The following is a 57,671-nucleotide window of genomic DNA, read 5'->3' as shown; positions in this document are numbered from 1 at the left end:
TTTTCAATACCTCTACAACTTGTTCAATAGCTTTAGGGTTTGGGTTTTCTGGATAGATCTTAATTAGCATACTCAAAAATAACAAAAATAAGCCTGCACTTGTTTAATATCATTAGATTATAATTACATTTAATAGATACGAAAACTTGTTCTGGTATAACGGTATGTTTAAATTTGAGTGGATATAAATGGAACTAGAATGGACATCCAGTCCTTTATAAAGCTCATTTAATTAAATAAATTATCGTCTCAATAATATAAGTACACTTTGCTAAACATTTGTAAAATATGAGAAAAGCGTTTATTGCCATTGCTGCATTTTTAATTGCCCTAACTGTAATGTTGGGCTTGTATCAACCATTTCTATGGTGGACTTTTTTATTTACTGGTCCGTTTGTTTTGTTAGGTGTTTACGATCTGTACCAACCCAAACATAGTATTGTAAGAAATTACCCCGTATTTGGGAGATTGAGATATTTTATGGAAGAGCTGAGACCTAAGGTTTATCAATATTTTGTAGAAAGCGATACCAATGGCAAGCCTTTTAGTAGATTAAATCGCTCATTGATTTACCAAAGAGCCAAAAAAGATAACGATACCATTCCTTTTGGTACACAGTTAGATGTGTACGAAAATGGTTACGAATGGTTAAGCCATAGCATTGCGGCCATTAGCCACCATGAGCTCGATTTAAGCCCAAGGGTAATGGTAGGAGGGCCAGAATGTAAACAGCCTTATTCTGCCAGTATCTATAATATTTCTGCAATGAGTTTTGGCTCGTTAAGCCAGAATGCAATTTTAGCTTTAAATGGTGGAGCCAAAATGGGCAACTTTGCCCATAATACTGGAGAAGGTGGCATTAGCGATTATCATGCAGGGCCGGGAGGCGATTTGATTTGGCAAATAGGAACAGGTTATTTTGGCTGTAGACACCACGATGGTAGCTTTAATTACGAAGCTTTTGCAGAACGTTCGCAAACGCCAAATGTGCGGATGATTGAAATTAAACTCTCTCAAGGAGCTAAACCCGGTCATGGAGGAATTTTGCCAGCTAAAAAGGTAACACCCGAAATTGCTAGGATCCGTTTGGTAAAAGAAGGTTTTGATGTGATTTCTCCTCCTGCCCATGCGGCATTTTCTACGCCTTTAGAAATGATGGCATTTGTGAAAAAATTAAGGGAACTGTCTGGTGGTAAACCTATTGGTTTTAAGCTATGTATTGGTCGCCGAAGCGAGTTTTTTGCCATTTGCAAGGCTATGATAGAAACAGGAATCTATGTAGACTTTATTACTGTTGATGGTGGCGAAGGCGGTACTGGAGCTGCACCACAAGAGTTTTCAAATGCAGTGGGTATGCCACTTAGAGAAGGGGTAGCTTTTGTTTACGATGTATTGAGCGGCTTTAATTTGAAGAAACACATCAAGATCATTGCCTCGGGTAAAATATCTTCGGGATTTGATTTAGTCAAAAATATTGCATTAGGGGCTGATCTATGTAATTCTGCAAGAGGAATGATGTTTGCCTTAGGTTGTATTCAGGCATTAGAATGTAACAGCAATACCTGTCCAACGGGTGTAGCCACACAAGATGCAAGTTTAATGAAAGGACTTGTGGTAGAAGATAAAACGGTAAGGGTGTTTAACTTTCAACGTTTAACAGTTCAAAGTGCGGTAGAATTGTTGGGTGCCGCTGGTTTGCGCCATCCTTATCAATTAACAAGGGCTTATATTAACCGCAGGATAGGTCAAAACATCATGCAGTCTTATATGGAAACCTTTCCTTATATACCAGAAGGTAGCTTATTGCAAACTCCTTATCCTTCGCAACATGAATTGGGAATGACCTTAAGTACTTCGGCCAGTTTCTCGCCAACAGATTATAAGGTTTCATTGGTCGATTATCAGCACGCTAACCCTCATCAATAATTATATCAAACTATCCATACCACATGATCCATTACCAAATAGAAAATGATTTAAGTGCTGAAGAATTTAGAAATGTACTTGTAAAGTCTACCTTGGGCGAAAGAAGACCTGTTGACGAGCCAGAAAGAATCGCTAAAATGCTGGAGCATGGTAACCTTATTGTAACTGCCAGGAGTGAGGGGAAACTGGTAGGTGTGTCTCGTTCATTAACGGATTTCGCATTTTGCACCTATCTATCAGATTTAGCGGTTGACGAAGATTATCAGAAACTGGGCATAGGTAAAGAGTTGATCAGGCAAACGAAATTGGCAAGCCCACAAGCAAAGCTGATTTTATTGGCTGCCCCAAAAGCGGTGGGTTATTATCCTAAAACGGGAATGAAACAATTCGAGTATTGCTTTCTTTTAGATGATGTGAATGAACTGAAGTAATTATGTAGCATATAACTGTTGGCGGGGACGCCAACAGGAGCAAAAAAATAACACATAAAAAAACGCTTGGCATTACACCAAGCGATTTTTTATTTTTAGTTATTGTTTCTCGTAGTCTTCGACAGGCTCAGACTGACAGTTTTGTTTGTAGTGAATAGCTTTATCACTAGTCTCACTACTCCTATGGTTTAATTTTTATTTTTTAATTAAAATTCAGCGCTTTTCGGAAATCTTGGAAATGCAATCACATCTCTAATATTGGTCATACCGGTAACGAACAATACCAAACGCTCAAAACCTAAACCAAAACCAGCATGCGGTGCAGAACCAAAACGGCGGGTATCTAAATACCACCACAATTCTTCCTGCGGAATATTCATTTCTTCCATACGTTGGGTTAATTTATCCATACGTTCTTCACGTTGTGAGCCACCAATCATTTCGCCAATTCCTGGGAAAAGAATATCCATTGCTGCAACAGTTTTACCATCATCATTCATTCGCATGTAAAACGATTTGATGTCTTTAGGGTAATCTGTTAAAATTACTGGTTTCTTAAAATGTTTCTCTACCAAGTAACGCTCGTGCTCACTCTGTAAATCAGCTCCCCACTCGTCAATCAGATATTTGAATTGTTTTTTCTGGTTAGGCTTAGAATGTTTTAAAATCTGGATAGCCTCGGTATAAGTTAAACGCTGAAATTCGTTTTCTAAACAGAAGTTTAATTTTTCAATTAACGATAGTTCACTTCTTTCTTGTTGTGGTTTAGATTTCTCTTCTTCCAACAAACGTTCATTTAAAAATGCAATCTCATCTTTGCAGTTCTCCAAAGCATAGTTGATCACATATTTCATCATGTCTTCGGCCAATTGCATGTTGTTTTCTAAATCTGCAAAAGCAATTTCAGGCTCAATCATCCAAAACTCAGCCAAGTGGCGGGTTGTATTAGAATTTTCAGCCCTAAAAGTTGGTCCAAAAGTATAGATTTGACCAAAAGCCATTGCTGCTAATTCGCCTTCAAGCTGACCAGAAACGGTTAAGTTGGTAGCGCGACCAAAGAAGTCGGCAGAAAAATCTACTTTACCTTCTTCTGTACGTGGCGTATTGTCGAAATCTAAAGTCGTTACTTTAAACATTTCGCCTGCACCCTCTGCATCACTTGCAGTAATTACTGGAGTGTGCATGTACACAAAACCACGCTCGTTGTAAAATTGATGTATAGCAAAAGCCAAAGCATGGCGCACTTTAAATACGGCATTAAAAGTATTGGTACGGAAACGCAAATGCGCTTTTTCTCTTAAAAATTCTAAACTGTGCTTTTTAGGCTGTAAAGGATATTCTTCGGCATTACTGTCGCCAAGAATTTCGATAGTTGCCGCTTTAATATCTACCTTCTGACCTTTACCCAAAGACTCTACCAAAGTACCTACAACGGCAATGGCAGCACCAGTAGTAATGCGTTTTAAAAGTTCTTCTGGCGTATTGGCAAAATCTACTACAATTTGGATATTGCCCATGCAAGATCCATCATTCAATGCGATAAACTGGTTATTGCGAAAGGTGCGAACCCAACCCATTACCCTAACTTCTGTATCAAATGCTGTAGAATCCAGCAGGTCTTTTATTTTTTCTCTCTGTATCATGCTCAATAGCTTTATAAGGGCGTCAAAAATAAGGATTTAAACCTAAAAAACCTCATTTGTTTGGGCTTAAGTTTTTATAAAATCGTTTTTTCTTTCCCAAGGAATATGATTAAGTTTGTTTTTGCTAAAACCCATTCTTAATTGTGCTCGACCTCTTAAAAAAGCTAAACGGTAAAAGACTTATTGGCGATCCTAATTTATTTTCTTTAGAAGAGAGGATTTTTAATACCGTTTGTATCATCGCTTTTATTACCATGTGTTTCGAGGTGCCATTTAACTTTTTTATAGGGTTGGTTGTGCCGGGCTTTCTTTGTGTTTTTGGTGTATTGTTCTCAGCCTATCTTTATTATATTTCTCGTTTCAAAAGAAGGTCCTCGTTTGGTATCAAGTTGTTTTGTCTCATTTGCAATGTCTGTTTTGCCATCAATTACTTTTACAATTCGGGAGTATACGGACCAAATTTATTGCTATTCTCTTTGGTGTTTTTAATGATTGTAGCGATAATTCCAAAAGCGCATTTTAAAATATGGCTTCCCATCAATGTAGTTTTGGTATTGACTATTTTAATTGTAGAATATCTTGATCCTCAGTTGATACCTAATGCTTATGCCGATCCATTAAGTAAAACAATAGATTTTGGTGTTACCTATTTGGTTGTGGTGGTATTGATCTATTTTGCCATCAGTTACATCAGGGAGAACTATGATTATGAAAGAATTTTGGTGCTGAAAAAGAACATCGCAATTGAAGCGCAAAATACAAGGATTATAGAGCAAAACAGTGAGCTTGAAAGGTTGAATGTAGAGAAAAACAAATTGTTTTCTATTGTAACCCACGATATTAGATCGCCCTTAAGTTCTATTCAAAGTTATTTAGAGATTTTAACCGAGCACGATATTGACCAAGAAGAACGAATGAGTCTTGAACAACAGCTCCTTCAAATTACAAGAGACACTTCAGATATGTTAACCAATCTATTGTCGTGGTCTAAAACGCAAATGGAAGGTGCGCATGTAGATTTGGTCGTTTTGCCGGTAAGAGAAGCGTTGCTGAATGGTTTAAGTATAGAAAAGAATATCGCCCTTAGAAAAGGAGTGGAGCTGGTAATTTCGAGTGATGAAGATTTTGCCATTATAGCCGATCAAAATATGTTTCAATTGGTATTGCGTAACTTGGTAAGTAATGCCATTAAATTTACGCAACCTGATGGTTTAATTACAGTGAGCACATTGGTAGACAATGACCATTGCCAGATCAAGATTAAAGATAATGGCCGTGGAATTGATCCCGTACAGCAAGAGAAGCTGTTTAGGCTAAAAGCATCTTCAACCTTTGGTACGCATAATGAAAGAGGAATTGGCTTAGGCTTATTGTTGTGCAAAGAATATACCGATCTGCAAGGAGGTAAAATCTGGTTCGAAAGTAATGTAGACGAAGGTTCTATATTTTATCTTTCATTCAAATTGGCTTAATTAATCGATAGGGAGGAGGATAAAAAACGAAGCACCTTTGTTTTTGCCTTCACTTTCTGCCCAAACTTTTCCATTGTGTAGTTCGATAAGCATTTTAACGATAGATAAGCCTATGCCATTAGAGTGTTCCTTTCCGGTAGGTACAGCACTTAGTTTAGCAAACTTGATAAATAATCGATCCATGTCTTCTGGGAGTAAACCCTGTCCTTGATCTTTAAATTCGATCAATAGCTCTTTGTTTGTTGTTGGGCTTACATTGATATGGACTTCTGTGTCTGGTTCTGCATATTTTAAAGCATTGCTTAAGAGATTTTCAAAAGCATCTTGCAATCTTGTTGCATCTGCTAGAATGATAGGCGTGCAATTGCAAGAAATTTTAATGTGCTGTCTCTTTTGTTGGGCAATGAGTTGAAAATTCTTTTTTGTGTTGGATAGGATGTTAAAAACATCGACCTCATTTATATTTAACCTAAAGCTGCCATTTTCTATTTGAGATAGATCTAAGAGGTTGTTTAGACTTGTGAGTACATTATTGGCCGATGTTTTAATTCTATCAGCAAAGTCGGCTACAATTTTGGGATCATCAGCTTTTCTTTTGATCAGTTCGGCCGAAAGAGAAATGGTGGTGTTTGGATTTTTAAGATCGTGAACAATTCTGTTCATCATATCTGTTTGTGTGCGTAGGGCTTTACGGGTAGCTAAACGTAGCTCAAGCTCGTCCATTACAATAGACGATAAGGTTTCTAGCATCTTTAGTTGTTTGGGGCTTACTGCTCTTGGTTGGATGTCTAAAACGCAAAGTGTACCCAATTGTAAGCCTTCAATTGTTTTTAATGGTGCGCCAGCGTAAAACCGCACCCCATTTTCCATAGCTACAAATGGATTACTAAGGAGCTCAGGTATTTCGAGCGTATTCTCAATCAATGTAATATCGTCATTTAATATGGCTACAGAGCAAAAGCTGTCTTTTCTATCGATCTCGGTGGCAGCCAATGGGCTGATATTGGTTTTGAAGAAAACGCGTTCGCGATCTACAAAAGTTACTTGGGCAATAGGGGTGTCGAATATTTGCGCAGCTAGAATGGCAATTTTATCGAAAGTGTGTTCGGTTGGTGTATCCAAAATATCGTAGGTATGCAGCTTTTGTATACGCTCATTGTCGTTTGCTGGAATGATGGACTTTGGAAATGAAAAGCTGCTCATATGTATTGTTCAATATTTTGGTTAACAAATATACCTGAATGGAATGAACTTTTTTTTATGGGTTATTTTTTGTTTTTTTTTAATAAATAATTATTTATTTTGATTTTTTGTCAAGTAATATGGTATTTTTATCTTTTAATGTTAAAAATTTATAATTATTAGTCATTATTTCTGTTAATTTTCAATTTGTATGTGTTTTATTTGATTTATATTGTGTTTAAATGTGTAATATTTTAATTAATGTGATTTATTTTATCTATTTTTTATAAAAAAATAGATAAAAAATAAAATTAATATGATTTTTTAAATGAAATTTCATTATATTTGACCTGTTCATACAAAAAAGTACATTTATATTTGGTTTGATTAAAGCTCTGGTTGGATGGCCAGAGCTTTTTCATTTACTAAATGGTTTTAAAATGGCAGTGAACTTTAACTTACTTCAAATACAACCTCAATCTCGACTATAAAAAAAGACCAGCCGAATTTTCGACTGGTCTTTTTTATATTGAATAGCTTTAAGCTACTTTATTCTTATGCTAATACTTTAGTTACTAGGTCGGCTGCATCTTTCAAGGCAATTGCCGAGTAAACCTTTAAGCCAGAATCGTCAATTAATTGTTTTGCTTCAACTGCATTTGTACCTTGTAAACGGCAAATAATAGGAACTGGTACATCGCCAATTTCTTTATAAGCGTCAATCACACCTTGTGCAACTCTATCGCAACGTACAATACCACCAAAGATATTGATCAATATTGCTTTAACATTAGGGTCTTTTAAAATGATATTGAAACCTGCTTTTACGGTAGTTGCATTAGCAGTTCCACCAACGTCTAAGAAGTTGGCAGGCTCGCCTCCAGCAATTTTAATGATATCCATTGTAGCCATCGCTAAACCAGCACCATTAACCATACAGCCAACGTTACCATCAAGTTTAACATAGTTCAAGTTGCTTTCGCTCGCTTCAACATCAGTTGGATCTTCTTCCAATTTATCACGCATTGCTGCATAATCAGGGTGACGGAACAAAGCGTTCTCATCTAGATCAACCTTTGCGTCAACAGCTATAATTTTATCATCACTGGTTTTTAAAACCGGGTTGATTTCAAACATTGAAGAATCTGTAGCATCATAAGCTTTATAAAGTGCAGTAATGAACTTTACCATTTCTTTATGTGCTGCACCAGATAAACCTAGGTTAAAAGCAATTTTACGAGCTTGGAAACCTTGTAAACCAACTTTAGGATCAATTTCTTCTTTGAAAATTAAATGAGGGGCGTGTTCTGCAACCTCTTCAATGTCCATTCCGCCTTCAGTACTATACATGATAATGTTAGTTCCGTTTGCACGGTTTAATAAAACACTCACATAAAACTCTTTAGTTTCAGATGCACCTGGATAATAAACATCCTGGGCAACCAAAATTTTGTGTACTTTTTTGCCTTCTGCACCAGTTTGTGGTGTAACCAATTGCATACCTAAAATATCGGTAGCTCTTTGTTTAACCTCATCTAAGTTTTTAGCCAGCTTTACACCGCCACCTTTACCTCTACCACCTGCATGGATTTGTGCTTTAATCACAACCCAGTCAGAGTTATAGTCAGTTTTCATTTTCTTAGCCGCTTCTACAGCCTGATCAACAGTCTCAGCTACAATGCCTTCTTGTACAGCAACGCCAAAACTCTTTAAAATTTGTTTACCTTGATATTCGTGGATATTCATTTGCTCAAAAATTTGCTCAAATCTACAATTTCAAATGCTTTATACAAATAGTAAGCTGCATTTTAGTAGAAAGTATTTACTTTAAAAGTATAAAGTACTTGGTAGGAAGTAGAAAGACCTAATACCTATTAGTTATTTGTCTTAAGTTGTGATAGTAGGAGTTCCTTTTTGTTGGCAACTGCCAACTGAAAACCGTCAACTGATCTTTTACTTCCAGCTTTTAAGGTAAAGGTGCGTTCGCCTAATAATACAATTACACAATTGAGCAATTAACCAATTAAACAATTGTGTAACTTTGCCAAATGCTAAAAGCTACAGGAATTAAAAAAGCATATGGAACACTATCTATCTTAAAAGGGGTAGACTTTGAGGTTGCAAAAGGAGAAATAGTGAGCATTATTGGCGCATCTGGCGCTGGTAAAAGTACACTATTGCACATTTTAGGTAGTTTGGATAAACCAGATGAAGGAACAGTAGAATTAAAGGGAACGGTAATCAATAAACTTTCTGGAGAGCTATTGAGTGTTTTCAGAAATCAGAATATTGGTTTTATCTTTCAGTTTCATCATTTGTTGCCAGAGTTTACAGCTTTAGAAAATATATGCATTCCAGCTTATATTGCCAAAAAAAGCAAAAAGGATGCAGAGAAAAGAGCATACGAATTATTAGATCTTTTGGGCTTGAGAGAACGGGCAGACCATAAGCCCAATCAGTTATCGGGAGGCGAGCAACAACGTATTGCTGTAGCCAGGGCTTTGATCAATGATCCTGCTATTGTATTGGCAGATGAACCTTCTGGAAATCTGGACTCGGCCAATGCCAGTGCTTTGCATCAGTTATTTATTAATTTACGCGATAATTTTAACCAAACTTTTGTGATTGTAACACATAATGAAGACTTGGCAAAAATTAGCGACCGCATAGTGACCATGAAAGATGGTTTTATAATTTAATTAGAAAATTGAAAATATTAATTACAGGAGGTAAATCGGCCACAGCTTTAAAACTGTTAAAGGCATTTACCGAACATGAAATGGTGTTGGCAGATTACGATGAGGTGCCTTCATTCTCCTCTGCTGCTTATCGATTTGTTAGTCTTGGCGCTAAAAATGAAGATACGTTAGCCCATACACTCTTAAATAATTGTTTGGATGAAAATGTAGCCGCAATTTTACCACTTCATGATTTTGAGATAGAAGCACTAGCTAAGGCAACGATATTATTTAAAGAATTTAATATTGAGGTGCTATTGCCCAATCAAGGAGATTTAATGCAGTATCTTAATTCGAAAAAATCAACGAACTGGGCAGTTTTTAATCATGGAAACCTGATTTTTGCCACAGAACCAAATGAAACGCTTATAGCTTTAGCCCAGGCAACTCATTTAAATGGTGCCTATTATGTGAGTGAAGATGATGGGCAACTCAATTTAGCGCTAATTACCATTTAATTCTCTTTCAGTGGCATTCGAACAATATATAGAAAATAAAAAAGCATTTGTTTTAGGCTTGGATAATGTTTTGTATCCTGAAAAAGATTATTTGTTGCAGGTATATTACTTGTTTTCAGAATTTATGACCTATTCGGAACAGTTAGATTCAAAAGCGGTAATTGCTTTCATGCAAGACGAATTTGCTGCTCATGGAGCGGAAGCTATTTTTGAAAAAACGGCTGTGAAATTTAATATCCCCGAAAAATATAAGGTCAATTTTGCACTCCTTCATCAAAATGCAAGATTACCATTAAAACTATTGTTGTTTCAGCAAGTATTGTCGTTTTTACAAGAAATTGTAGTAGAACGTAAAGAAATCTATTTGTTGGTTAATAGCGATCCATTGCAACAAATCAATAAGATTAAACAAATGGAATGGCATGGTTTGGAACAATATTTAAAATTATATTTTACCGAAGAATTTGAAGTCGAGCCTTCGATAAAAAGCTTACAATTTGTAATCGATCAACACCATTTAAATAAAGAAGAAATGCTAATGATAGGAGCTACAGATAAAGAACAGGCTATTGCTGCAGTTGCAGGTATAGATTATTTAACTGTAACAAAACTATTGTAGATTTTTTTTCGTTAATTCGCATTATCAATCTATTAAATTCAAGATGAAATTAAAACATACTACCTTAACACTTATTGTATTGGCTGTTACAGCTTTAAGCGCTTGTAAATCAAAAAATCCTACGCCAGACCCGCCTACACCACCTACTAATACAAGTAGGGCAGACCTATCGAGAGATTCTATCTTTCTGTATGCAAAGCAGATCTATTATTGGAATACAGCATTGCCAACATACGAGAATTTTAACCCACGTAGATTTAATACTTTAACCAAAGACTTTGACAATTACGAAAAAGAATTGGTTGCATTGGCAAATTCTGCCATCAATCCTGCTACAGGAATAGGTTATGAGTCGGTAAGCAATAACACAGATACCAAATATTCTTACATTTTTGATAAAGCAAATAAAAATGCAGTAGCTTATGTTCCAAATGCAACTAGTTCTGTAGATTTAGAAGGAAACGGAAGTGATGTAGGTGTTAGAATTGGCTTTTATGGTACTACAGCAAGTTATATTATTTATATGACTGCAGTATATGAAAACTCACCTGCCGCAAAAGCTGGATTAGTAAGAGGAGATAGAATAACAAAAGTAAATGGGGTAGCTTATGGTACTGATTATACCTTAGAAAAAGCATTGACTGTAGCAGATGCTATGGACAAAAGTGTTTCAATCGAAGGGATAAAAGGCAGTGATGGTAGTACTTTTACTTTATCGTTAACAAAAACTTCATACAAAAGCAGTCCAATTTATAAAAGTAAAATTATCCCTGCTGGTGCAAAGAAAATAGGATACTTGGCTTATGCTAGATTTTCTAGTGCCGCTAACTCTAATACTGAATTAACTAATATCTTTAATGACTTTGCCACAAATGGGGTTACTGATCTGGTTATTGATTTGAGATACAATGGCGGTGGTTATGTGAATACTGCAGAATATTTAATTAATTTAATTGTGCCTGCAAGTAAGGCCTCTGGTACCATGTTTACAGAGTATTACAATGCTACAATGCAAGCAGGTGGGGCTACTATTTTAGCCAAACAGCCTTTATTAGATGCTGATGGAAAAGTTCGTTATAATAATGGAAGAATGTTGACTTATGCTGATGTTTCTTATAGCGTAGCGGATAATACCACCTTATTTTCTAAAAGAGGTAGTTTAAATAATGTACAAAATGTAGTGTTTTTGGTTTCGGGCAGTACAGCTTCAGCTAGTGAATTGGTAATTAATTCATTAAAGCCACAAATGAATGTGAAATTGGTAGGTACAAAAACATACGGTAAACCAATTGGTTTTTTCCCGATCACTATTGAAAACAAGTATGATGTATATTATTCATTATTTGAAACAAAAAACTCATTGAACCAAGGTGGCTATTATGATGGTATGATACCTGATAATGTATTAAGTGAAGTGCCGACAGGAACTGTAATGTATAATTTTGGAGATACCAATGATTTTTACCTTAAAACTGCAGTCAATATGTTACAGCCAGGTACTATTACTACTGGTACAAGTACGCTAAACAAAACAATGTCTGCCAAAGTTTTATCTACTTTAAACGTGAATACAGCTAACGTACTCAATCCTGATCTGATCAATAAAGAATTTGTTGGGATGATTGATACCAAGCATACCATCAAAAAATAAAATAAGAGGCCGCAACTAGCGGCCTTTTTTGTTTACACCCTTTTAATTTTTACATTTAAATCATAAAATTTACAATCGATTTTTTGCTGAATACGTAAAATTTAGTTAAGCTTGTTTAACAAATACATAATAACTATGACTGCCGAATTGATAGAAAAAGAAGAAATAGATGTTAGTAAAATTATAGCTGCTGATACCCAACTTTCTGAAGAACTAAAGAATAGATTAATAGCCACCCAACGTTTGGGTAATGAGTTTAAAGCAAAAGCTACCATCACATTTAATACCACCGAAGGTTACAAGCGGGTAACCACAACCGTTTGGTCGGTAACCGAAAAATATATCCAATTGAAAAACAATATCCATATCCCAATTAAGTGTATTGTTGATATTGATTTTTAATCAAAAAAAATCCCAGTTTATGATTTAAACTGGGATTTTATATTTTAAATGGAAACTTATTGTTTCTTCATCTGCAAGGTTTCTCTAAATATGGCTTGGATATCTTTTTGCTTGTCAATATTGATAATTACTTCTTGAATGGCATTTGCAGCATCTACAAAAAACGTTTTGTTGATGTTTTTGAACTCATCGGTTGCTTTATGGTAATCTTTGTGGTCTTCAACACCAAAATAGATAAATGGAATGTTTTTAGCATTAAAAGCACCTTGATCACTTTGGTTGGTCCAATCGTCATGGCCAAGTTTAGGGTCGTCATGGCCAAATAATACCTTGATGTTTGGATTTGTTGTAGTGAAGTATGGTTTAAGCTGAGGATATTTAAAGGTACCAACAGCATACAATTCGCCTTTATCATTATGGCTAATCATATCCATGTTAATGTTCAGTTTAATTTTATCCAATGCAACCGGCGGATTGGCTACAAAAGCTTTTGCTCCCTGTAAACCCATTTCCTCTGCATCAAAAATGGCAAATATTAAGGTGTTATTAGGTTTGTTTTTGGTAAAATATTTGGCAAACTGCAATAGACCAGCTACTCCAGAAGCATTATCGTCGGCACCGTTGTAAACCTCGTCTTTGATGATACCGATATGGTCATAATGGGCAGAGATCACAATTACATTATCTGTTTTTCCAGGGATATAGGCAATCAGGTTTTTACCCTGTATAGCTGCTGCACCATTTCTACCTTTAACTTCAAAGCTCTGCTCATACCCGCCTTGGCCTGGATAAGGTTTTAAGCCAATCTCTTTTAATCTTCCTGTTAAATAGGTTCTTGCCATCTCTCCACCTTTTGTGCCTGTTTTACGGCCTTCGTAAGCATCAGAAGAGAGTGTTTCTACGTCTTTAAGTAATTGTTCGCTTGTTGGAGCAGTGTTAGTGGTTTTCATCGAGCCACAGCTCATTAACAAGGCCAATGGGATCAGGAATATTTTTTTCATTTAGATGTACTTTATTTTAAAATATAGGTAAAGATATAGTTTTATAGAATAAGCGTGTAAATTTTGTAAAAACTTAATAAACAATCTTGATGTTGTAGTTTTTAGACTTAATTTGGAGTATTATTAATTTGTATTGAATTGTATAGTTCAATACCCAATACAGAAAAAAAATGGAATATAGACGTTTAGGAAAATCAGGTTTACAGGTAAGTGCACTTTCTTTTGGTAGTTGGTTAACTTTTGGAAACCAGATTAGCGATAAAATGGCTGATGAGCTAATGGGTGTAGCTTATGATGCAGGAGTGAATTTTTTCGATAATGCTGAAGGCTATGCCGAGGGCAAATCGGAAATTGTGATGGGAAAGATTCTGAAAGACCAAAAATGGGATAGAGAATCTTTTGTGGTTTCGAGTAAGGTGTTTTTCGGAACTGAAAATAAAGGGCCAAATAGGGTAGGCTTATCTCGTAAACATGTAATTGAAGCTTGTAATGCAGCTTTGAAGCGTTTGCAAGTAGACTATTTAGATCTTTACTTTTGCCACAGACCAGATAAAAACACACCTATTGAAGAAACGGTATGGGCAATGAACACCTTATTGCAACAAGGTAAAATATTGTACTGGGGAACTTCTGAATGGAGTGCAGCAGAATTAATGGAAGCCATTGCCATTGCTAAACAATACAATTTAATTGGTCCAACAATGGAGCAACCGCAATATAACCTGGTTGAGCGAAATAAATTGGAAAATGAATATTTGCATTTGTTTAAAGAACATGGTTTGGGTACAACCATTTGGTCGCCATTGGCATCTGGATTATTGTCTGGAAAATACACATCTGGCGATACCAAAAATACACGTTTGGAGTTACAAGGAATGGATTGGCTAAAGGATAGGGTATTGGCAGAAGAAAAGATGAAAAAGGTTGTTGAGCTGCAAAAATTAGCCGATCGAATGAATTTGCCATTGGCCAAACTATCTATCGCTTGGTGTCTTAAAAATCCGAATGTGAGTACCGTAATTTTGGGCGCTTCAAAAACTGCACAATTAAAAGAGAATTTAACTGTTTTGGAGGTGGTGCCCTTATTAACAGATCAGGTAATGACCGAAATTGAAGATATAATGGGTACAAAACCAGAGTTGCCACAATTTTAAATATTGCTGCAAACTAAAAAGCTCCTAAGGTGATCTTAGGAGCTTTTTTTATGCGGTGTAGCTTAGTAATAAGTTAAGCGTACTACACCAGCTAGTTTTTTGGCTAACCTGATTACTTGGCGGGTATAACCATATTCGTTATCATACCATGCATATAAAACTACAGACTTGCTGTCTTTAGAGATGATGGTTGCAGGTCCATCTACAATAGAAGCGTGGCTATTGCCAATCAAATCTGTACTTACCAATTCATTAGAAATAGAATATTCCAATTGCTCAGACAAGTCTCCAAATAGAGAAGCCTGTTTTAAAACAGCTTGGACATCTTCTTTGGTGGTAATTTGATTAAGCGATAGGTTTAAGATCGCTAACGAGACATTTGGTGTAGGTACACGAACTGCATTTCCTGTTAATTTTCCAGCTAAATGTGGAATTACTTTGGCTACGGCCTTATCGGCACCAGTTTCTGTAATTACTAAATTTAAGGCTGCAGAGCGACCTCTTCTATATTTTTTATGGTAATTGTCTAATAAATTTTGATCATTGGTATAAGAATGTACCGTTTCAATATGGCCTTTATCAATACCAAATGCAGAATCAATCACTTTTAAAACCGGAACAATCGCATTAGTAGTACAAGATGCATTAGAAAAAATGGTTTCAGTTTCGTAGTTGAAATCAGTATCGTTAATTCCGGTTACGATATTTGGAATGTCGCCTTTGGCCGGTGCGGTTAATAAAACCTTGCTGATCCCTTTGGCGCCTAAATGTCTTGATAAGCCCTCACGATCGCGGTAAACGCCTGTATTGTCAATTAACAAAGCATCTTCAATACCATAGCTGGTGTAATCTGCATCTTCAGGATTTTTGGCTACGATAAAATAAATCGTTTGTCCGTTGATGACCAAAGCTTTGTTCTCGAAATCTTCTATAATGGTACCGTTAAATGGACCATGGATAGAATCTGTGCGCAGAAGTTCGGCACGTTTGGTTAACTCATCGTCACTGTAAGATCGGGTTACAATAGCTCTTAAGCGTAATTGCTCGCCTTTTCCAGCCTGTACAATCAATTCGCGAGCCGCAATTCTTCCAATCCTGCCAAAACCAAATAAAACCACATCTTTAGGTTTCAAATTGATTTTGTCTTTTCCGATGTGTTTGCTAAGCTTGCTGATCACAAAATCGTGCATAGAAGCATAAGTGTTGTTCTCATCGAGCCATTCTGCAGCCAATCGACCAATATCAATACGAGAAGGGGCGATGTTGCATTTTGCAATGGTAGCAGCAAGTTCTAATGTTTCATAAATAGAAATATCTTTCTCACTAACTTCTTTGGCGTATTGATGGTAGGCTAATATTTCACTACTACCAACGTCGAATAGGGGTTTACGAAAAAGGACCAATTCGATTGAGCGATCGAACCATAATTGTCCAACTACACTGATGAGTTCCAGTGCTTTCTTTTCCTTTTCAATCCAGTTTTGAAACTCTGATTGATATTTGTTTAACATACAATAAATTAATTTGGTTAGAATGGCACAAAAGTAAAAAAGATCGGGCGAGTACCCAATCTTTTTCTAATTATTATCTGCGATTTTAATCGCCATGTATTTAAAACTTAACCTAAATAAGATTTTAGGATTTTGCTACGTGAAGTGTGACGTAAACGTTGCAATGCTTTATCCTTAATCTGACGAACACGCTCACGGGTTAAATTGAATTTCTCACCAATTTCTTCTAACGAAAGCGGGTGGTTTGTGCTTAAACCAAAGAATAAAACAATAATTTCACGCTCACGTTCCGTTAAAGTAGATAAAGAACGTTTGATCTCTTCAGAAAGCGATTCGTTGATCAAATTGCTATCTGTATTTGGCTCGTGGTTTTCAAGAACATCCAATAAAGTATTTTCTTCACCTTGTACAAATGGAGCATCCATTGATACGTGACGGCCAGAGTTGCTCAAAGTGTCAGAGATTTTATCAACCGTTGTTTCCAAAATATCTGCCAATTCTTCAGGAGATGGCTCACGCTCATATTCCTGCTCTAATTTAGAGAAAGCTTTACTGATTTTACTTAAAGAGCCTACTTGGTTTAATGGTAAACGTACAATACGACTTTGCTCTGCAATAGCTTGCAAAATTGACTGACGGATCCACCAAACGGCATATGAAATGAATTTAAAACCTTTGGTCTCATCAAAACGTTTAGCCGCTTTGATCAAACCTAAGTTACCTTCGTTAATTAGATCTCCTAATGTTAAACCTTGATTTTGGTATTGTTTAGCCACCGATACCACAAAACGTAAGTTGGTTTTAGTTAAACGCTCCAATGCGGCTTGATCACCTTCGCGGATTTTACGGGCTAAGATTACTTCTTCTTCTGCGGTAATTAAATCTACTTTTCCAATCTCGTGCAAGTATTTGTCTAATGATTGACTTTCGCGGTTGGTAATGGATTGGGTAATTTTGAGTTGTCTCATTTATATGTTTTAGTCCTCTTTATAATTTTGATTCTGCAAAAGTATGAAATTTTGTACAGAAAGAAAGGGTAAATTGCTGAAAATGTTACGCTTTACGACACATTTTTTAACAAATACTTCACAACAAAAATCATTCCAAATTAAATTTGTCAGTCTGTTGCTTGATTAGTTGATTTAAGGCTATTAATTATTGTAAATCAATAAATATATTTTGATTTGTAATAATTATTGTTTTAGTTTGTGGCATAAATTAATTGTTGATGTATCGTCAAAAATTTAGAAAGCAGACAGATCATGTTAAAAGTGCAGCTTGTGTTTTTAGGGTTTGTTTACTAGGTATTGTTGTTGACACAAATGCATGTCATTTAACCAGATCAATTTTATTAAAATGAACAAAAAAACAGATTTAACCATAGCTCAAAAAATCTTATTGGTGGTTTGGCTTGTTGCAGTTTTAATTTCCTTTGTTAAGGATATCATCGAGTTCTATGCGGTATTGGACAACGGATTTTATTCGGTTGCCTTTAACGATGGGCTAAAACAATTGGTGGTGAGCTGTTTCTATACCTATATCAGTTATGTATTGTTTAAGTTGTTGTACCACCAGCAAGGCAAGTTTATCAATCTCTTGTCAACTGAGGGTATTAAGCAGATTTCTAAGTTGCTAACTACATTAGTTGGTCTATTGGTTACAAAAATTGTGTTCAGTTTCATTATTGTAAAATATGTATTGCCAAAAGCTGCAGATGCATCCATTGGCGAAAGTTTAGGATACGAGATAGGAAGTAAACTTTTCAGGTTACAACCGCATAAAGACCTCATTATTGCGATTGCCATTGTGTGGGTTTTCTTATTGGTATTGGAACATGCCCAAAAATTAAAACAAGAACAAGAATTTACAATATAATTATGGAAACGAATACAAAAAGACTAACCCTGCTTATTAGATTTATTGATGTTGCATTAATGTTGATCGTTGCTTCAATTATCTATACGATCATTTATGCAAGTCCCTATGTGGGTAAATTTGCCGATTTTTCTGATCGTTTACCTGATGATAAAAGTTTCAATGGAATTAGATCGATGTTTAGTGCAATTACTTATATCGCTATCCTTAAAGTGGTGGTTATGCGTGGTTTCTTTGGGGTAATCTTATGGAACATTAGAAAGATTGTAAAGTCTATTTTAAATGGCGAATTATTTCAGATAGAACAAGTAAATAGAATTAGAAAAATTGCGATCTATTTTCTGTGTTTTGCAGGCTTTTTATTGTTCTTTAATTCCTTATTTATGTTGGCTGCGCTAAATAAGGGTAATGTTCGCGGCCTCAGAACTGCAATTGCAAACCTTATTGGCATTTTTGAGAATTATGTGTTGACGGCATTGATCACTTTTACAATTGTGGAAGTATTCATTTCTGGAACAAAATTAAAACAGGAACAAGACTTAACGATATAATATGAAACCTATAAAATATCTTCCTTTAGCTAGAGTAATTAAACTGTTTTTGCAATTGGGCATTATATTCATGAGTATATTTGTTATCATAAATCTTATAATAGGTTTATTTAACCTAAAGCCTTATATAAATATTGGAGATGGAAGCCTTATGTTTGAAAATCCTGCAGATGGTTATAGGTTACACGCAAATATTAATTTACATATTCCTGATACCCTAGTCCAATATCAAAATGGAGAAGAGCGCATCTATAAAAATGAACCGTTAGCTTTAAAATATAAATCGATTGAGAAACGTATTGTTAAAGAAAAGATAGTGAACCAAATTCTATCTAGTGAAGATGAGGATATTGAAATTTCTAATCAAATCTCTATTCCTGATGTGGTAATTGTTAAGGTCAAATCCAAAAATTGGATATATAATTTATTCTGGAATGTTTCCGCCCAACTCGACCAACTGTTTACCATACTGATTTTTGTGATATTGATCAAGCTCGTTAACCGCTATAAAGATCAAAAAATATTTGAAAATAGAAGTTTTAAGCTGATTTCATTTATGGGTTGGCTATTAATCATCATGGAAATTTTTAATTTCGTGATCAGTTTGATCAATGGAAGGATAATTGAGCATCCACAGTTGAATAGTTTTTCAACAATAGATCCAAAAGCATATAACCATCTTACATTTGAGCTTAATTTTTATAATTCTTTTAGTTTGGTCAATGTGGGTATTGGCATATTGATTGTACTATTGGCTGAAGTATTTAGAGTTGCAATTTTGGCCAAAAAAGAAAATGAAATGACGATTTAACCATGCCCATAATTGTAAACCTTGATGTAATGTTGGCCAAACGGAAAATGTCTTTGACTGAACTAAGTGAAAGGGTAGGCATCACCATGTCCAATCTTTCCATTCTCAAAACGGGCAAGGCCAAAGCCATTAGGATAGAGACATTAGAAATTATTTGTAAGGTATTGGCCTGTCAACCCGGTGATATCTTAGAATACCGAGATTAATCGATTAAACTATAAGTTAAATGTTCGTGTGGTTTGCCAAGTAATAGCCTGTCGTTTTCTTTTACAAAACCCAAACGCTCATATAACCTTTTGGCATTGGGGTTATCTTGATCAACCAATAAGCCCACTTTTTGATGTCCCCTTGTTTTGGCCCATTCTATAGCAGCTGAAATAAGCTGTTGTCCAATGCCTCTGCCTTGGTAATAGGGGTTAACGCTTAAAGTATCAATGTATAATTCTCCAGGACCACTTTCTAGTTCCATTTCAAAAGGGTTAGTATGGTAATTTTTTTGGATATAATCGAAAAATGGCCGACGTAGGTTTTCAATCAATGCACCATCGTAAATTGTAATCGATCCTGCAATTTCATTGTCAACTAAATAAACCAAGGTGTTTTCAAAACTATATTGATTTTGTGTTTGGCCACAGAAATATTCAAACAGTTTAAAGGCTTCCGCTATATTTTCAGTGGCTGTAAATTGTTTGGCCAAATCTTCCATGGCGGCAACCATTAATTGAGCAATGGCCTTGGTGTCTTCTTTTGTCGCTTTTCTGATCATCTTTCGCTAATTTTTTTAAAAATACATTTTTACACCATAACCCATTTTAAAGATATCTCTAAAAGCAGCAAGCTCTCTATTTTTAAACCAGCTAATCATATACAAATCATTGGTATTGGCTTCAGCATATAAACTTAATGCTTTGATTTTTGATTTTTTGTTGGTTAATAGCTTTACTTCAGTGCCAAAGGCCAAATGTAGCCTCAGGGCAGAAGACCAAAAGTAATAACCCCTTCTGTATTGTGGTTTCTCAAATTTAAAATCAAAATTTTGACCTAAAGTATAAGAAGGAAAGAAAGTTGGATTAATAGGATGGATGATGATCTTATCCTTTATTTTAATGGCAAAAGGTTTGTATTCAAATTTTACAGCAAGGATGGTCATTTCTCCACCCAAATTTTCGGGTACATAACCTACATGAAAGCTTAAAGTGGTTTTTTTTTTAAAAAAATGATAACCAGCTCCGGCACTAAGAAACCCAATGCTACCAGCATATTGAATATTAACTTCATCGGGTTTGAAACGGTTAAAAAATGAATCTTGTGCATGTAGTGGTGCTGTAGCAAGCACGATAATGATTAAGCCACTAAAAATTGATTTCTTCAGCATTGATCTGCCCATTTTTGATGTTTAGTATGGTGTAAGCACTGTTAACTATGGCATTGGTAATTAAGAATGGAATACCTTTTCCGTGTTGGTAATGGGTTTCTAATTTGCCATGTCGATGAGAATGGATAGAAGCAATAAGGCCAGGTGTCTGGTTAAAAAGATTTTCGTAAGGGTTAACTAAAGCCGGGTCGAAATCTCCATCAGTAGGGGGGACATGTGATATTGCGACTAAATGTGTGGTCTCAGAATTTAACTTAAAGTTATTTTTGAGCCATGTTAAATTAGGTGTAGTACCGTTAAAATTATATTCTCTGCCGTTGGTGTCGTGACAAACAAACCTAACTCCAGCATAATTAAAGGTGAAATTTAAAGGGCCGAACATTCTTTCGTATATCGCCCGGCCATTAGCCACAAGGTCGTGATTGCCAATTATGCTGATAAAAGGAACCTTTAGCCCGTTATATATTTTTAAGATGCTTTCAAATTCCGATAACAGTCCAAAATCAGAAATGTCTCCATTTAAAATCACAAAATCGATGTCACTTCTAGTATTGACATGGTTAACAAAGGCAATAGCCTCTTTGTAGCTTCTTTGTGTATCGCCAGAAATGACAATTTTGATGGGTGTACCTACAGGTTTTTGAGGGAGGGAGGTAATTTCCCTTGCATTTACATCTTTTTCGGTATTTCTATTGAATACTTGGTTCGGGCTATATTCGTCAGAATTACAACCAAAAGCAAATAAAAGAAATACGCCACAAAATAAAGCTTTCTTCATTCAATTAAAACGAAGTTATTCTTAAAAATTTTATGCGTTATTGAACTTTACAATATTTCTACAAGTTTAAAAGTGTCTTTCAATCGAATACCTTTTTCGGTCTGTTGTAAGGTACAACATTCGTTAATTGGATCGTGTTCTAGATAAAGAATGTACTCATTGGTAGCTGCCTCTTCCAAAAACTCTTTTTTCTCTTTCAAGGTCTGCAAAGGAAACATGTCATAAGCCATTACATAAGGCAAGGGAATATGGCCTACAGAAGGCAGAAGATCTGCCATGTACACAATTGTTTTGTCTTTATAGCTCAATTGTGGGAGCATCATGGCATCAGTATGTCCGTAAGCAAAACGGATCTTAATGCCTTCATGAAAAAGAACCCCATCTTGAGAAGGGATAAAACGCAATTGTCCACTTTCTTGTATTGGAAGGATGTTTTCTTTTAAAAACGATGCTTTTTCGCGTGCATTAGGGTGGATGGCCCAGTCCCAATGTTGTTGGTTGGTCCAGTAAATTGCATTTTTAAAAGCAGGACGAAGTTGATCTCCATTTCTTTCAATAGAGCCACCGCAATGATCAAAATGGAGGTGGGTTAAAAATACATCCGTAATGTCAGCTCTGCTAAATCCTTTGGCAGCTAAAGATTTGTCTAAAGTATCATCACCATGCAAAAAATAATGCCCTAAAAACTTTTCATCCTGTTTGTTTCCAATGCCATTGTCAACTAGGATCAACCTGCCACCATCTTCAATTAACAAACAACGCATGGCCCAGGTACACATGTTATTGCTATCTGCAGGATTGCTTTTTTGCCAAATAGATTTGGGTACTACACCAAACATGGCGCCACCATCTAGTTTAAATAAGCCGGTATCTATGGTATGTAGTTTCATTTTTGTTTGGTTAACTGGTTAATTGATAATTTGTTTAACTGTTTAATCGAAACCTCATCTAAACAAAAATTGGTTAATTGCATTATCAACAATTAACCAATTTAAACAGTTTAAACGATTATTATAAATGGATTACCTCTCCGTATGCATCAGCAGCAGCTTCCATAATGGCTTCGCTCATGGTTGGGTGTGGGTGTACAGCTTTGATCATTTCGTGGCCAGTAGTTTCTAATTTACGTGCCACAACAATTTCTGCAATCATTTCGGTAACATTAGCACCAATCATGTGTGCACCTAATAATTCGCCGTATTTGGCATCAAAGATCAATTTTACAAAACCATCTTTGGCACCAGCAGCACTTGCCTTACCAGAAGCAGAGAATGGGAATTTACCAATTTTCAATTCATAACCAGCAGCTTTTGCTGCTTTTTCGGTATAACCTACAGAAGCAATTTCTGGTGCGCAATAAGTACAACCCGGAATGTTGTTATAGTCTAAAGGTTCAACATGTAGACCTGCAATTTTCTCTACACAAAGAATACCTTCTGCAGAAGCAACGTGGGCTAAAGATTGGCCGCCAACAATATCGCCAATGGCATAATATCCTTTTACAGAAGTGTTGTAGAACTCATCTACCACAACTTTCCCTTTTTCAGTTTTAATTCCAGTTTCTTCTAAACCGATATTTTCGATGTTGGCCACAATACCAGCAGCAGAAAGTACAATATCACACTCAATGGTTTGCATACCAGCAGCAGTTTTAACCTGTACTTTGCAACCGTTACCACTTGTATCAACAGATTCAACACTAGAAGAAGTCATGATATCGATACCTGTTTTTTTCAAGCTACGCAACAATTGTTTAGATACATCTTCATCCTCTACCGGAACAATGTTTTCCATAAATTCGACAATGGTTACTTTGGTACCCATAGTTGCGTAAAAATAGGCAAACTCTACACCAATGGCACCAGAGCCAACTACAACCATAGATTTAGGTTGCTCAGGTAAAACCATGGCCTGACGGTAACCGATAATTTTTTTACCATCTTGTTTCAAGTTAGGCAATTCTCTAGAACGTGCACCAGTAGCAATTACAATGTTTTTTGCAGTCAGTTCTTGTTGAGTACCGTCAGCACCTTTAACTTCAACCTTATTGCCAGGTTTTACTTTACCTGTACCCATGATCACGTCAATTTTGTTTTTCTTCATCAAAAACTGAACGCCTTTGCTCATGCCATCGGCTACACCACGACTGCGTTTAATTACAGCTGCGAAATCTGCGGTAGCTTCAGGAGCATTAATTCCATAGTCTGCGGCATGGTTAATATATTCGAATACTTGTGCGCTTTTTAAAAGAGCTTTGGTTGGTATACATCCCCAGTTAAGGCATATTCCACCTAAAGATTCGCGTTCAACAATTGCAGTTTTTAAACCCAATTGTGAAGCTCTTATTGCAGTTACATATCCGCCTGGACCGCTGCCTATAACAATTAAATCGTAGTTCATATCTTTCTAAAAGGAAAATTAATTGAATAATGTGGTCAAAATTAAAAAAAATGTTGGTTAAAATAAGCTAAATGATGTTACATCACATGCTTTTGACATTTAATGGTGATTTAACCTTGAAAAAGAGCTCCAAATTGAGTTGCCTAATAGTTAACAAGCGATTGATAAACTGATGATTAAGTGTGCCGTAATTAATGTTAAGTGTGGATAAGTTTCGCGATAATTAATAATTATTTAACATTGGAAATAAGATTGTATATTAAATTAATATTTACCTTTGTCGTGATATTTTAACATATCTTAACAAAACAAAAATTTAATTAAAAGAGTATGAAGAAATCTTTACTATTAAAAATTGTAGTAATTGTCTTTGCATTTGTTGGTTTCATCTCGGCGGCGAATGCGCAGGTAACCACATCTTCTTTGACGGGGACTGTAAAAGACTCAAAAGATGTAATGCCTGGTGCTAGCATCAAAGCTACACACACGCCAACCGGTACGGTATATGGCGTAACAACCAATGAAAGTGGTCGCTATACAATTGGAAACATGCGTGTAGGTGGTCCTTATACCATTGAAGTTACCTTTTTAGGTTACAAAACTCAGAAAATTGAGGATGTAATATTAAAGTTAGGTGAACCATTTGTATTGAACATTACTTTAGTAGACAATAGTTCTAGTTTAAATGCCATCACGGTTGTAGGAACTGGTTCAAACCCAATTTTAAACTCTAATAAAAGTGGTGCCAATACTGTAGTTAATAGAACACAAATTCAATCTTTGCCAACCATTACCCGTAGTGTAAACGATATTACCCGTTTAACACCTCAATCAAATGGTACAAGTATTGGTGGTGGTAACTACCGTTCAAATAACTTCTCAGTTGATGGTGCTAACTATAACAACCAATTTGGTATTGGTGCTAATATTCCTGCTGGTGGTTCTCCAATTTCTATCGACGCTTTAGAACAGATCTCAATTAACGTAACTCCTTATGATGTTCGTCAGACTGGTTTTACAGGTGGTTCGGTAAATGCGGTTACCCGTTCTGGTACCAACAAGTTCTCTGCAAATGCATTTTATACCATGCGTGGTGATGAGCAACAAGGTCAAAAAATTGGTGATTACAAAATTCCATCATTACAAAAATTAGATGAGAAAAACTATGGCTTTAGCTTAGGTGGTCCAATCATTAAAGACAAGTTGTTCTTCTTTGTAAATGGTGAGTTTAAGAAAACAGCAGCTCCTGGTTCTAATAGAATTGCTTCAACTCCTCAACTTCCATATGGAGCTCCAGGCACACCAAGCACAGTAACTCAAACAACAGAAGCATTCATGAATACCGTTAAATCATATTTATTGAGTAAATACGGATATGATCCAGGTATTTATCAGAATTATGAGAATTTGAGTAATAACGATAAATTTTTTGCCCGTTTAGATTGGAATATCTCTAAAAATCATCGTTTTAGTGTTCGTTATAATCAAGTAGAAAGTAAAAGTCCAAGTCCAGCAAGTACCTCAGTAACTGGATCTCCAGTTGCGTTGAGTCCACTGCAATATGTAAACGTTCGCTCTGGAAACACACCTACTGCTGGTTTACCTTTTGCTAATTCAAATTATTATCAAGCAGCAAACTTGTATTCGGCTACTGCAGAGTTGAACTCTTCTTTTGGTAGTAAATTTACCAATACATTACGTGCTGCTTACTCTCATCAAAATGATCCTAGAACGTCTGATAGTTCACCTTTCCCATTAGTGGATATTTTAGATGGTGTTTCAACAGGTGCTAGTAACATTGGAAGTGTTTTAACTACTTTTGGTTATGAAGCATTTACTTACGGTAACTTAAGAGATGTGAAAACCTACACATATAGCGATGAGTTAAGTGCTGCTTTTGGTAAGCATAATTTATCACTAGGTGTGCAAGCTGAATTTAGTACTACAAAAAATGGTTTCCAACGTTATGGTACAGGTTTTTATACCTTTAAAACATGGGATGATTTTGTAAATAATGCAAGGCCGGTTCAGTATTCAGTTACTTATCCTTTAACTGCAGATGGTTCTCAAGCATATCCAAGTTTTAAATTTGCACAGTATTCTGCCTTTATTCAAGATGAATTTAATGTGTCTGATCGTTTAAAATTAACAGCAGGTTTAAGAGTAGAACAAGCTACTTACCCAGATGTTTCTGAGATTAGAACACATCCTATGGTGTTAGCTCAAACATTTGCAAATGGACAAAAAATCAACACTGGTGCCTTACCAGACAGTAGATTAAGCTATTCTCCACGTTTTGGTTTTAACTGGGATGTGAAAGGTGACCGTTCATTACAAGTTCGTGGTGGTACTGGTATCTTTACAGGTAGAGTGCCATTTGTGTGGATCGTATCTCAATCTGGTGATGCTGGTTTATTACAATACACTCAAACCTATTCTGGAGCTAGCACTCCTTTCTTTAATCCTAACATTGCACCTAATTTAACTAGTCCTGCACCACCTGCAGGTTCTTCTATACCATCTACAATTAGTGCATTATCTAAAGACTTGAAATTTCCTCAGACTTGGAAATCAAGTTTAGCAATAGATATGAAGTTACCTGGTGGTATAGTAGGTACTTTAGAAGGTATTTATGGTAGAGATTTAAACGTTGCGGTTGCAAAAAACTTGAATTTAGTTGATCCAGAACCTTTAAATAACCCTAACTATCCAGATAATAGACCTTTTTATCCTAATACACTTTTTGCTAAACAAGTTGTTCGTTTAACAACAGCTGGTCAAATTGCTACAACTGCTGCTACTACTAGTACAACCCAATTTAATGCTATTGAGATGACAAATGTTAAAGGTGGTTACAATTGGTCTGCTACAGCGCAGTTAAGTAAACAATTTAGCAAAGGTTTAGGTTTGATGATTGCTTATACCCGTACAGATCAACGTAATTATGGTGATGGTGCAGGTGATCAATTGTTAAATTTATGGTCTATTCCTCAAACTTCAAGTAACGCGAATATTCCTAGTTTAAGTTATTCAAGTAATTTAAATCGTGATCGTGTAATTGCTTCTGTATCATTTAAAAAAGAATATTTCCAAAATTTAGCAACTTCATTCTCTTTATTTTATGAAGGTTCTCAACAAGGAAGATTCTCTTATACTTATAGTGGTGATTTTAACCGTGATGGACAAAATAATGATTTGATTTATGTACCTAAAGATGCTTCTGAAATCACATTTGTTTCGTTGCCAATTACTGTTAATAATGTTGTAGTTAAAACCTATACACCTCAAGAGCAGAGTGATATCTTTATGGCTTATATCGATCAAGATAAATATTTAAGAACCCGTAAAGGTCAATACGCAGAACGTAATGGTGCAACTTCTCCATGGAGAAACCAGTTCGATTTTAGATTGACTCAAGAAGTATTCAAAAATGTAGGCGGTGCTAAAAACTCTTTCCAGTTTACAATGGATGTATTTAATATTGGTAACTTTTTGAATAGTAAATGGGGAAATGTTAATTTTGTGAACAATGCTGCAATTTTAGTTCCTCAAAGTGTGAATAATATCAGTGCTACTACTAAGCCAACATTTAGAATGGCTCAAGCATCAGGTGATATTGTAAGAAATACTTTTGGAACATCTCAAAGCATTTCTTCTACTTATTACATGCAATTTGGTGTTCGTTATAACTTTAACTAATAGCAAATTTAATTAATATTGAAGCCCTCTAACTTTTGTTAGAGGGCTTTTTTGTGCCATTATATTTCTAACAATGACACCCAAATGTTTTATTCCTAAAAGGAGTTCGTCCTGAGAATAAAGCCTTCCGTCCCGAGAGTAGACCTTTCTGTCCTAGAAAATTGATTTAATTCTGGTTAATTATAAAATTAGTTTGAGATAAGGGGTTGTCAATTTATGTGTTGGCGATTTCAAAAGAAAAATTATTTAACCTATAACCAAAAAACTGATGAAAATGAAGAAAACTTATGTAATTGCACTACTGTCTTTAATACTCTTAGGATGTAGAAAAGAAAACAATGAATTTAAAGAATCACAAAAAGAAAAATCCGAATCATGTAATTGTGGAGTTCAAGAAGCTTTTCCAAATATTAAAGGAGAAGTAGTAACTTTTGGCAAAGGAGAAAAAAGTATAAAACTTATTAAAAAGGGTAATCTATATATTATGGGTGGCGATGTTATCCTTTCTGATGGGCAAGTGGAAAAACTTAGAAGACTCTATGAGAATGATGGGAAAATGGTTAATGGTGCGGTAAGGGCTGACTTTGTTTCTTTATGGCCAAATAAAACTGTGTATTATTCTATAGATCCAGCCTTAACTGATACTTTAAGAGTTACATATGCAATTGCTGAATTTACAGCATTAACACCACTAACATTTGTTAAGAGAACAAATCAAACAAATTATATTTACTTTACACCAAGTGTTGATTTTTGTTCTTCTCAATATGGAATGATTGGTGGTCAACAAAAAATATTTCTTGCACCAACTTGTACTTTTGGAACTACCATCCATGAAATTGGACATGCAGTAGGTCTTTACCATGAACAGTCAAGAGAGGACAGAGATGATTATTTGCAAATTCATTGGAGTAATATTAAATCAGGATCGGCATCAAATTTTGATAAATATAGTGCATTCGGGGGTAATGGAATAGATGTAGGCCCCTTTGATTTTCAATCTATTATGCTATATGGTATGACAGATTTTAGTAAAAACGGGTTCAAGACTATAACAAGAAAAAATGGGGGCGATTATTATATTCAGAATTCTGGCCTTTCTCAAGGAGATGTAGATGGAATAAACTACTTATATCAAACAAATGCCAACGCATTACCTTATGCTAGATTTGAATATGATAATTTTAGCGGAGACTCTGCTCCAAATTCATTTTTGGAAGATTGGGCAGATGTATATATTGCATTTTATAATGTGGCTGCAATGTCTCCAGTAGTGCCAAGCGCATCTATCACTTTTAAATATACTGATTTGACAACTTTTAGTACCTATTTTGGTGGAGGAGAATGGATTCCAATGACTAATCATACAGTAAATAACACTAATGGTCTGAGTAGAATCTTTATTGGTAGATATAGGATTCGTCGTGTTGACTATAATATGGAGGATCCACAATGGGGAATCTACGATCAAACTATTATGCGTAATTTGACTTTAGTGCAAGGGACTGGTTATTACCACTTTATTAATCAACCCTCAGCATTTTAATAAATAGAAAGTCAGATCAAAAACTATCTATCAATTGATGGCAGTTTTTGTTAATTATTTGTCTCTGGTTCGTAGCTTCACGAACCAGAGTTTTTTATTCCTAACACATAAGATACATTTCAACATCCATTTAATGCTTATCTTCAATACATCAAAATCTTAGTGTTAAATTTTAAAGGCAAAATATAATGGATCAGCAAATTATCAACCTGTACGACTCTTATACCCACAGTAAACTGAGTAGAAAAGATTTCATGAAAAAACTGGCCATCTTAGCGGGTGGTACGGCTATGGCGTTAACCCTATTGCCTTTATTAGAAAATAACTATGTGGTGGCGGCCACAATTAACGATGATAACCTGATTATTGAAAACATTACCTATACAGGTGTAGAAGGAGAGATGAAAGGTGTGTTGGTTAAACCAAAAGGTAAAAAGAAATTGGGTACAGTAGTGGTAATCCACGAGAACAGAGGCCTAAATCCGCACATTATTGAGGTAACCAAAAGAGTTGCTGCCGAAGGTTTCTTGGCATTGGGTATCGATGCCTTATCGCCATTAGGAGGCACACCTGCCGATGAAGATAAAGGAAGAGAGCTGATCGGTAAACTAGATGCCGAAAAAAACCTACAGAACTATTTAAAAGGATTAGATTATTTACGTAACCACAAAGATGGTAATGGCAAAACGGCCTGTGTAGGTTTTTGCTGGGGTGGGGGTATGGCCAATAAACTGGCAGTAAACGACCCTAAATTAAATGCTGCCGTAGCGTATTATGGAGCACAAGCTAAAGCAGAAGATGTGCCCAAGATCAAAGCTAGTGTGATGTTGCATTATGGAGGTTTAGACGAACGCATCAATGCAGGAATCCCCGCTTATGAGGCCGCTTTAAAACAAAATAAGATCGATTATCAACTCTTTATCTACGATGGTGTAAACCATGCTTTTAATAACGATACTTCGCCAACAAGGTACAATGAGGTAGCTGCTAAATTGGCTTGGAAAAGAACGATAGATTTGTTTAAGGCTAAAGTTGGTTAATAGAAAGTAGGGAATAGGAAATAGTAAATAGGAAATAGGGAATGGGAAATAGATTGGTTTAATAGTTCATTGGTTCATTGTCTTCGACAGGCTCAGACTGATAAGGCTATAAGTTCATTGATCGTATTAGTTCAATTGTTCATTGGTTAATAGTCAATAGTATTTGCAGAAAGCGTAAAGCGCCCAAGCTTAAAACTTATTATTTAGAACTTACTACTTCTTCATCTAGCGGAAAGCTTAAGGCTGAAAGCGTAAAGCGCCCAAAACTTATTACTTAGAACTTACTACTTAAAACTTTTTAATGGTAAACAAAGGTCCCAAACTCACTACTTAAAGTAACTTGTTTTTGGCTTCCTCTTTCTACACGACCAATTACCTGTGCGTCGATGTTAAAGCTTTTAGAAATGGCAATGATACTTTCGGCAATGGCTGCAGGTACATAAAGCTCCATTCTGTGTCCCATATTAAACACTTTGTACATTTCCTTCCATTCTGTTCCAGATTGCTCTTGAATCAGTTTAAATAGCGGAGGAATAGGGAATAAGTTATCCTTAATTACATGCACATCATCGTTAATAAAGTGCAGCACCTTAGTTTGTGCACCACCACTACAATGTACCAAGCCATGGATATCTTTTCTATGTTGATCTAATACTTTCTTAATTACGGGTGCATAAGTACGCGTAGGCGAAAGCACCAATTTGCCAGCAGTAATGCTTGCTTGTTCATCAATTTGAACTTGGTCGGTTAATTTTTTACCGCCAGAAAATATCAGGTCAAAAGGTACAGCAGGGTCAAAACTTTCTGGATAGTTGTTTGCGATAGATTTTTCAAACACATCATGACGGGCAGAAGTTAAACCATTAGAACCCATGCCACCATTGTATTCAGTTTCGTAAGTAGCTTGTCCGTAAGAAGCCAGACCCACAATCAGGTCTCCCTCTTGTATGGTGTGGTTGCTGATCACCTCTTCGCGTTTTAAACGACAAGTAACTGTAGAATCGACAATAATTGTTCTTACCAGATCGCCTACATCGGCCGTTTCGCCACCAGTAGAATAAATAGAGATACCCAATGCCCTCAAATCGGCCAAAATTTCTTCTGTACCATTAATAATAGCAGCAATTACTTCGCCAGGGATCAGGTTTTTGTTGCGACCAATGGTTGAGGATAACAAGATGTTTTCAGTAGCCCCCACACAGATCAAATCATCCAAATTCATGATGATTGCATCTTGTGCAATGCCTTTCCAAACAGAAATATCGCCAGTTTCTTTCCAATAGGTATAAGCTAAGGAAGATTTGGTACCAGCCCCATCAGCATGCATAATGTTGCAATAAGCCTCATCATTGCCTAAAATATCTGGAATGATTTTACAAAATGCCTGTGGAAAAATGCCTTTGTCAATATTTTTGATCGCCGCATGTACATCTTCTTTTGATGCAGAAACGCCACGCTGGTTGTATCTGTTATCGCTCATATGCTTGCAAAGATAAGTTTTTAAGGTAAAAGGAGGAAGGTAAAAGGTAAAAGGTTTGGGGAGTAAAGCATTTTTTTTGAAAAGCAAAAACAGTGGTTTTAATTAAGGTTCGTGGGACACGAACCAATGTAGTTGGGGCTGTGCATTGCAAGTCCTCGGCTCGTTCCTCGCCTGTGGGCTTTCCATTTCCATCCCGTTTATAATGCAGGGTTTGGGTGCTATAAAATCGGTTAAAAGTATAAAAACAAAAAAAAGGCGTAGAGCAAACCCTACGCCTTAAATCTTATAGCTTTCGCCTTTCTTATTTTAAAAAGAGTAATTCTCTGAATTTTGGTAAAGGCCAAACACTGTCATCAACAATCTGCTCCAATTTATCAGTATGGTAACGGATGGTGTCAAAATAAACCTTAACATTCTCATCATAACCAATCGCTTTGTCACGACTGTCTTCAATAGTGTTGGTTTTTTTGCGTTGTTCCAACATGGCATCAATGTTGGTTTTAATGATGCCAATGTGCTCAGAAAGCGCATTGATAATCGCCAATGGTGTAGCAATAGCCTCTTTACTTAAACCTAATTCTTTTAAACCTTTGGCATTTTCTATCAATGTATTTTGATAGTGGATGGCTGCCGGTAAAATCTGACTATTGGTAACTTCGCCCATTACACGAGCCTCGATCTGTAGTTTTTTGTAGAAACTTTCTAACAAAATTTCATGACGGGCATGCAATTCGCGTTTGCTAAAGATGTTGGTTTTGGTAAATAGCTCTGTAGTTTTATCGCTTACATAAGCATCTAAAGCTTTAGGTGTAGTTTTGATGTTAGATAAGCCACGTTTAGCAGCCTCATCAGCCCATTCTTGGCTATAACCATTACCTTCAAAACGAATGTCTTTAGATTCTTTGATGTATCTTTTGATTACCGTTAACAATGCAACGTCTTTTTTATCGCCTTTTTTGATCAATTTATCTACATCAACCTTAAATTTCGCTAACTGGTCAGCTACAATAGCATTTAAAACGGTCATCGGTGCAGAAGAGTTGGCCGAAGAACCTACTGCTCTTAACTCGAATTTGTTACCTGTAAAAGCAAAAGGAGAAGTACGGTTACGATCGGTATTGTCTAATAAAATTTGAGGAATTTTAGGAATACCTAACCAAAGTCCATTGTCTTCTTTAATTTTTTTGCTGATGCGAGAGTGCTCAATCTCATCTAAAATCTCGTCTAATTGTTGACCTAAGAAGATAGAAATGATTGCTGGAGGAGCTTCGTTGGCACCTAAACGGTGATCGTTGCTTACAGAAGTAATACTCGCTCTTAACAAATCGGCATGCTCATGTACTGCTTTGATGGTGTTTACAAAGAAGGTCAAAAACATCAAGTTGTTTTTTGGTGTTTTACCAGGTGCCAACAAGTTTTTGCCAGTATCGGTAATTAACGACCAGTTGTTGTGTTTTCCAGATCCGTTAATGCCAGCATAAGGTTTCTCGTGTAATAAAACTTTGAAATTATGTCTGCGAGCAACTTTTTCCATTAAATCCATCAACAATTGATTGTGATCAATGGCTAAATTGATTTCTTCGTAAATAGGGGCACACTCAAATTGAGAAGGTGCTACCTCGTTGTGACGGGTTTTTAAAGGAATACCTAATTTAAGTGCTTCGTTTTCGAAATCTACCATGTACGCATACACACGCTCAGGAATAGAACCGAAATAATGATCTTCTAATTGTTGTCCTTTGGCAGACATGTGACCAAATAAGGCACGACCTGTTAAAACTAAATCTGGACGTGCATTGAACAAAGCTAAATCTACCAAGAAATATTCTTGCTCAATACCCAAAGATGCGGTAACTCTGGTAATGCCTTTATCAAAATATTGACAAACATCAACAGCTGCTTTATCCATAGCTGCCAATGCTTTTAATAGGGGAGCTTTGTAATCTAAAGCCTCACCTGTATAAGAAACAAATACGGTCGGAATACAAAGTGTTTTACCAGCTTTGCTTTCCATAATAAATGCCGGAGACGAAGGGTCCCAAGCGGTATACCCACGTGCTTCGAAAGTATTACGGATACCTCCGTTAGGAAAACTTGAAGCATCTGGTTCTTGTTGAACTAATGCACTACCAGCAAATTTTTCGATAGCACCATCGCCGCTCGGCTCAAAAAACGAATCGTGTTTTTCGGCTGTAGAACCAGTTAAGGGTTGAAACCAATGTGTATAATGCGTAGCGCCTTTGGCCATTGCCCATGTTTTCATGGCAGAAGCAATCTGATTGGCATCTTCCTGATTAATTAATTCTCCTTGATCGATGGTAGAAATTAATTTTTCATAAACTTCTTTAGATAAGAAGTCTCTCATTTTTTTCTTATCAAAAACATTTGATCCGAAAAATTCAGAAATTTTAGCTGAAGGGGCCTTAACTTCTGGCGAAACTCTGTTTTGTGCCTCGTTTAACGCAATTGTTCTTAGACTTTTCATTGATTTGTTTAAATTTTATCCAAAAATATAATTTTTAATCTGTTTTTTCAATCAAATTTTATCAAAAACTAGAAAAATTCATACATTTTTTATTAAAACACGATTTTTTATGTTGAAAACTAAAAATAAAGTAATGTAATTATGATCTGTTTAAATTCGATTTTCATATTTACAGTCTCTTTAGTTGCTATATGATCTATAGCTTTTTACTGGTTTGGTCTATTTAATATATCCTTGTTCCGATTTTTTTAGCATGAATTAGTGCATAAATCACTTGTAGAAAAATATTTTTCAAAATTTTTATGGAATAAGTAAATAACTAACATCATAGTTGTATAAAAACTTAAAGCTATGTTCAATAATTCATCAAATTTGTACGGTAGCGAGTGGCTCGCTCTCGTATTTAGTAACAGAAACAAAAACTATGGTGCTTATGCATTGAGGATGCAGTCTGATTCGATTTTAATCAAGTCTTTATTTATTGCTGGTTCAATATTTATTTCCTTGTTTATAGTGCCAATGGTGTATGCACATTTCCAGCCAGAACCAGAACGTGTGGTACAAGCAGCTATTGAGATTACTACGCCTGATGTAATTCATGAAATGAAAAAGGAGGAACCTAAGAAAGAGGAACCTGTTAAGACCGAGCCGATTAAAGAGAAAATAAAAACGGTCAACTTTACCAGTAATATTAAAGTAGTAGAAGCACCAGTAGAAGATCTCCTTCCAGTAACCTTGGCCGATATAAAAGATGCAGTAGTGGCAAGTGCTACCCAAGAGGGAGTTACAGGTAAAGAGAATGCAACCCCAGTAACCCAACCAGGTACAGGTGGCGGAGGTGGAACTGCTACAGAAGGTACAGTTGATAATTCTGTACACTCTACAGCCGGATTAGAGGTTTATCCAGAGTTTCCGGGTGGAATGTCAGCTTGGGCAAGGTTTATCCAAAAAACACTTAACTATCCGTATATGGCACAAGAGAATAATGTGCAGGGTAAAGTATACTTGAATTTTGTGGTAGAGAAAGACGGTTCAATAACCGATGTAAATGTAACCAGGGGTATTGGTGCAGGTTGTGATGAGGAAGCGGTAAGGGTAATCAAAAAATCGCCAAGATGGAAACCTGGTATGCAGAATAGTATGCCAGTAAGGGTAAGATATAGCCTACCTATTAATTATACCATTACACAATAACCATTAATAGCCTGTTTTTAAGCGATGGACAATTTTGTTCATCGCTTTTTTTTGAAATTAAACCATCCAACGTTCGTACCACATCTGGAATTGCAGCAATAGCCAAACTTTTTGCGCATTGTAATCTGAAGCGTTGTTTTTAAAGTTCGCTTTGATTTTGAGTACCTGTTCAATATTCAATAAATTGTGCACATTTAACTTTTCTGGGGTTAAATAAATATCTACCAAGGGTTTAAATGTGGTGTTTAACCAAGTAGCCAGCGGAATAACGAAACCTTTTTTTGGTTTGTCCATTAAATGAGCGGGTACATATTTGTTGGTGATCTTTTTTAAGAGATATTTTTGCTGCCCATCTCTAATAAACCATTCAGAATCTAATGTTTTAAGGTAATTGATCAGCTCTGTTTTTAAAAGTGCATCTCTATTGTCTACACCAAAACTCATAAAACACTTATCGCTTTTGTGTAAAAGATCGTTAGGTAGGTAATTGTGCAGGTCGTAGATTAAAAGATCTTTGATATTTTGAACCTGATCATTGGGCTTAACTTTAGTAGTGCTTGTGGTTTGAAGTAGTTTGTTTAACTGTTGGTTGGTAAAACAAGCATTAATTTCTAGGTATTTATTTAATAATCCCTCTGCTTCAATAATAGCTTTGGTTTTTGTGCTGCTTTTTTTAAGTGCACTTGTAATGATATTTTTTAGAAACTGCGGTAATTTCTTTTGGTGAAAAGAATCGAATTTTAGTGCTTTAGCATAAGTTCTATAGCCGCCAAATAGTTCATCGCCACCCTCAGCACTTAACAATACTTTTACTTCTTTATTTACCTTTTCTGAGATAAATAGGAGTGCAATGGCACCACTGTCGCCAATGGGTTCTTCAAAAATTTCTGGTAGTTTTTTTAAAATCGCACTTGCGGTGTCTTTTTTGAGATGAAATTCTTGGTGATTGGTTTTTAAATGTTCTGCAATTTTACGGGCTTGTGGAGCTTCATCCATTTTTTCGCCCTCAAAACCAATGGTAAATGTTTTAATTCTTTTGGTTTGGTTCTTTTGCAAAATGGCAGCTACAGTTGCACTATCATAACCTCCGCTTAACAAAACGCCAATTGGCACATCGGCCACATTTCTCTTTAAAATAGATTCGGTTAACAGTTCTTCAATCTTATCTAAAATCTGTGCTTCAGTTTCTGTACTTATAGGTTGTGCTGGTTGTTGGGCCCTATTTCTAATAATGGGTACATCGTAACTGTTGCCACTATGGATATCTAAAATGGTGAGATAGCCCTTTTTAAATCTGAAAATTTCTTGGTAAATGGTTTCTTCGCCCTTAAAATAACCATACCTAAAATAAGTTGACAAGGCATTAGGGTTAATTTTTTTCTCAATTACATGATAGGCAAATAAGGCTCTCATTTCTGAGGCAAAAGCATAAAAACCTTTCGTTTTGTAATAAAACAGCGGTTTGGTACCAATTTCGTCTCTGGCAACAATCAATTGGTTCAGCTTTCGGTCTAAAATTACAAAAGCAAAAGAACCATCCAGTTTCTCAAATGCACTGTTACCCCATTTTTTATAACTTTCTAAAATAACCTCGGTATCGGTTAGTGTAGAAAAGATAAGCCCATATTTAATTAATGATTCTCTAAGCTCTAGATAATTATAGATGGTGCCATTAAAGGTTATGCTGTAATTGCCGCAGGTAGAAGTAAGTGGTTGTTGGCCTTTGGTACTGAGATCTATAGTAGCCAAACGCTCGTTTGCAATACCTAAAGTATAATGTTCTTTTTGATCGAAGATGATACCATTTCCGTTGCCACCCCTGTGTTGTAGAATTGAGGAGGCATTTTTGAGGTCTTGCTCATTTAAAACATGATTGTGGTCTATAAATCCAGTTATGCCGCACATAATAGAACAGAATTAAGTTGTAGCATATTTAAAATAACGCTGATTTGATATTTGGTTAATGACTAGGCTAGCCTTTATTCTTCCAATCAGAATAAAGTTTGATATAGATACGAAGAGAGGCCAACTTAGGTTTTTTTGAATATCAAACATACAAATATTTCAATAATTAACCCACAAAAGCTTTACACAGTAACACAGTAACTTTAGTGAGTTGATCTGATTAGTTTTTCTTTTTCTTATGGAATTTGTATAAAAACAGCATCTTTTTAAAAAAAAAGACCAAAATGAAAACTAGTATCATCTCCATTTTATTACTCTATGTTTTTTTCCTAACAAATGTTGAAGGAAGAACGATTGTGGATACAAAATGCGAAAACAGTAAGATGAAGGCCAAAGTAGATCTTAAAAAAGGGAAGGTTAATTTTCTGATTTTAGGAGGGATTGTTTCTACACGTGTAAAAGGACAAGAGGTGTTTGAACAAAAGTATAAACTCAAATATTTCGATTTCGGCTGTATGGTGCCCAATGATATTTGTATTGAAGATTATAATGCTACAGTTGCAAAATATTTAGACCAGACCTTTGGTAAGCAATGGAGAAAGGAAGTGAGGAAGGATGTGAAGGGGATTTGAAGGGAAGAGGGGGAATAGGGAATAGGGAATAGGAAATAGTTTAAAGTGGTAAGTTATAAGTAGTAAGTTCTAAGTAATAAGTTTTGGCGCTTTACGCTTTCAGCCTTAAGCTTTCTTCTAGATGAAAGTAAAAAGTTCTAAATAATAAGTTTGGCCGCTTTATGTTTTTAGCCTTAAGCTTTTTGCAAAGACTATCGGCCAATGAACTAATGATACTAATGAACCATTGAACTAATGAACTTTATAAACAAAAAATCCATCTCTGTAAAGGAGATGGATTTTTTTATTTAGATTTTATCCATTGTGTTGTTCCACCCATTTTCTGGCATTTACAAAAGCTTCCATCCATGGTGATACTTCGTCTTTTCTTCCTTTTGGATAGTTTGCCCAATGCCATTGAAACAACGAACGCTCAATGTGTGGCATCATTACCAAGTGGCGACCTGTAGTATCGCACAACATGGCGGTATTGTAAGCCGAACCATTAGGGTTTGCTGGATAGCTTTCGTAACCATATTTGGCTACAATGTTGTATTTTTCTTCTGTATATGGCAAATGGAATCTTCCTTCGCCATGCGATACCCATACCCCTAAGGTACTACCAGCTAAGGTAGAAAGCATTACAGAATTGTTTTCTTGTAAAGTTAAAGAGGTAAAAATACTCTCATGTTTATGACTTGCATTGTGTAGCATTTTTGGTTTTTCTGCATGGTCTTTATTAATTAGGCCAAGCTCTACAAAAAGCTGACAACCATTACAAACACCAACAGAAAGGGTGTCTTCGCGGTTAAAGAATTTTTCTAATGCTATTCTTGCTTTTTCGTTGTACATAAATGCACCAGCCCAACCTTTAGCCGATCCCAATACATCAGAGTTAGAGAAACCACCAACAGCTCCAATAAATTGGATGTCTTCTAATGTTTCTCTGCCAGAGATCAAGTCTGTCATGTGTACATCTTTCACATCAAAACCTGCCAAGTACATGGCGTTGGCCAGTTCACGTTCAGAATTACTTCCTTTTTCGCGAATAATGGCTGCTTTTGGTCTTGGTTTAGTGTGGTCTATTACTGGTTTCTTTCCATCAAACTGGGTTGGGAAAGTATATTTTAACAATTGATTTTTATAATTGTCAAAACGTTCTTTTGCTTTAACAGGTCCACTTTGCTTTTGGTCTAATAAATAAGAAGTCTTGAACCAAACGTCACGCAAGTGGTCAATATCAAGGTTCAGATTGGTGTCGAAGTTTTTCAAGCTTAAGATAGCTGTTTCGCTCACCTCACCAATTTTATGGTAAGTAATGTTGTTGGCTTCAAAAATGGCTTCAACACTAGCCTCTGCTTGGAATACCAAGCCAATGTTTTCTGCAAATAATAATTTAATGCTATCCTGTTCTCCTAAAGCACTTAAGTCTAAGTTTGCACCTAAATTGCGATCGGCAAAACAAAGCTCTAACAAGGTAGTAATTAAACCACCACTGCCAATATCATGTCCTGCCTGTATTTTTTCTTCCTTAATTAATTGTTGAATTACATTAAATGCATTTTTCAATTGAGCTGCATCTTTCACATCTGGCGTTTCGTTGCCAATTTTGTTTAAGATCTGCGCAAAAGAAGAACCACCTAATTTGTAGCTATCGTTAGAAAGGTTAATGTAATAGATTGAACCACCATCTTTCTGTAATACAGGTTCAACTACTTTGGTAATGTCATCGCAATTGGCACCTGCTGAAATGATTACCGTTCCAGGGGCAATTACATCGCCATCTTTGTATTTCTGTTTCATCGATAGCGAATCTTTTCCGGTTGGGATGTTGATTCCTAATGCAATAGCAAAATCAGAACAGGCTTTAACCGCTTGGTATAAGCGGGCATCTTCCCCCTCGTTTTTACAGGCCCACATCCAGTTGGCAGAAAGTGATACACTTTTTAATCCATCTTTTAATGGTGCCCAAACAATATTCGAAAGAGATTCTGCAATGGCAATTCTACTGCCTGCACCTGCATCAATCAAGGCTGATAACGGTGCATGACCAACTGAAGTAGCAATACCTTCTTTACCCTGAAAATCTAAGGCCATTACACCGCAATTGTTTAAAGGCAATTGTAAAGGGCCCGCACATTGTTGTTTGGCTACACGGCCACCCACACATCTGTCTACTTTATTGGTTAACCAATCTTTACTGGCTACAGCTTCTAACTGTAATACCTGCTCTAGATAAGTATTGAATTCGTTTGTATTGTAAGCAACAGCTTCGTAAGGTCTATTAATGGTTTGGTCTTCCATTACCACCTTCGGCGAACTGCCAAACATGTCTTTCAGTTCCAAATCCATTGGTTTAGCACCTGTTTTGGCCGATTGGAAAGTAAAACGATGATCACCTGTTACTTTACCAACGGTATACATTGGAGAACGTTCTCTGTCTGCAATTTTTTGTAAGGTTTGGATATGCTCATCGTTAATGACCAAGCCCATACGCTCTTGCGATTCGTTTCCGATAATCTCTTTAGCCGAAAGGGTAGGGTCGCCAACCGGAAGTTTATCTAGGTTAATTTTACCACCAGTTTCTTCAACTAGCTCTGAAAGACAGTTCAAGTGTCCACCTGCACCATGATCGTGGATAGAAATAATGGTGTTGTGGTCGCTTTCTACCATACCTCTAACGGCATTGGCAGCTCTTTTCTGCATTTCGGGATTTGAACGTTGAATGGCATTTAATTCAATACCAGTACCATGTTCGCCAGTATCAGCAGATGAAACAGCTGCACCGCCCATTCCAATTCTATAATTTTCGCCACCCAAAATAACGATGTTATCGCCTTCTTGTGGTTTTTGTTTTTGTGCCTGACTGGCTTTACCGTAACCAATACCGCCTGCTAACATGATCACTTTATCGAAGCCTAACTTGCGTGAGTGTTCTTCGTGCTCAAAGGTTAAAACAGAACCAGTAATCAATGGTTGTCCAAATTTATTTCCAAAATCAGTAGCTCCATTAGAAGCTTTGATCAAAATATCCATTGGTGTTTGGTATAACCATTTTCTTTCTTCTACGCCTTTTTCCCAAGGGCGATTTTCTTCTAAACGAGAAAGCGCTGTCATGTAAACTGCAGTACCTGCCAAAGGCAATGAACCTTGTCCGCCAGCCAACCTGTCTCTAATCTCGCCTCCAGAACCTGTTGCGGCTCCATTAAAAGGCTCAACTGTGGTAGGGAAATTGTGGGTTTCTGCTTTTAATGAAATTACCGATTCGAAATCGCTCGTGGTGTAATAATCAGGTTCGTCTGCACGTTTTGGTGCAAATTGCTGTACCACCGGACCTTTAATAAAGGCTACGTTATCTTTATAAGCAGAAACAATATCGTTAGGATTTTCTTCAGAAGTTTTTCTGATCAACTTAAACAAAGAAGTAGGTTGCTCTACGCCATCAATTACAAACTTGCCATTAAATATTTTATGACGGCAGTGTTCTGAGTTTACTTGCGAAAAGCCAAAAACCTCAGAGTCTGTTAAGGGTCTGCCTAGTTTGGTAGCCAGGTTGTTTAGGTATTCAACTTCATCATCACTTAAAGAAAGGCCTTCTTGTTTATTATAGGCAGCAATGTCTGTAATTTCCAGAATAGCTTCTGGTTGAATGTTGATGGTGTAAATATCTTGGTCTAGCTGTTTGTATTTTTGCGAAAGCATGGGGTCGAAGGCTGAGAAATCTTCAGCTACTTTTTGAAATTCTTCGATCCTGATGATCCCTGTCATGGTCATGTTCTGCGTAATTTCTACGGCATTGGTACTCCAAGGCGTAATCATAGCCGCACGTGGCCCAACAAAAAAACCAGTAAGGAGTTTTTCATTTTGAAGTTTGGCACCGCCGAATAACCATTCAAGTTTTGTAATATCAGTTGCAGAAAGGGCTTGTTCTGTTTGCAAAACAAAAACCGCCTCAGATTGACTTAGGAAGAAATGAATCATGCTTGTTTTTTGAAGATGCAAATTTAGTGTTAAAATTTTAAAAATGCCACGGATTTCGCTTTTAAACCTCAATAATTATTATTGTCTCAGCCAGACGGGCTTTTTTCTTTTTCTTGATAAAAAGAAACAAAAATCAAGGCTTGCATCCTTTCTTGAATAGCAACATCAGAATTCTGCTGGCGATAATATGAGGCTTAGCCGCATTCGCAATCCCTGCGCCCGCTGCATATTCCCTTGAACATTCGCATCATCAAAGATTCTGTAAGGATTCTAATGAGCTATCCTGCGAAATTCTGCTATGCCAGATGCGTAATCGGTATTTTATGCCATCATATTAAAGTTTGTTTAGCATAGTGGGTAAGCTCTCTGTTAAAAATGCCACCTTAGCGTGTAATATATTCGGGTTTTATTACTTTTGATGGAAAGAAATCACTATGTTCAATCGGATCCACCATATTGCCATTATCTGTACAGACTACGAAGTGTCTAAACGCTTTTATGTAGAGAAGCTGGGCTTTAAAATCTTGGCAGAAGTTTATCGGGCAGAGCGAAAATCGTACAAGCTAGATTTGGCTGTAAATGGAACCTATCAGATCGAGCTTTTTTCTTTCGAGAACCCAGTTGCTAGACCCTCAAGACCAGAAGCTGCAGGGTTAAGGCATTTGGCTTTTGAGGTAGACGATGTACTGGTGGTAAGCACTACACTAAATGAACAGGGGATTGTAACCGAGCCCATTCGTATTGATATGAATTTACAGGTAAACAATTTACTTTTTTTACAGACCCTGATGGCCTACCATTAGAAATTTACCAGCGTTAACAATGGGCAGTGTTTTCAGGTTCAAGCAATTTGAGGTCGACCAAAGTGGTTGTGCCATGAAAATCAATACAGATGGGGTGCTACTGGCTGCAATGGTAACGAGCAAAGCCCCCAAACAGATTTTAGATATTGGTACTGGTACCGGAGTAATTGCCTTAATGTTGGCCCAACGTTTTCCGCAGGCACAAATTGAAGCGGTAGAAATTGATGAACAGGCATCGGCTACTGCAGCAAAGAATTTTCAGTCGTCAGTTTTTGCCGATAGATTAAAAGCTAATCCTATCGCAATAGAACAATATCATCCTTCTGCCCAATTCGATCTTATCGTATCTAACCCACCTTTTTTTGTAAACGACCTTAAAAATGCTGAAGAAAAAAAAGGCATTGCCCGACATACCAACGAAGTCTTTTTTGATGAGCTGATTGCAAAAGTAGCAACTATTTTAAGCGAAGATGGACAGTTTTGGTTTGTGCTGCCTATTAAACAGGCAGAATTGTTAGTGAAAAAGGGCAGGGAGCATGGTCTATTTGAACAGCAAATGATCCATTTACACTCAGACCAAACCAAGCCAGAGTTTAGAAGGATTGTGAGTATTGGTAGAAAGAAAACTGAGTTGAAAACAGAACACTTTTATATTTACGAAGCTGAAAAAGTCTATACCAAAGCTTATCAAAAATTGTTAAAGGATTTCTTTTTAGGCTATTAGCAATTTGGAACTTTAATCGGCTTATCTGGCTATAATTTGTAATTTAGTGCAACAATCTTAACCTTATTTAAAACATGAAATCTACTTTATCCTATCTGCTATTTTTCTTCATTTCCATTTCTTTATTTGCGCAAAATCAAAAGCCAACCTTAATTACCGATAAAATACCAGGTATCGATTCGCTATTGAAACAGGTTTTAAAAGACCAGTATGCAGCTGGTTTTGCAGTGGCTGTAGTAAAAGGCGATGAAGTGATTTATAGCAATGGTTTTGGTTACCGAGATGTAGACAATAAAAAACCGGTAACCCCGAATACACTTTTTGCCATTGGTTCTAGTACCAAGGCATTTACGGCTTCTTTGTTAGGCTTGCTACAAAAAGATGGTAAATTAACACTTGATGATAAAGCGGTAAACCTGCTTCCGCAGTTGCGCTTTTATAGTGATGAGATGAATAACCAAATTACCGTACGTGATTTAATGGCACACCGAACAGGACTATCTAGATATGATTTTTCGTGGTTGTTGTTCAATACTTCCAATAGAGACAGCATCATTGCCCGGGTAAAATATATGCAGCCAACAGTAGCAGTTAGACAGAAATGGTACTATAATAATTTTATGTACCTGGCGCAGGGCATGATTGTAGAAAAGTTGAGTGGTAAAACTTGGGAGCAAAATATCAAGGAGAAATTTTTTATTCCTTTAGATATGACCCGTTCCAATACAGATATTAAAACTTTTCAGAACGATAGTGATGCTTCTTTGCCTTACACTGTAGTTAATGGTAATGTGATTAAAAAGGTAGATTATTACAACATCAATGGCATGGGTCCAGCGGGTAGTATCAATAGTAGTGTAAATGAGATGGCCAATTGGTTAAAAGTATGGATTAGCGGTGGCCTTTATCAAAAAAAGGAGATTTTACCTAAAACCTATATTGCCGAAGCAGCCAGCTCTCAAATGGTAATGGATGGCGGTTTGCCTGGCGCCAATAAAGATATTTATTTTGACAATTATGGTTTAGGATGGATGCTGAGTTCTTATCGTGGGCATTACATGGTAGAACACGGAGGCAATATCAATGGGTTTTCTGCCAATGTTGCTTTTTTTCCAACAGAGAAGATCGGGATTGTGGTATTGACTAACCAAAACCAGTCTGCGGTTCCAGATGTAGTGCGTAATTCTATTGCCGATCGGATCTTTAACTTGAAAACTATTGATTGGAATGGCGATGCCAAAAAGAATGCGGCAGCGGCAAGGGCAGCTAATTTAAGCAAGAAGGAGATTAAAAAAAAACCGATTTTAAATACTGTTCCTTCACATCAGTTAAAGGATTATACAGGTTCTTTTGAAAATCCAGCTTATGGCATCATTAAGGTAACGTTTGAAAAGAATGGTTTATATACTGTAATAGGTGATGAAAAAGTAGTGCTTAAACATATGTATTACGATGTTTTTGACCCAAGATCTATTGATAAAAATGGAGTGGTAGATACTACAGAAAGTAACCTGCTGTTTAACTTTGCCAGTGGTCAGGATGGGAAGATACAAAGTATAGGTATTTTGTTAGATGGTGGCGAAAAACCAGTGGTATTTGCTGTTAAGCCAGAGCTAAAGGTATTATCGGTAAAGGAACTTGAAAAATATGTTGGCGAATACAGCATGGGACAAACTCCCGTTAAAGTGTTTTTGAAAGGAAATACCTTATATGTGTTAGTGCCTGGGCAGCCAGAATACGAAACTGTAGTAGGCGATGACCATACTTTTATACTGAAAGCATTGAAAGGTTTTAGTGTGAAATTTGAAGTTGGAGCAGATCAAAAAGTAACGACAATGCTTTTTATACAACCAAATGGTGTGTTTAAGGCGGTAAAGAAGGGTTAAAGGTTGTGGGTTACGGGTTGTGAGTATCAAGTATCAAGTACCAAGTATCAAGTACCAAGTATCAAGTATCAAGAAAGAAGATTTGGTGATGAGATTTGAGACCTGAGATATGAGTAGTGAGACTGGATTAGCAAGTATCAAGAAGGAAGATTTGCTAATAACATTTGAGACTGGCTAAGCTACCAGCTATTTTCTATTTCCCATTCCCTATTTACTACTAAGAAAATAGTCTGAGCCCATCGAAGACTAGAAGAATAAATCCAATATGAAAAAAATAGGCCTACTTTCTGATACGCATGGTTACTTGGACGATGCTGTTTTTAAATACTTCGATGAGTGTGATGAGATTTGGCATGCCGGAGATTTTGGGCCGGATGTGGCAGAGCCCTTAGCAGCCTTTAAACCTTTGCGGGGGGTGTATGGAAATATCGATGACAAAGACATTAGAATAGCGTTTCCAGAACATTTGAAGTTCAAGTGCGAAGCCGTAGATGTTTGGATGACACACATTGGAGGCTATCCAGACCATTACAGTCCGCAGGTGAAGAAAGAAATTTACACTAAGCCACCAATGCTCTTTATCAGTGGTCATTCACATATTTTAAAAGTAATTTTCGATAAAAAAATCAATTGTTTACATATAAACCCCGGTGCGGCCGGAAAACATGGTTGGCATAAAGTAAGAACTTTGATTCGTTTTAGTATTTCGGAAGAAAAAATACATAACTTTGAGGCCATAGAATTAGGGAATAGATAACGTATAAAGTACACTAAGTAATATGTCAGGTATAAAAACATTAGGTCAGTTCATCATCGAAAAACAATTAGACTTTCCTTACGCCAAAGGCGAACTCTCTAGGTTGTTAAGGGATATCGGGATTGCCTCGAAAATTGTAAACAGAGAAGTGAACAAAGCTGGTCTGGTTGATATTTTGGGCGACGCAGGCACAACCAACATTCAGGGCGAAGGTCAAAAGAAATTGGATGTGTATGCCAACGAGCAGTTTATTGCCGCTTTAACGAGCGGTGGCGAATGTTGTATCGTGGCCACAGAAGAGGAAGATGATTTTGTGCCGATCGATTCACCAGTATCTAAAAATGCCAAATATATTGTTTGTATCGATCCTTTAGATGGTTCATCAAACATTGATTGTAATGTTGCTGTAGGTACCATTTTTTCTATCTATCGCCGTAAATCGGTTGAAGGAAATGCGACATTAACCGATGTTTTGCAAAAAGGAACACAACAAGTAGCTGCAGGCTACGTGATCTACGGTTCATCAACCATGTTGGTATACACTACTGGAAAAGGAGTAAATGGTTTTACACTTGATCCATCAATTGGTGAGTTTTGTTTATCACATCCAAATATGAAAATCCCTGAAGATGGAACCATTTATTCTATCAACGAGGGTAACTATGTACATTTCCCTGATGGAGTTAAAAAGTACATTAAATATGCACAGGTAGAAGATTTGTCTACCAAAAGACCTTATACTTCTAGGTATATTGGTTCAATGGTGGCCGATATCCATAGAAATTTAATTAAAGGTGGCATTTATATGTATCCGACTACTGCAGCCTCACCTAATGGAAAATTGCGGTTATTGTACGAGTGTAACCCAATGGCTTTTATCATTGAACAGGCTGGGGGTATCGCCTCTGACGGTTTGAACAGAATATTAGATATCGAACCTACAGAACTGCACCAACGTACATCTATATTTATTGGGTCTGCTAAAATGGTAAAAATGGCTGAGGCACTAATGGCTGAGCATTCGCCGGTTACGCCTTTGCAAGGACAGGGAGTGGTAATTGGGGAATAGGAAGCAGGAAATAGAGTAAATAGAAAATAGGGAATAGGAAATAGTTTGGGGGTAAAAGTTTTTGTGCTTTAATCTGGGTGTTTGTCTTGCTACTAGATACTTACTACTTTATACTCAAATCTCACATCTTTTTTCTTATTCTTGGGTCTTTAGTCTTGCTACTTGATACTCGCTACTTGATACTCAAATATTTTTTCTTGAACTGATTGTCTTGCTATTCACATCTTTACTATTGCTATTCAAAATTCAGATATAATCATTAAATTAGGAGGTAGAAAACTATTAAAATTATGAAAACAATTATTAGATCGATCACCTTACTTTTTGCAGTATGCATTTCAATCAATGCAGCAGCACAAGATGCGGCGAAACCTAAACCTAGTCCTGCGGCTACTGCTACGGGTAAAATTAAAGATGCCACTATTACCATTAATTACAGTAGTCCGGCAGTTAAAGAACGTAAAATTTGGGGTGGATTAGAGCCTTACGATAAAGTTTGGCGTGCTGGTGCAAATGATGCTACTACTTTTGAAACAGATAAAGACCTAAAGGTTGAAGGAAAAACTTTGCCAGCCGGAAAATATAGTTTCTTTTTAATTCCTAGAGAAAGTGGTACATGGACAGCTATTTTTAACAAAGAAGCTAAACAATGGGGTGCTTTTAAGTACGAAGAAGCTAAAGATCAATTGCGTGTTGATGTAAAGACCAAAGCTTTGCCTGCAACGCAAGAAAGATTGGTATATAAAGTTACCAAAGCTGGATTTACTTTAGAATGGGATAAAATCTCAGTACCAGTTGCTGTGAAGTAAAAAACGTAAAATTATTTTTAGAAAAGCTGTGCTGCATTGTAGCATGGCTTTTTTTGTTTAGTAGTTTGTTGGTTCATTGTCTTCGACGGGCTCAGACTGACAAAATCATTAGTTCAGTTGTTCATTAGGTAATAAGTCCGATGACAGGGGTCGGGAAGTTGGGGTTAAGTAGATAGTAAATAGGGAGTAGTAAATAGGGAATGGGAAATAGGAAATAGTTTGGGAGTTAACTGTGGATAGCTCTTGTAGAAAACATAATTTTACTTTCAACCTTGAACTTTCAACTTACTACTTTAGCGGAAAGCTTAAGGCTGAAAGCATCACTAACTTATAACTTACTACTAAAACAACTTTTTACTTTTAACCTTGAACTTTAAACTTACTACTTAGCACTTACTACTTTAAACTTTTTACTTTTAATCTTTAACTTCTCTCTGCTTCAAAAAAGGCATCTATGCCTAATTCTGCTCGGTTTTGGGAGGCGGCTACGGCCAGGCGATCGCAACGTTCGTTTTCGGGATGGTCGTTATGGCCCTTGATCCAAATGAATTTGATCTGGTGGAGTTTATGTTGGGCCAAATATTGGATCCATAGGTCTTTGTTTTTTTTGCCCTGAAATCCTTTTTTTACCCAGCCAAATACCCAAGCTTTTTCTACAGAATCGACCACATATTTAGAATCTGAATAAATGGTAACCTGTTGTCCGGGATTTTTTAAGGCTTTCAGACCTTCAATTACCGCCAACAACTCCATTCTGTTATTGGTGGTCATCCGAAAACCACCACTCAGTTCTTTGTAATGTGCACCGGCACGCAAAATAACCCCATAGCCACCAGGGCCCGGATTGCCACTTGCTGCACCGTCTGTGTAGATTTGTATCATAACTGCTGGCAAAGCTAAGTTTTATTGACCATACTCGCATAGCGATGTGGAAAAGATCAAACCAAAAAGCCCGAATTTTGAAGATTCGGGCTTTTCTTTTAGTGTATCAATTTGACTTATTTTACTGTTTTCAGTAATTCGGCAATGGCCACCTGTAATTGTTGGTCTTTTCCATTGTCAATTTGGCCAGGCATATTTTTAACTTGGATATCTGGTTTGGTTTCGTTGTTCTCTAACCATTGTCCAGCTTTATTTTTGGCGCTGATGGGTACAGAACCCCAAGTGGTGCCATCAGGTAAACCTTCCCAACCTGCAAAACTACAAGTACCCGGTACTGGCATGCCTACTGTTTTTCCAATGCCCAGATCTGTATAACCACAAGAGAAACAATGTCCGTCGCTATAATTGGCTTCGTTAAACATGGCCAAAGTTGGCTTGGTCCATCTAAAGGTTGGCTCAAAACCTACCGAACGTTGTGCAGTGGCATAATCTAAGAATTTCTGACCAGTAAAGAACATCGCTAAATCAGATACTAAATCGCCACCACCATTGAAACGGGTATCAACGATTACGGCTTTGCGATCAGAAAATTTACCCATCATTTCTTCATAAACGCTGCGGTAAGGACCATCGCTCATGCCCGGAATATGTACATAACCCAATTGTCCTTTACTTAAACTATCTACTTCAGCTTGGTTAATTTTAACCCAACGTTTGTACAACAATTGGTTTTCGGCACCCAAACTAATCGGTTTAATGGTTACCTGCTGTCTTTCTTTGGTTTTTGGGTCTATAACTTCAATTAAAGTAAACTGGTCTGCTTTTCGGTTCAAGTATTTAGCTACATCTTGGTTGGCTTCAATCAATTGTCCATCAATTTTTTCGATGATCATTCCAGCTTTTACCTTCATGTTCGCTCTGTCTAATGGACCACCAGAGAGGATTTCATCGATCAAGATGCCATCACCTTGATGTTTGTAGCTGGCAATGATGCCCAATGATGCCGTAGCATCTGCATTTGGAATACTTCTGCTGTAACGGGCACCAGAGTGCGATACGTTCAATTCGCCCAATAACTCAGAAAGCATTTCGGCAAATTCGTAGCTATTGCCAATATGTGGTAAGTATTTGGCATAGGCTGGCTTTAGGGCATCCCAATCTGCACCGTGCATATCTGGTGTATAGAACATCCCTTTATTGCGTAACCACACGTGCTCAAACATGTAAGCTCTTTCGGCTGCGCCATCTATTTGTACTTCGCCTTCAATATTGATCTGGTCGCGTTTGTTGTTGTCTGTATTGATTTTGGCAATACGGCCACCACTCAATAAGTAGAGATTTTTCTGTGCCTTATCCCATACCAAGCTGCCACCCATACCATCTAAAGGAATTTCCATTTTGGTTTCTTTGGTACGTAAATTGGTGCTCCATAAATTGGTGCCTTTTTCGAAACTGGCCAAATAATATAGCTTTTCCCCATCTTTTGACAAGGCTGCATCACTTAAAGAAGAAGAATGGATGGTCAATCTCGATTTTCTGTTGTCCAATCCATCCCAATCGAATACAACGGTCGAATCTGGTTTTACAGGTTTAGCTTTCGGATCTTTAACCTCCTTTTTAGCCGCTTCGTCTTTGGCTTTTTTCTCTGCAGCTTCTACATCTTTTAATAGGGCGAAATCATCTTTGCTGAGGTTAAAACGATCCCAGCTGTCTTTGGTTAAAAACATACTGTACACATCTCTTTGCGAAGAACCACTGTTGGCATGCGCTTTCATTCCGTCTCTATTGCTAAACCAGATCAATTGTTTGCCGCCATTTACCCATTTGGCATTCCCATCACCATAACCACTTTTGGTTAAGTTCTTCATAGGTTCTTTGCCATTGGCATCTAGTAAAACTACCTCACCGTTAGACATGGTAGGTTTGTACGTAGCCAATAACCATTTGCTATCTGGGCTCCAGGTAAAATATTGGTCGCCATCTTGCATGTAAAAAAGCTGATCAGGCGTTAACAAGGTTACCGTTTGTTTATTGCCCAGTTCCATTACCTTTAAAGTACGGCGGTTCTCTATAAAAGCTATCTTTTTGCCATCTGGCGATAGCGTTGGCATATAATTGTCGTTATTGTTGCTCACTACTGGTTTTTCTTCCAATAGGGTAGCTGCGAAAAAGTAAGGTTCTTCCTTGCGCACTTTTCTGGTTTCGTAAATGCGCCATTTGCCCTCACGTTCACTGGCGTACACTACCGATTTGCCATCGGGAGCAAATTCTACGAAACGTTCTTGCGCAGGTGTATTGGTTAACCTTTTGGTCATTTTGCCATCTACCGAAGTAATGAATACTTCACCACGGGCAATAAAGGCTACTTCTTTGCCATCGGGCGATATCGACATTTCTCTTACCCCACCATTAATGGTGACAAAAGCATCGTTGTTCGATTTTTCTTGGGTATTGATCACCACATTCAGTTTTTGTGGACTGGCTCCTGGTTTAAGCGTGTACAATTCGCCATCGTAACCGAAAGACAAAGTGCCATTGTTGGAGGCACTCAAAAAGCGAACCGGGAAGGTTTTGAATTTGGTAATTTGTTCGCTCTTCGCCTTTTCTTTTAAAGGCATTTTGTGGATATTGAAATTGCCACTTTCCTCGCTTAAATAATACATGCTTTGCTCATTATCTGTAAAAACAGGATTTCTGTTCTCGCCATAAAAGCTGGTAAGTTGGGTATGTTTGTCTGTTTTTTTATCGTACAGCCAAATGTTGCGGGCAATGGCCGATTTGTGGTGTTTGCGCCATTCGTTTTCTCCACCTTTTTTATCATGGTAGAGCATGGTATTGCCATCTTTACTGCTTTGCACGGCTTCGGCTGGGATGGTAAACACTTGAGTGATACCGCCACCATTAACAGGTACGCTATAAAGTTCTGGTTGTGAGCCTGTAGGGAATTGACGGTGGTTAACCGCATCTTGTCTCACTCCGCCAAAAATAACCGATTTGTTATCTGCCGAAAAACTAAATGGAACTTCATTGGTAGAGTGGTAGGTGAGGCGTTTGGCCGGACCACCATTGGCATCCATCACAAAAATATCGAAATTGCCATATCGGTCTGAGGCGAAAGCAATCTGTTTACCGTCTTTGCTCCATTGCGGCATGTAATCGTGCGCTTCGTGGTAGGTGAGTTGCTGTGCATTGCCACCAGTGCTGGCTACACGGTACAAATCGCCTTTATAGGTAAAGGCAATGGTGGTACCATCGGGCGAAATAGTTGGGTATCGCATCCATTGCGGTTTTTCTTGCGCCATGATGGTGGTGTGCAATAGAAGACCGAGCGATAGTGTCAATAGTTTCTTCATTAGTTTTAGGTTGTTATCTGATTGTAAAAATAGGTTTTATATTATTTTAAATAAAACTTCTTCGCTACCGCGGGTCCTACTTTTTCCAGTAGCTGAAAAAGTAGGCAAAAAAGCCACGGCTGCGTCCTGTTCTATTAAAATGGTTGGTAAGGCTAATTGCTGCCTGCCGAACAGGCCAAGGCCGATTTTAGCTTAACGGAGAGGGTCTGCTCTGGCTTGACATGAGTTCAAACAAAGTCCCCATCCACGTGCAAGTTAAATAATAAAATATTAAATACACAAAGTTGCATTTAAAATGAGTTAATTTTTTATTAAATCTATTGTAAGTTAAACGATTAAGTGTTTTTAATAGAGAAATGATAAAAATATTTGCAGGGAAATAGAAAAATCGTACTTTTGTGACACTAAAAAATACGGTGGTTGTAGCTCAGTTGGTTAGAGTATTGGTTTGTGGTGCCGAGGGTCGTGGGTTCGAGCCCCATCAGCCACCCGTAGATGAAAAGCAGTCCTTAGGGGCTGCTTTTTTCATAAAGGGACACAACGGGGACACAATTAAAAAAGCGATATCTAAAATGCAGCCACCCTCTAAACCGCAGTTGAACACAGATAATCCTACAAAATGGTATATCTGGTGGAACCATGATGTGCCATTCCCCTTATGGAATAACCATCCCCGAAAAAGGATACGGATCAAGAAGTACGACAACATCAACCGATTTAAGGGCGATGAACGGTTAAAGTACGCTAAACTTAGGCTTAAGGTATGGGAGTATGTACTGAAACATTCTTTTTATAATCCTTTTGAAGCCGAACTTAACGAACTTAACTCTATCAAAGCAGAAATCAAGGCCGTAGAGTTGAAAATTGAAAAGGCCGTTGTTGAAGCGGATGAGAAATTAAAAGGCAATACCAATATCATTAAGGCGTTGGATCTTTACATGGATAGTAGGATAGAGCGTATTAATAATACAAATTCTCTTTCTACCCATAGGGGCGTTATAAAGTGGTTCACTAAATTCCTTACAGAAAAACAACTTTTACACCTGAAGGTAAGCGAGATAAAGCGACAGCATATTGCAGATGCGCTGCTATTTACAAAAAAGGATAGGGAGTGGGGCCCAACTACCTACAATAGCCATGTTGAACTTATCATGACGGTATTCAACTGGTTCGAAAAAGAAGAATACATCGTTAAGAACCCTGCATCTGGCAAGATTGATAAAGTAAGGGCCATTGTTGGAATTCATAAATGGTATCCAAAGGAAATAGCGACACCACTAAAGAAATATATGTTAGATACTGGCGAAAACCTCCTTTATAATGCTTGTGCGTTTACCTACCACCTATGTGTCAGGAGCCAACAAGAACTATTAAAGATGAAGGTGGCGGACATTGACTTTAACCTAAAGCGTGTGCGCTTCAGAAAGGAGATCACAAAGAATGGACGTGAGGCTTTTAGGGACTTTACCCCTGATTTCGAAAAAATAGTGGAATCCATGAACATCAAACAACTACCTGGAGAGTGGTATATCTTTGGGTCTGGAGGGAAGCCTTCGATTAAAATGGCTGGTAAAAACTCACTGGCCAGAATTTATAAGGAGATCAAGGATACCAATAACCTACCGGAAGAATACACAATCTATAGTTGGAAACACACTAGGGTAATCCATGAAATGATGAAGAAAACCAGTCCTTATGAGATACAACATATCTGTAGGCACTCAAGTCTTACCGAAACTGAAAAATATATGCGTGGCTTTGATATCAGTTTGAATAAGGTTTATAACCCAGAGGACCTGAAATTTAATTAACCAACCATATAATAAAGATTAAATTTGCAGAATGACTATCCAAGAACTTGAAAACTGGTTTAAAAATGTAGAGCTACCAGCTACTCCTATAATGCTTTTACCTGGCACTACGATTACCGATGTTGACAAATTCCTAGAAAGCCATTTTATACCTCTTAGGGCAAACCCAAATGCTTTATCCAGCAAACCGATTTGGGACCGTTTATTTGCTTTTAAGTTGCTTATTGAGTCTAATTTATAAATGGAACACGCATATAAATTTCAGTTAATTGAGAATCTAAAACCTATCTACGGTAACAGAGGATGGTCGATTTCGATTAGTCGTTTAGACCTAGATGAAATCATCTTCACATTGCCTATTGGAGAAGATGTTAAATTTATCGCAGATAATTTATATTCTGTACTTGATGGATTACCTGAAATTGATCATCCAAAAGAACGAGTTAGATTTGTATTTATTCTTGATGGTGACGAATACCATAATTGCCAGATTAGGCTAATTAACCCGAATTCTGAAGACCATAAATTTATCGCAATGGGGCCTGAAAGATTTGTTACCCTTGATGAATACAAAAATTATCAGTCAAAGAAATAGTGCTAACTACATATCATGTTCCTCAATCAGCTCACCAATCTGCTGCGCATAATCATTAGCTATTTTTTCTGAGTGTGTACTCCAGGTAATACCATTATCACCCAATATAGGGGTAATTACTCCTAAATATTGGCCATCTTCAAAAACTTCATAATCCTCTGAATCCAGCGGCCTAACTGTGATTACTTTCCCTAATAGTTCTATTTCGAATGATTCCATAAATTATTTTTTATTCATCTGTATTTAATGGCATTATTAGACCGATATCGTTATTTGGTTTATCAGTTCTGTCCACTCTATTTACCCTAATACTGACCCTAGTCTTTTTCATTTCTGAATCAGGATATGGAACACACAAAGTTAACAGTTGTGCAGGAGATATGTTTTTATCTATCCACATCTTCTCTCTATTCCTTGGTAGAATAACTGGCATTCTTGGTTTTTCATAATGTATCTCGGCAAGCATTTTGTTAGCCACAGTTGTCATAATTCCATAAGAACGATGTTTTTCATTTGTCTCAGGATCTTTCCATTCACTCCAAAGTCCAGCAAAACAGAAAGTCTTTCTTTTTGTGGTAAACCACCATGGTAACTTTTCAGGCTTTGCATTGAACCATTCATAAAATCCATCAGCAATAATAAGGCAGGTTTTATGGTTTACAATTAATGGTCTGTACATCCTAGATGTTAGGACATCTTCGCTTCTTATATTCCATGTATCATAGGTCAATGCAAGACTTTCTGCCCAATAAGGCACAATTCCAAACCTCATGTGTTGGATTATTTCAGGTTCATCTGATGTAATAACTAATCCTTTTAACGTTGGGGCCAGATTAAAGTGAGGTTCCCATTCACCAACCAGCTTTAATGGATGTGCATTTAAAATCTCCTTATCATCAGCAGAAAGTGTATATCTAACACACATAACTATTTAGTTTTTATGATATCATCCCAATTGGTCGTATATTCTGGGCTGAGGAAGTCTCGCCTCAATGTCCATCTTTGTTTTGTCCCTTCAGTGGCAATCTTAATGGTACCAGCACCAAAATGCATGTTTACCTTATCCATTATCTGACTTAGCTTATCGTATTTAATACCGTCGAATTTGTCAAAAATATTGAGCTGCACCTCATTCTGAGGTATCAATCCAGTCGCCATCACTTCAACCTTTTGGAACAAATAACCTCTCAAATATATTTTTTTTAATCCAAAAAGTGCAGCTTTTATTATATCATTTGTATTGTTTACCGGATGAGCTAATGGAACAGTAATAGATGGATAGCATTGAGGATGGCTTGGATTGAAGCGATTTGTAAGCAGTCTAACTGACAACACGGTAGCGCACCTGGCTTCTCTTCTCAACTTCATCGCAAGTCTTGAGGCATAACTTGCAGTCGCTTCCTGTAGTTCGACATAATCGCCTGTCATTTTTCCGAAAGCCCTACTAGTACACATCCCCTTCTTGGGATCAAGACTTAGCTTTAGAGGTATGCAGCTTTCACCCCATAATTCCCTCCACATCCTTACTCCAACAATCGTTAAATTCTTTTGGACCCAATCAATTGGTAATTGCCTTAATTGCTCAGCAGTCTTTATATCCATTGAGATAAGCTTGTTTGCATATTGCCTACCAATTCCCCAAAGGTCCTCTACCGGATAGTCAATTAGTATTTTTGATATCTTTTCATCGGAATCAAGAACCATTACACCATTACCCTTTTTTGCCTTTTTATTCGCAACCTTGGCCAAAACTTTTGTCGGTGCAACTCCCAGGCTTATAGGTATACCTGTGTTTGTTACTACAGAGGTTCTTATTTCAGTTGCATAATCCTGTAGATTATCAAATCCTTTTAGGTTAAGGAAACATTCATCAATACTATAAACTTCTACTTCTGGGGTAAACCTTGCAAGATTGGTCATTACACGGGCGCTTATATCGCCATAAAGTGTATAATGACTGCTGAAAACTGCAATATTATTTTCCTTTATGATATCCTTGATCTGAAAATAAGGGGCGCCCATAACAATCCCAATCTCCTTTGCTTCATTGCTCCTAGCAATAACGCATCCATCATTATTACTTAAAACAACAACAGGAACACCAATATATTTTGGTCTGAAAAGACGCTCACAGCTTGCGTAAAAATTATTGCAGTCGGCAAGGGCAATCATATATTAAATATTATGGGGTGAACAAGTCCATGTTACCGATCCAAAAACTGTAATATCCTTGCCCGTTATATTTATACATGCACCCATTGAATCATTAATGCAAAGAAACGTACCAGAGTTCCTGACACAAAGTTTTCTTGTAAGCCATTCATCATCAACGCAACATACTACAATATTCCCAGACCTTACCTTTACCGATTTGTCTACAACAATGATGCTCCCCTTCCTAATTCCAAAGTATTTCATCTGATCATCATCTGCCTCAAAATAAAAAGTATTTATCGGATCATTGACAATACGCTGGGCTATGTGCAGCCGTCGTTGCTTGTAATCTTCAGCAGGACTAACAAAACCAGATACTTTACCCGGGTCAGGCAACGTATCAATAAATTCGTTTCTTGGTATTTCTATCTGTCTGATCATGGCAATTATTATTAAAATTTGAGCCAACAATATTACTAATATTTTTAGCAAAATGTTTTAACAAATTTTAAACATTCGAATCAGGAATGCTTTTAAAACAAAAAAGCCTCTCAATAACGAGAGGCATGTAGTTTCTTTACCTTGTCTTCCACCAGCACCAGATTGAACACACAGCGACCAGTATTAGTGCAATGTATACCCATATACCAATGCCTTTTTTGTTTTCGACTTCTTTATGTTTTTCTTTGATCAGACTATCAACAACCTTGTTGGCTGTTTTTTCAATTCGGTTTAATGTTTCCTTTAATGAGGACTTTTCCTTTTCAACAATTTTTTCGATTTCCAGCTTACTTTTGTCGACCTTATCAGTTATCGTTGTAGTCGTAGTCCGTTCAACAACAACACCGTCTTTAAAGACTTCCTTTACCTGTGTCGTAACATCTTTTTGGGTAACGTCTTTTTGATCGG

49 protein-coding genes, 1 tRNA gene and 1 pseudogene (2 of these 51 running past the window's edge) are annotated in these 57,671 nt (G+C 36.8%); 28 read left to right on the top strand and 23 right to left on the bottom strand.

Translation table 11 applies throughout. The annotated features are described in order from the left end of the window. A protein-coding gene (locus AQF98_RS00870) for an L-threonylcarbamoyladenylate synthase (RefSeq protein ID WP_055130028.1) crosses the window boundary here: on the bottom strand, positions 1-70 show its beginning. It extends 551 nt beyond the left edge of the window; the window shows 70 of its 621 coding nt (coding positions 1-70); the start codon lies at positions 68-70; its stop codon lies beyond the left edge, outside the window. 218 nt (positions 71-288) lie between these two features. Here AQF98_RS00870 and AQF98_RS00865 point away from each other — a divergent pair, with 218 nt between their 5' ends. Next, complete coding sequence (locus tag AQF98_RS00865; protein ID WP_055130027.1) at positions 289-1,926, top strand: FMN-binding glutamate synthase family protein; 1,638 nt, start codon at positions 289-291, stop codon at positions 1,924-1,926. Between the two features lie 23 nt (positions 1,927-1,949). Continuing rightward, positions 1,950-2,357 (top strand): GNAT family N-acetyltransferase, encoded by a 408-nt coding sequence (locus AQF98_RS00860; RefSeq protein WP_055130026.1) that lies wholly within the window; start codon positions 1,950-1,952, stop codon positions 2,355-2,357. 206 nt (positions 2,358-2,563) lie between these two features. On the opposite strand, the gene asnS is transcribed toward AQF98_RS00860, so the two are convergent. Beyond that, positions 2,564-4,000, bottom strand: coding sequence for an asparagine--tRNA ligase (asnS, locus tag AQF98_RS00855; RefSeq protein ID WP_055130025.1), 1,437 nt, complete (start codon positions 3,998-4,000; stop codon positions 2,564-2,566). A 143-nt stretch (positions 4,001-4,143) separates the two neighbouring features. Between asnS and AQF98_RS00850 the strand changes: the two genes are divergently transcribed. Further along, the gene (locus AQF98_RS00850) at positions 4,144-5,472 is read left to right on the top strand and encodes a sensor histidine kinase KdpD (RefSeq protein ID WP_082434862.1); all 1,329 of its coding nucleotides are present in this window, start codon (positions 4,144-4,146) and stop codon (positions 5,470-5,472) included. Here the strand turns inward: AQF98_RS00850 and AQF98_RS00845 are convergent, their stop codons facing one another. Beyond that, entirely contained in the window at positions 5,473-6,675 is a 1,203-nt protein-coding gene (locus tag AQF98_RS00845) for a GAF domain-containing sensor histidine kinase (RefSeq protein ID WP_055130023.1), read from the bottom strand. A 534-nt stretch (positions 6,676-7,209) separates the two neighbouring features. Continuing rightward, positions 7,210-8,400, bottom strand: a complete 1,191-nt coding sequence (sucC, locus tag AQF98_RS00840) for an ADP-forming succinate--CoA ligase subunit beta (RefSeq protein ID WP_055130022.1) — start codon at positions 8,398-8,400, stop codon at positions 7,210-7,212. Between the two features lie 302 nt (positions 8,401-8,702). On the opposite strand from sucC, the gene AQF98_RS00835 reads away from it, so the two are divergent. From AQF98_RS00835 to AQF98_RS00815, 5 genes are all read left to right on the top strand, one after another. Continuing rightward, positions 8,703-9,353 (top strand): ABC transporter ATP-binding protein, encoded by a 651-nt coding sequence (locus AQF98_RS00835; protein WP_055130021.1) that lies wholly within the window; start codon positions 8,703-8,705, stop codon positions 9,351-9,353. 8 nt (positions 9,354-9,361) lie between these two features. Then, positions 9,362-9,850 (top strand): hypothetical protein, encoded by a 489-nt coding sequence (locus AQF98_RS00830; protein ID WP_055130020.1) that lies wholly within the window; start codon positions 9,362-9,364, stop codon positions 9,848-9,850. A gap of 10 nt (positions 9,851-9,860) precedes the next feature. Further along, a complete protein-coding gene (locus tag AQF98_RS00825; RefSeq protein ID WP_055130019.1) occupies positions 9,861-10,469 on the top strand; it encodes an HAD hydrolase-like protein in 609 nt (202 codons plus the stop codon). A gap of 43 nt (positions 10,470-10,512) precedes the next feature. Beyond that, positions 10,513-12,120, top strand: a complete 1,608-nt coding sequence (locus tag AQF98_RS00820; RefSeq protein WP_055130018.1) for a S41 family peptidase — start codon at positions 10,513-10,515, stop codon at positions 12,118-12,120. 135 nt (positions 12,121-12,255) lie between these two features. Continuing rightward, on the top strand, positions 12,256-12,522 hold the full coding sequence (locus AQF98_RS00815; RefSeq protein WP_055130017.1) for a hypothetical protein: 267 nt from the start codon (positions 12,256-12,258) through the stop codon (positions 12,520-12,522). Positions 12,523-12,578: 56 nt separating this feature from the next. Here the strand turns inward: AQF98_RS00815 and AQF98_RS00810 are convergent, their stop codons facing one another. Then, positions 12,579-13,523 (bottom strand): M28 family peptidase, encoded by a 945-nt coding sequence (locus AQF98_RS00810; RefSeq protein ID WP_055130016.1) that lies wholly within the window; start codon positions 13,521-13,523, stop codon positions 12,579-12,581. Positions 13,524-13,693: 170 nt separating this feature from the next. Between AQF98_RS00810 and AQF98_RS00805 the strand changes: the two genes are divergently transcribed. After that, positions 13,694-14,677, top strand: coding sequence for an aldo/keto reductase (locus AQF98_RS00805; protein WP_055130015.1), 984 nt, complete (start codon positions 13,694-13,696; stop codon positions 14,675-14,677). Between the two features lie 62 nt (positions 14,678-14,739). On the opposite strand, the gene AQF98_RS00800 is transcribed toward AQF98_RS00805, so the two are convergent. Together AQF98_RS00800 and AQF98_RS00795 are read right to left on the bottom strand one after the other, a co-directional pair. Beyond that, positions 14,740-16,188 carry a glyceraldehyde-3-phosphate dehydrogenase gene (locus AQF98_RS00800; RefSeq protein WP_055130014.1) on the bottom strand — a complete coding sequence of 483 codons (1,449 nt, stop codon included), beginning with the start codon at positions 16,186-16,188 and terminating at the stop codon, positions 14,740-14,742. 107 nt (positions 16,189-16,295) lie between these two features. Next, positions 16,296-17,156 carry an RNA polymerase sigma factor RpoD/SigA gene (locus tag AQF98_RS00795; protein WP_055130013.1) on the bottom strand — a complete coding sequence of 287 codons (861 nt, stop codon included), beginning with the start codon at positions 17,154-17,156 and terminating at the stop codon, positions 16,296-16,298. A gap of 388 nt (positions 17,157-17,544) precedes the next feature. Here AQF98_RS00795 and AQF98_RS00790 point away from each other — a divergent pair, with 388 nt between their 5' ends. The 4 genes from AQF98_RS00790 to AQF98_RS00775 are packed head-to-tail and all read left to right on the top strand — an operon-like array spanning position 17,545 to position 19,631. Continuing rightward, positions 17,545-18,063: a hypothetical protein gene (locus AQF98_RS00790; protein ID WP_152969601.1), complete on the top strand. Its 519-nt coding sequence runs from the start codon at positions 17,545-17,547 to the stop codon at positions 18,061-18,063. A 2-nt stretch (positions 18,064-18,065) separates the two neighbouring features. Continuing rightward, on the top strand, positions 18,066-18,614 hold the full coding sequence (locus AQF98_RS00785) for a DUF2975 domain-containing protein (RefSeq protein WP_055130011.1): 549 nt from the start codon (positions 18,066-18,068) through the stop codon (positions 18,612-18,614). A gap of 1 nt (position 18,615) precedes the next feature. Then, the gene (locus AQF98_RS00780; protein ID WP_055130010.1) at positions 18,616-19,425 is read left to right on the top strand and encodes a DUF2975 domain-containing protein; all 810 of its coding nucleotides are present in this window, start codon (positions 18,616-18,618) and stop codon (positions 19,423-19,425) included. 2 nt (positions 19,426-19,427) lie between these two features. Then, positions 19,428-19,631, top strand: a complete 204-nt coding sequence (locus AQF98_RS00775; protein ID WP_055130009.1) for a helix-turn-helix transcriptional regulator — start codon at positions 19,428-19,430, stop codon at positions 19,629-19,631. On the opposite strand, the gene AQF98_RS00770 is transcribed toward AQF98_RS00775, so the two are convergent. The 5 genes from AQF98_RS00770 to lpdA form a co-directional block, all read right to left on the bottom strand. Beyond that, on the bottom strand, positions 19,628-20,191 hold the full coding sequence (locus AQF98_RS00770) for a GNAT family N-acetyltransferase (protein ID WP_055130008.1): 564 nt from the start codon (positions 20,189-20,191) through the stop codon (positions 19,628-19,630). The two genes, AQF98_RS00775 and AQF98_RS00770, sit on opposite strands and share 4 nt — an antisense overlap. A gap of 15 nt (positions 20,192-20,206) precedes the next feature. Then, the gene (locus AQF98_RS00765; protein WP_055130007.1) at positions 20,207-20,800 is read right to left on the bottom strand and encodes a hypothetical protein; all 594 of its coding nucleotides are present in this window, start codon (positions 20,798-20,800) and stop codon (positions 20,207-20,209) included. Continuing rightward, on the bottom strand, positions 20,778-21,578 hold the full coding sequence (locus tag AQF98_RS00760) for a metallophosphoesterase (protein WP_055130006.1): 801 nt from the start codon (positions 21,576-21,578) through the stop codon (positions 20,778-20,780). Before AQF98_RS00760 ends, AQF98_RS00765 begins: the two co-directional genes overlap by 23 nt. A 47-nt stretch (positions 21,579-21,625) precedes the next feature. Continuing rightward, positions 21,626-22,468: an MBL fold metallo-hydrolase gene (locus AQF98_RS00755; protein ID WP_055130005.1), complete on the bottom strand. Its 843-nt coding sequence runs from the start codon at positions 22,466-22,468 to the stop codon at positions 21,626-21,628. A gap of 121 nt (positions 22,469-22,589) precedes the next feature. After that, complete coding sequence (gene lpdA / locus AQF98_RS00750; protein ID WP_055130004.1) at positions 22,590-23,978, bottom strand: dihydrolipoyl dehydrogenase; 1,389 nt, start codon at positions 23,976-23,978, stop codon at positions 22,590-22,592. A gap of 330 nt (positions 23,979-24,308) precedes the next feature. Here lpdA and AQF98_RS00745 point away from each other — a divergent pair, with 330 nt between their 5' ends. From AQF98_RS00745 to AQF98_RS00735, 3 genes are all read left to right on the top strand, one after another. After that, on the top strand, positions 24,309-27,677 hold the full coding sequence (locus AQF98_RS00745; protein WP_055130003.1) for a TonB-dependent receptor domain-containing protein: 3,369 nt from the start codon (positions 24,309-24,311) through the stop codon (positions 27,675-27,677). Positions 27,678-27,951: 274 nt separating this feature from the next. Beyond that, on the top strand, positions 27,952-29,223 hold the full coding sequence (locus AQF98_RS00740; RefSeq protein ID WP_161805832.1) for a M12 family metallopeptidase: 1,272 nt from the start codon (positions 27,952-27,954) through the stop codon (positions 29,221-29,223). A gap of 188 nt (positions 29,224-29,411) precedes the next feature. Continuing rightward, positions 29,412-30,263: a dienelactone hydrolase family protein gene (locus AQF98_RS00735; RefSeq protein ID WP_055130001.1), complete on the top strand. Its 852-nt coding sequence runs from the start codon at positions 29,412-29,414 to the stop codon at positions 30,261-30,263. Between the two features lie 298 nt (positions 30,264-30,561). Here the strand turns inward: AQF98_RS00735 and AQF98_RS00730 are convergent, their stop codons facing one another. Together AQF98_RS00730 and AQF98_RS00725 are read right to left on the bottom strand one after the other, a co-directional pair. Beyond that, a complete protein-coding gene (locus tag AQF98_RS00730) occupies positions 30,562-31,743 on the bottom strand; it encodes an AIR synthase related protein (protein ID WP_055130000.1) in 1,182 nt (393 codons plus the stop codon). Between the two features lie 301 nt (positions 31,744-32,044). Further along, complete coding sequence (locus tag AQF98_RS00725; protein ID WP_055129999.1) at positions 32,045-34,228, bottom strand: glutamine synthetase III; 2,184 nt, start codon at positions 34,226-34,228, stop codon at positions 32,045-32,047. Between the two features lie 351 nt (positions 34,229-34,579). On the opposite strand from AQF98_RS00725, the gene AQF98_RS00720 reads away from it, so the two are divergent. Next, positions 34,580-35,422, top strand: coding sequence for an energy transducer TonB (locus AQF98_RS00720; RefSeq protein WP_055129998.1), 843 nt, complete (start codon positions 34,580-34,582; stop codon positions 35,420-35,422). 57 nt (positions 35,423-35,479) lie between these two features. On the opposite strand, the gene asnB is transcribed toward AQF98_RS00720, so the two are convergent. Continuing rightward, positions 35,480-37,327: an asparagine synthase (glutamine-hydrolyzing) gene (gene asnB / locus AQF98_RS00715; protein ID WP_055129997.1), complete on the bottom strand. Its 1,848-nt coding sequence runs from the start codon at positions 37,325-37,327 to the stop codon at positions 35,480-35,482. A gap of 284 nt (positions 37,328-37,611) precedes the next feature. Here asnB and AQF98_RS00710 point away from each other — a divergent pair, with 284 nt between their 5' ends. After that, entirely contained in the window at positions 37,612-37,959 is a 348-nt protein-coding gene (locus tag AQF98_RS00710) for a hypothetical protein (protein WP_055129996.1), read from the top strand. A gap of 294 nt (positions 37,960-38,253) precedes the next feature. On the opposite strand, the gene purL is transcribed toward AQF98_RS00710, so the two are convergent. Beyond that, on the bottom strand, positions 38,254-41,940 hold the full coding sequence (gene purL, locus AQF98_RS00705; RefSeq protein WP_255352914.1) for a phosphoribosylformylglycinamidine synthase: 3,687 nt from the start codon (positions 41,938-41,940) through the stop codon (positions 38,254-38,256). Between the two features lie 413 nt (positions 41,941-42,353). Here purL and AQF98_RS00700 point away from each other — a divergent pair. From AQF98_RS00700 to AQF98_RS00675, 6 genes and pseudogenes are all read left to right on the top strand, one after another. Beyond that, positions 42,354-42,739: pseudogene (locus tag AQF98_RS00700) on the top strand (VOC family protein). A gap of 2 nt (positions 42,740-42,741) precedes the next feature. Next, positions 42,742-43,446, top strand: coding sequence for a tRNA1(Val) (adenine(37)-N6)-methyltransferase (locus AQF98_RS00695; protein ID WP_055129994.1), 705 nt, complete (start codon positions 42,742-42,744; stop codon positions 43,444-43,446). Positions 43,447-43,520: 74 nt separating this feature from the next. Beyond that, positions 43,521-45,332 carry a serine hydrolase gene (locus AQF98_RS00690; RefSeq protein WP_055129993.1) on the top strand — a complete coding sequence of 604 codons (1,812 nt, stop codon included), beginning with the start codon at positions 43,521-43,523 and terminating at the stop codon, positions 45,330-45,332. 265 nt (positions 45,333-45,597) lie between these two features. After that, positions 45,598-46,089 carry a metallophosphoesterase gene (locus AQF98_RS00685; RefSeq protein WP_055129992.1) on the top strand — a complete coding sequence of 164 codons (492 nt, stop codon included), beginning with the start codon at positions 45,598-45,600 and terminating at the stop codon, positions 46,087-46,089. A 22-nt stretch (positions 46,090-46,111) separates the two neighbouring features. Continuing rightward, positions 46,112-47,158, top strand: a complete 1,047-nt coding sequence (fbp, locus tag AQF98_RS00680) for a class 1 fructose-bisphosphatase (protein ID WP_055129991.1) — start codon at positions 46,112-46,114, stop codon at positions 47,156-47,158. Positions 47,159-47,448: 290 nt separating this feature from the next. Next, positions 47,449-47,967, top strand: a complete 519-nt coding sequence (locus AQF98_RS00675; protein ID WP_055129990.1) for a DUF2911 domain-containing protein — start codon at positions 47,449-47,451, stop codon at positions 47,965-47,967. A gap of 423 nt (positions 47,968-48,390) precedes the next feature. Here AQF98_RS00675 and rnhA read toward each other — a convergent pair whose 3' ends face one another. Both rnhA and AQF98_RS00665 read right to left on the bottom strand, forming a co-directional pair. Next, positions 48,391-48,849: a ribonuclease HI gene (gene rnhA / locus AQF98_RS00670; RefSeq protein ID WP_055129989.1), complete on the bottom strand. Its 459-nt coding sequence runs from the start codon at positions 48,847-48,849 to the stop codon at positions 48,391-48,393. Between the two features lie 116 nt (positions 48,850-48,965). Then, entirely contained in the window at positions 48,966-52,202 is a 3,237-nt protein-coding gene (locus tag AQF98_RS00665; protein WP_055129988.1) for a S41 family peptidase, read from the bottom strand. Between the two features lie 416 nt (positions 52,203-52,618). On the opposite strand from AQF98_RS00665, the gene AQF98_RS00660 reads away from it, so the two are divergent. From AQF98_RS00660 to AQF98_RS00650, 4 genes are all read left to right on the top strand, one after another. Then, positions 52,619-52,692: transfer RNA gene (locus AQF98_RS00660), tRNA-His, on the top strand. 82 nt (positions 52,693-52,774) lie between these two features. Beyond that, positions 52,775-54,013: a phage integrase SAM-like domain-containing protein gene (locus AQF98_RS21770; protein WP_082434861.1), complete on the top strand. Its 1,239-nt coding sequence runs from the start codon at positions 52,775-52,777 to the stop codon at positions 54,011-54,013. A gap of 31 nt (positions 54,014-54,044) precedes the next feature. Beyond that, positions 54,045-54,254 carry a hypothetical protein gene (locus AQF98_RS00655; protein ID WP_055129987.1) on the top strand — a complete coding sequence of 70 codons (210 nt, stop codon included), beginning with the start codon at positions 54,045-54,047 and terminating at the stop codon, positions 54,252-54,254. Next, positions 54,255-54,608, top strand: coding sequence for a hypothetical protein (locus tag AQF98_RS00650; protein WP_055129986.1), 354 nt, complete (start codon positions 54,255-54,257; stop codon positions 54,606-54,608). It abuts the gene before it with no gap. Positions 54,609-54,614: 6 nt separating this feature from the next. On the opposite strand, the gene AQF98_RS00645 is transcribed toward AQF98_RS00650, so the two are convergent. From AQF98_RS00645 to AQF98_RS00625, 5 genes are all read right to left on the bottom strand, one after another. Then, positions 54,615-54,827 (bottom strand): hypothetical protein, encoded by a 213-nt coding sequence (locus AQF98_RS00645; RefSeq protein ID WP_055129985.1) that lies wholly within the window; start codon positions 54,825-54,827, stop codon positions 54,615-54,617. Positions 54,828-54,837: 10 nt separating this feature from the next. Beyond that, entirely contained in the window at positions 54,838-55,533 is a 696-nt protein-coding gene (locus AQF98_RS00640) for an SOS response-associated peptidase (RefSeq protein ID WP_055129984.1), read from the bottom strand. Between the two features lie 2 nt (positions 55,534-55,535). Then, entirely contained in the window at positions 55,536-56,780 is a 1,245-nt protein-coding gene (locus tag AQF98_RS00635) for a Y-family DNA polymerase (RefSeq protein WP_055129983.1), read from the bottom strand. A 3-nt stretch (positions 56,781-56,783) separates the two neighbouring features. Next, positions 56,784-57,203 carry a LexA family transcriptional regulator gene (locus AQF98_RS00630; protein WP_152969600.1) on the bottom strand — a complete coding sequence of 140 codons (420 nt, stop codon included), beginning with the start codon at positions 57,201-57,203 and terminating at the stop codon, positions 56,784-56,786. A gap of 136 nt (positions 57,204-57,339) precedes the next feature. Continuing rightward, a protein-coding gene (locus tag AQF98_RS00625; RefSeq protein WP_152969599.1) for a hypothetical protein crosses the window boundary here: on the bottom strand, positions 57,340-57,671 show its 3' portion. It continues 196 nt past the right edge of the window; the window shows 332 of its 528 coding nt (coding positions 197-528); its start codon lies beyond the right edge, outside the window; it ends in the stop codon at positions 57,340-57,342.

The organism is Pedobacter sp. Hv1 (assembly GCF_001412215.1).
GTDB lineage: Bacteria > Bacteroidota > Bacteroidia > Sphingobacteriales > Sphingobacteriaceae > Pedobacter.
The sequence above is the reverse complement of the archived record's forward strand: the minus strand, read 5'-3'. Positions and strand labels throughout refer to the sequence as shown.

What these genes read in the sequence shown, in the direction of transcription:
- AQF98_RS00765 (WP_055130007.1), bottom strand. Translation starts at nt 20,800, where the DNA reads ATGCTGAAGAAATCAATTTTTAGTGGCTTAATCATTATCGTGCTTGCT.
- AQF98_RS00770 (WP_055130008.1), bottom strand. Translation starts at nt 20,191, where the DNA reads ATGATCAGAAAAGCGACAAAAGAAGACACCAAGGCCATTGCTCAATTA.
- AQF98_RS00645 (WP_055129985.1), bottom strand. Translation starts at nt 54,827, where the DNA reads ATGGAATCATTCGAAATAGAACTATTAGGGAAAGTAATCACAGTTAGG.
- AQF98_RS00740 (WP_161805832.1), top strand. Translation starts at nt 27,952, where the DNA reads ATGAAGAAAACTTATGTAATTGCACTACTGTCTTTAATACTCTTAGGA.
- AQF98_RS00760 (WP_055130006.1), bottom strand. Translation starts at nt 21,578, where the DNA reads ATGAAGAAAGCTTTATTTTGTGGCGTATTTCTTTTATTTGCTTTTGGT.
- AQF98_RS00865 (WP_055130027.1), top strand. Translation starts at nt 289, where the DNA reads ATGAGAAAAGCGTTTATTGCCATTGCTGCATTTTTAATTGCCCTAACT.
- AQF98_RS00790 (WP_152969601.1), top strand. Translation starts at nt 17,545, where the DNA reads ATGAACAAAAAAACAGATTTAACCATAGCTCAAAAAATCTTATTGGTG.
- AQF98_RS00795 (WP_055130013.1), bottom strand. Translation starts at nt 17,156, where the DNA reads ATGAGACAACTCAAAATTACCCAATCCATTACCAACCGCGAAAGTCAA.
- AQF98_RS00735 (WP_055130001.1), top strand. Translation starts at nt 29,412, where the DNA reads ATGGATCAGCAAATTATCAACCTGTACGACTCTTATACCCACAGTAAA.
- AQF98_RS00635 (WP_055129983.1), bottom strand. Translation starts at nt 56,780, where the DNA reads ATGATTGCCCTTGCCGACTGCAATAATTTTTACGCAAGCTGTGAGCGT.
- AQF98_RS00815 (WP_055130017.1), top strand. Translation starts at nt 12,256, where the DNA reads ATGACTGCCGAATTGATAGAAAAAGAAGAAATAGATGTTAGTAAAATT.
- AQF98_RS00640 (WP_055129984.1), bottom strand. Translation starts at nt 55,533, where the DNA reads ATGTGTGTTAGATATACACTTTCTGCTGATGATAAGGAGATTTTAAAT.
- AQF98_RS00820 (WP_055130018.1), top strand. Translation starts at nt 10,513, where the DNA reads ATGAAATTAAAACATACTACCTTAACACTTATTGTATTGGCTGTTACA.
- AQF98_RS00810 (WP_055130016.1), bottom strand. Translation starts at nt 13,523, where the DNA reads ATGAAAAAAATATTCCTGATCCCATTGGCCTTGTTAATGAGCTGTGGC.
- AQF98_RS00755 (WP_055130005.1), bottom strand. Translation starts at nt 22,468, where the DNA reads ATGAAACTACATACCATAGATACCGGCTTATTTAAACTAGATGGTGGC.
- asnB (WP_055129997.1), bottom strand. Translation starts at nt 37,327, where the DNA reads ATGTGCGGCATAACTGGATTTATAGACCACAATCATGTTTTAAATGAG.
- AQF98_RS00695 (WP_055129994.1), top strand. Translation starts at nt 42,742, where the DNA reads ATGGGCAGTGTTTTCAGGTTCAAGCAATTTGAGGTCGACCAAAGTGGT.
- AQF98_RS00665 (WP_055129988.1), bottom strand. Translation starts at nt 52,202, where the DNA reads ATGAAGAAACTATTGACACTATCGCTCGGTCTTCTATTGCACACCACC.
- AQF98_RS21770 (WP_082434861.1), top strand. Translation starts at nt 52,775, where the DNA reads ATGCAGCCACCCTCTAAACCGCAGTTGAACACAGATAATCCTACAAAA.
- AQF98_RS00805 (WP_055130015.1), top strand. Translation starts at nt 13,694, where the DNA reads ATGGAATATAGACGTTTAGGAAAATCAGGTTTACAGGTAAGTGCACTT.
- AQF98_RS00725 (WP_055129999.1), bottom strand. Translation starts at nt 34,228, where the DNA reads ATGAAAAGTCTAAGAACAATTGCGTTAAACGAGGCACAAAACAGAGTT.
- AQF98_RS00775 (WP_055130009.1), top strand. Translation starts at nt 19,428, where the DNA reads ATGCCCATAATTGTAAACCTTGATGTAATGTTGGCCAAACGGAAAATG.
- AQF98_RS00630 (WP_152969600.1), bottom strand. Translation starts at nt 57,203, where the DNA reads ATGATCAGACAGATAGAAATACCAAGAAACGAATTTATTGATACGTTG.
- AQF98_RS00745 (WP_055130003.1), top strand. Translation starts at nt 24,309, where the DNA reads ATGAAGAAATCTTTACTATTAAAAATTGTAGTAATTGTCTTTGCATTT.
- sucC (WP_055130022.1), bottom strand. Translation starts at nt 8,400, where the DNA reads ATGAATATCCACGAATATCAAGGTAAACAAATTTTAAAGAGTTTTGGC.
- AQF98_RS00710 (WP_055129996.1), top strand. Translation starts at nt 37,612, where the DNA reads ATGAAAACTAGTATCATCTCCATTTTATTACTCTATGTTTTTTTCCTA.
- AQF98_RS00655 (WP_055129987.1), top strand. Translation starts at nt 54,045, where the DNA reads ATGACTATCCAAGAACTTGAAAACTGGTTTAAAAATGTAGAGCTACCA.
- AQF98_RS00690 (WP_055129993.1), top strand. Translation starts at nt 43,521, where the DNA reads ATGAAATCTACTTTATCCTATCTGCTATTTTTCTTCATTTCCATTTCT.
- AQF98_RS00800 (WP_055130014.1), bottom strand. Translation starts at nt 16,188, where the DNA reads ATGTTAAACAAATATCAATCAGAGTTTCAAAACTGGATTGAAAAGGAA.
- asnS (WP_055130025.1), bottom strand. Translation starts at nt 4,000, where the DNA reads ATGATACAGAGAGAAAAAATAAAAGACCTGCTGGATTCTACAGCATTT.
- AQF98_RS00845 (WP_055130023.1), bottom strand. Translation starts at nt 6,675, where the DNA reads ATGAGCAGCTTTTCATTTCCAAAGTCCATCATTCCAGCAAACGACAAT.
- AQF98_RS00860 (WP_055130026.1), top strand. Translation starts at nt 1,950, where the DNA reads ATGATCCATTACCAAATAGAAAATGATTTAAGTGCTGAAGAATTTAGA.
- AQF98_RS00780 (WP_055130010.1), top strand. Translation starts at nt 18,616, where the DNA reads ATGAAACCTATAAAATATCTTCCTTTAGCTAGAGTAATTAAACTGTTT.
- rnhA (WP_055129989.1), bottom strand. Translation starts at nt 48,849, where the DNA reads ATGATACAAATCTACACAGACGGTGCAGCAAGTGGCAATCCGGGCCCT.
- AQF98_RS00785 (WP_055130011.1), top strand. Translation starts at nt 18,066, where the DNA reads ATGGAAACGAATACAAAAAGACTAACCCTGCTTATTAGATTTATTGAT.
- AQF98_RS00685 (WP_055129992.1), top strand. Translation starts at nt 45,598, where the DNA reads ATGAAAAAAATAGGCCTACTTTCTGATACGCATGGTTACTTGGACGAT.
- AQF98_RS00720 (WP_055129998.1), top strand. Translation starts at nt 34,580, where the DNA reads ATGTTCAATAATTCATCAAATTTGTACGGTAGCGAGTGGCTCGCTCTC.
- lpdA (WP_055130004.1), bottom strand. Translation starts at nt 23,978, where the DNA reads ATGAACTACGATTTAATTGTTATAGGCAGCGGTCCAGGCGGATATGTA.
- AQF98_RS00675 (WP_055129990.1), top strand. Translation starts at nt 47,449, where the DNA reads ATGAAAACAATTATTAGATCGATCACCTTACTTTTTGCAGTATGCATT.
- AQF98_RS00650 (WP_055129986.1), top strand. Translation starts at nt 54,255, where the DNA reads ATGGAACACGCATATAAATTTCAGTTAATTGAGAATCTAAAACCTATC.
- fbp (WP_055129991.1), top strand. Translation starts at nt 46,112, where the DNA reads ATGTCAGGTATAAAAACATTAGGTCAGTTCATCATCGAAAAACAATTA.
- AQF98_RS00730 (WP_055130000.1), bottom strand. Translation starts at nt 31,743, where the DNA reads ATGAGCGATAACAGATACAACCAGCGTGGCGTTTCTGCATCAAAAGAA.
- AQF98_RS00835 (WP_055130021.1), top strand. Translation starts at nt 8,703, where the DNA reads ATGCTAAAAGCTACAGGAATTAAAAAAGCATATGGAACACTATCTATC.